We start from the raw sequence: 56725 nt of genomic DNA on the forward strand, positions 1-56725 counted from the left end.
GCAACTCGGCTGGAAGTTGTTCACCGACGCCGCCGCGCTTCAGCGTTACACGCTGGCGACACTGACGAGCGGCGACCTGTCGGCGGGCGAATGTCCGCCTCCCGCGAAGCCCGACCGGCGTTTCGCACATGAGGATTGGCAGCGCTTTCCCTTCAACGTGATGCAGCAGAGTTTTCTCGTGTGGGAGAATCTCTGGGACGCGGCGACGACAAACGTCCACGGCGTCAGCAAGGAACACGAGCAGGCCGTCAACTTCCTCGCGCGTCAGATGCTCGACATGGTCGCGCCGTCCAATTTCATCGCCACGAACCCGGTGCTTCTCGACAAGACGGTGCGTGAAGCCGGTTTCAACCTCGTGCGCGGCGCTCTGAATCTCGTCGAAGACAAGCAGCGCGATGCGGCCGGTCTGCCACCGGCGGGCGTCGAGGAGTTCAAGGTGGGCAAGACGCTCGCCGTAACGCCCGGCAAGGTTGTCGCCCGCACCCGGCTCATGGAACTCATCCAGTACAGTCCGACAACCGCGAAAGTGCATCCGAACCCGGTGTTGATCGTTCCGGCCTGGATCATGAAATATTACATCCTCGATCTGTCGGCGAAGAACTCGCTCATCAAATATATGGTCGATCAGGGCTTCACGGTCTTCGCGATCTCGTGGAAGAACCCGGACGAAAGCTACGCCGATACGGGCATGGACGATTACCGCCGCCTCGGCATCATGGAGGCGTTGAAGGCCATCTCGCAGATCGTGCCGGAGCGGAAGGTGCATGCGCTCGGCTATTGTCTCGGCGGCACGCTGCTGTCCATCGCGGCGGCAGCCATGGCGCGCGACGGCGACAATCGGCTGAAGTCGCTGACGCTCCTCGCCGCGCAGACCGATTTCAGCCAACCCGGCGAGCTTGAGCTTTTTGTCAATGAGAGCCAGCTCGCCTTCCTCGAAGACATGATGGAGGAGCGCGGCTATCTTTCGTCCGCCCAGATGGCAGGCGCGTTCCAGCTTCTGCGCTCGAACGACCTCATCTGGTCGCACATGATCCACGATTACATGCTCGGCGAGCGGACATCCATGATGGACCTCATGGCCTGGAACGCCGACCCGACGCGCATGCCCGCGCGCATGCACTCCGAATATCTGCGCGACATCTTCATGGGCAACCAGCTAGCCGAAGGGCGCTACCATGTGGACGGCCGCTCGATCGCGCTGCGCGACATAAACGCGCCGATCTTCGTTGTGGGTACGGAGACGGACCACGTCGCGCCATGGCGCTCGGTTTATCAAATCAACGTCCTTTCCGACACGGACGTCACCTTCGTGCTGACGAGCGGCGGCCATAATGCAGGCATCGTTTCCGAGCCGGGGCGCAAGCATCGCCATTATCGCATCGCGACATCGCGCCACGACATGCCCTATGTCGGTCCGGAGACGTGGCTTCGCACGAACACGCCGAAAGACGGCTCGTGGTGGCCGGAATGGTCGAAGTGGCTCCGCGCGGGATCGAACGAGGCCGTGCCGCCGCCGAAGCTTGGCGCGCCGAAGGCAGGGTATCCCGCGCTGTGCGACGCGCCGGGCGCTTATGTTTTGGAGTAGCGGGGCGGCGAGTTCTTTTTCGCTGACAACCCGGTTCGCGATCGTCAACGATCTGAGCTTGAAGGGGAGGCTTTGCGTCTTGCACGCAAGCTATTGTTTGGCAAGTTTAGGTAGTGCTTTATGATAGTTTCTCTGGATTCCGACAGCGGGAGAAGCGGGTCAAAGCTTGATTTAGCTGAGACGTTACACCCCCAATTTGTCGTCCTTCACTCAAGCGACAACCAAACTGGCGGCGTCGTTTCGGCAACGATATTCTATGCTCTAGCGCTCAAGTCAGCAGGGTATAGGGTAGAATTCTGGACGCCCTCCAAGACTGTCGGCGAGCAAGTCTCGGCTCTTGGGATCCCGGTTTTCTGTCACACCGGCCTGAAGCAGGCTGGGGTGGCACTTCTCCACCCTTCAATTGTAAGGCGGATGCTTCGCGCGAGGAAAAGTCTCAAGGCCGTCCTCCATCCTTGCGGGAAACATTGGCTTTTAGCTGTCACCTGGCTACGGGGTGTCCGTCATAGCGTTGTCTTTCACAACGAGAAAATGAGGAACAGATGGCGTATCCGGCATTGGCTGGCCATTTCCAGGGCGCATAGAAATACGCTCGAGGATTATGCACGCCGTAGCGGACTTGCGAGGACGGTATCGATCATCCGCAACGGCCCTATCGCGGATGTCTCGACATCGATTGCGCCGCGTACAGTCAAACCCGTTCAACGGATCGGCGCGGCAGGTGTTTTGGCCCATCACAAGGGCATCGATGTGCTGATTCAGGCATTCGCCCGGGTAGCTGAGGACAGGCCTGGTCTGCGACTGGTCCTTGCCGGGGATGGGCCCGAACTCGGGTCTTGCCGCGAGCTTGCCCTCAATCTTGGGATTGGCGACAGGGTAGAGTGGCTGGGGTGGGTGCGGGACACCCGTCGATTTTTTGAATCGATAGATCTCTTTTGTCTCGCCTCACGTCGCGAGGCATTCGGCATCGTCATCACCGAAGCGATGCAAAGCGGCCTCGCCGTGATCGCGACCGATACGCCTGGTCCGCGCGATATCGTCGTTCCCGGCGAAACGGGTTGGATCGTTCCCATCGACGACGTGGACGCCATGTCACGCGCGATCCGCGAGGCAGTCGATGACCCCGAACGGACCGCGCGTTTTGGTACCGCGGGTTTTGAACGTTTCAAGGCGAACTATTCGGTCGAAAAGGCAGGGCAGGCACTTGCTGAAGTTCTGGGGTTAAGTCGCAGCCCCTAAAGCAAAGGGTCGGCTCGCGGTTTTCGCAAGCCTGCCTCTGGCTTCAGAGACTTCCAAGGACCGGCGCTCAATGCGAAACGAACGTCGCGACGGGCACCTGTCGCAGCACGTCGCGGCTCACGCCGCCGAACAGCATCTCGCGGAAGCGCGATTTCGAGTAGCCGCCCATGACGAGCAGGTCGCAGTCTTGCCCCATCAGCCGCTTGATGGCCTCGGCTGCGCCGTGTTCGCCTGCATGGGCGACTTCGCTTGAGGCGGCGATGCCGTGACGCGCAAGGTTTGCGATCAAATCTGCGCCGAGCGCTTCCGCCGCTGCGCGCTCGCTTTCGCGCTGGATCACCGTCACGGCGCGGATAGTCGAGGCGTCCCTGATCAGATCGAGCGAGTCGAACACCGCGCGCGCCGCCTCGCGGGTGTCGTTCCATGCGATGATGACGTTTCGGGCGACGGATTTCTGCGGCTTCAGCGTCGGCAGGATCAGCACCGGCCGACCGCTACCCATCAGCGCGATCTCGGAAAAGTCGCTCCACGCGTCGGGCGGATCCTCGGACTGCGCGCCGCAAACCACGAGGTCCGCTCCGTGGGCATTCCTCACGATTGCGTCGGACCCGGCGGCATAGGATGCGTTGAAGCAGCGCCATTCGAAGGTGAGGCCGCTGTCCTGCAACGCCCCTTCGAAGGTCTGTTTCGCTTCCCTGGCTGCATCCTGTCCCGCCTTCTGAATGCGCGAAATGACTTCCTCTGAAACGTCGGCGGGGAATTCGCCGTACTCGGGCACCTGCGGGATGAGGTGCAGACCGATCACATGGGCAGACCGCGAAGCCGCGATCTCGACCACCGGCCCGAGAATGGCGGCGGCCGTCCGTCCATTGGGCAGATATACCAGGATTGTCTTGATGGGCATGGCGTGCCTCCAACCTGTCGCTTCCCGAAATATCCGCGTCGGCTGGTTGCCCGGCCGCGAATGCGCGTTCTTCAGATCGGGAACTCGTCGCCAATATACTCCCGTACGCTTCCATTAGGAACCTTGGTGATATCTTTTGGCACTTCGCCGAGGACAACGGCGCGCAGCTTTTCGCTCAACGCGGCTCGGATCACGCCCAGCGTTTCCGGCGCGGCCACGATGAGGAGGCGGTCGAATTCCTTGTTCTCCAGCTGCTTGTCGAGTTTCGCCGCGAGCGCGGCTGCGAATTTGCCCTTCGCCACCTGATGAAGATCGGGACGCTCGATAGCGTGCCGCGACACGTTCGCGGACTCGTGCACACGGCCCGGCCGGTCCCTTTCAAGCTCGTGGTCGGGCTTGAGCGTCTGGCGCTCGTCCGAGTTGGGTACCTCGGTGAGGGCTTTTGCGCGCCCCTCAGACAGGAGAAGGCGCGCCCGCGCGCCGTCCGCAATCAGGATATAGGTTCGAATGGGCTTCATGTGTGGGTACTCCGGGACAAGGGAGACATGGTCGCCCGCCCGTCTCAACAATCCCTTGACGCCGCGTCGGTGCCCGATCTGAGTGGTCGCTCTCAAGGGCAGAGATAGGCGCGCGTCTTCGGGACCGTTTCGATCCTTTTCGCAAGCTGGATCTGAAACACGCAAAGATCGTAATAACGGAAGCTCACTTCGCAGCCCGCGAGATAATACTCCCACATCCGGCAGAAGCGCTCGGACAGCATCGCAGATGCCTTGCTCCGGTTCCTTTCGAAGTTCTTCCGCCAGATCGCGAGCGTGTCGGCGTAATGCAGCCGCAACACCTCGACATCGGTGATCAGCAGACCCGACTTCTCGACGGCTGGCACAATCTCACTCAGCGCAGGGATGTAGCCGCCGGGGAAGATGTACTTCGCGATGAAAGCATTGGTATGTCCTGGGCCGGACAGCCGCCCGATGGTGTGCAGCAGCGCAATGCCATCGTCTTCGAGGCAGTCTTCCACCTTGCGGAAGAATGTCCTGTAGTTCGGCATGCCGACATGCTCGAACATGCCGACCGAAACGATGCGGTCGAATTTCTCATCGATGCTTCGATAGTCCACGAGGCGGAAATCCACGCTGCCCGCTCCCGCCTCGCCCGCCTCGATCCTTTTCTTCGCGTAGGCTTCCTGCTCCTCGCTCAACGTGATGCCGACCACGCGCGCCCCCCGCTCGCGGGCGAGATGCAGCGCGAGGCCGCCCCAGCCGCAGCCGATGTCGAGCACGCGCTGGCGGGGCGAAAGACAGAGCTTCTTCGCGATATGCCGCTTCTTTGCGATTTGCGCCTCGTCGAGGGGTTCGTCGCCCGTTTCGAAATAGGCGCAGGAATACTGGCGGTCCTTGTCGAGAAACAGCTCGTACAGCGCGCCCGGCAGATCGTAGTGTCTGCTGACATTACGCTTTGCGCTTGTAGCGCCGTTCCATTGCCGCCCGAAGCGCGTCATGCGGCGAAACTTGTCCCCGGTTCGCATCCAGAACGGGAAGTCCTTGCGGGTCAGGTTTTTCGCGAACAGCGCCAGAAGGTCGTAGAGCGTCCCAGATTCGATCTCGATGGCGTTGTCCATCCACCCTTCCGCGAAGCCAAGCTGCGGATCCATGAGGAACGCCCTCTGCGCCTTGCCGGTCGCAAAGCGCAAAGCAAGCGGCTTTCCTTCGCGGTCGCCGAAAACGCGGACCTCGCCACGGCAATCCCGCACGCGCAGGCTTCCCTCACGCACAACGGCCTCAAAAGCCTGCCAGAGCGGCCAGGATGGCGCCGCACGCCGATATTCGGCCGGATGAGTAATCTCGTGGACCATCGCTGCAAACTCGCATTTTCGGCCACGCATCCGATTTTTACTATCGCGGCGAAGTGCGTGAGCCGGTTTAACTCACGCCTTCAAAAAATCGGGCAAGGACAATGTTCCCGCCGATTGGTATATTGATTTGCGCCTTATCAAGGCGATTGTAATAAGTGCAGGTGACAATTAAGAATTCAATCAGGAAACAGGCCGCAACAATGCAGAACCTTACGCTGGAAAAACGCGACTGGCAGCCTCTTCTCGATCACATCTCCCGTTCAGAGGGCGCTTATAAAGTCACGATCGAGGTCGACCGCGCCGATATCGGCGCGCAGATCCAGGTGGATAACGTCGATTTCCGCGGGGTGAGTTACGACCCGAAAAACGACGACATCGCCATCGACGCGGGCTCTCTCGAGCATCGCATTCACAAGCCTACGGATCTTTCGGTCGCGGTTGAGGGCGCGGAACTGGTTTCGCTCGAAGTGCTCGGCGAAGACAAGGCCGTGACCTCGATCTCGTTCAAGCCGCGCCTGAATATGCCCGATCTGCTGCTGCCGGGCGACCAATAGCGCGGCCTTGCGAGGGGCCTGCGTTCGACTGCTTCAAGCTGCTGTGCAAAAGTCTTCGCATGGCAGCACTCATGCTGAAATGCGCGGGGGGCGGGCATCAAACTCCCCTTCGCACTTTCTCGTGGGCCGCCGTTTAAGCCCCACTAGTCGTCGAGCACGGTCTTGATGAGGAAGAAGCGGATGGCGTCCGCGAGGATGACCTTGCAGGACCGCTGATGGCCCCGCTCGTCCTCAAGCCTTGCCCTGGACAGAAGCGCCGAGATGTTCGTCTGCTCGGTTTCCGATAGCTGGAGGATCTGGGTCATCTGGTCGATCACCACCATGCCGTCCGAGCACGTCGCGGCGCGCGCCGGGCTGGCGAGCGCGGCAACAATTGCGAATGAGCACAAAAGCCTTTTCATCTTGAGTCAGCGACCTCGACCCGTTGCCCGGCGACAGAGCGATCCACCGGCGAAAACCTGATAGCTGTTTGAACCACGACGCACAAGCCAAGAAAATCCGGCTTGTTTCGGGCAGCCCCGCAAGAAGCGTTTACGACAGCGGGCTTTCTCGCACCTTGTCGCATAGACGCATCACCCGGCGGGACGAAAAGCGCATCGTCTCAGGCGCTGCCCCCTTGCACGAGGCCGCGCTTCTCCAGAAGCGGCGCGACTTCGGGGTCGCGTCCGCGAAAGGCCCGATAGGCTTCGTCCGGTTTCAACGTGCCGCCGCTCGAATAGACGAAACGGTGAAGCCGTTCCGCCACGTCAGGAGCGAATGCGTCGCCTGCCTCCCGGAACGCATCGAAAGCGTCGGCTTCCATCACCTCCGCCCACAGATAGGTATAATAGCCCGCCGCGTAGCCGCCGCCCGCGAAGATATGCTGAAAATGCGGCGGGCGATGGCGCAGCGCAATGGCGTCCGACACGCCGAGGTTGGCGCGAAGCTCGGTCTCGAACGCCGCCGGGTCGATATCGCCCGGGCAGTCGGCTTCGTGGATCGCGAGATCGTACAGCGCCGATGCGGTATATTCCGCCGTGGTGAAGCCCTGGTTGAACTTCCGCGCCGCGTGCAGCTTGTCGACGACGGCCTGCGGAAGCGGCTCGCCCGACTCGACATGGCGGGCGAAGCGGTTGAGAATTTCAGGCTGAAGCGCCCAGTTTTCGTAAAGCTGCGAGGGCAGTTCCACGAAATCGCGGTCGACGCTCGTGCCGGAGAGCCCTGGATAGGTGACGTTCGACAGCATGCCGTGCAGGCCGTGGCCAAACTCGTGAAAGAGCGTGCGCACGTCGTCGAGGCTCAGGAGCGAGGGCTTGCCATCGCCGCCCTTGGTGAAGTTCAGCACGTTGACGATGATGGGCAGCACCTCGCCGTCAAGGCGGGATTGCTCGCGGAAATCGCTCATCCACGCGCCGCTGCGCTTCGAGGGCCGCGCGAAATAGTCGCCGACGAACAGCGCGATGGGCTTGCCGTCGTGATCCTTCACCGTCCAGGCGCGCACGTCCGGGTGATAGACCGGCACATCGCGCCGCTCTTCGAAGCTGAGGCCGAACAGCCGGTGGGCCGTCTCGAAGGCCGCCGCGATCATCGCATCAAGCTCGAAATAGGGCTTCAGTGCAGCGCCGTCGATGTCGAACTCGGCCTTGCGTTGTTTCTCGGCGTAATGGTGCCAGTCCCACGCGGCGAGAGGCTCGTTATGCCCCTCGGCCTGGGCAAGCGCAGTGAGCGCGCCCGCTTCCGCATCGGCGCGACGTTTTGCCCCGGCCCACACCTTTTCCAGAAGGTCGCGGGCGATGGCGGGCGTTTTCGCCATGGCATCGTCTATCTGATAGGCGGCGTAGGTCGAAAAGCCGAGCAGCGTCGCAAGCTCGGCGCGCAGCGCAAGGATTTCGCGGATCAGCGGCATGTTGTCCGGCGCGCCATCGCCACCTTCGCCGCGCGCAACGTAGGCGCGGTAGGCCCTCTCGCGCAGGTCGCGGCGCGTGGAGAATTCGAGGAACGGTTCGATGCTCGCCCGTGACAGCGTGATGACGTGCTTGCCGGGGAGGCCGCGTTCCTCCGCCGCCATCGCCGCTCCTTCGCGCACGAAATCGGGCAGGCCCGAGAGATCCGCCTCGCCGTCGAGCACGAGCTGGAAAGCCTTCTCAGCCGCAAGCACATTTTGCGAGAACGCCGTGTGGAGCTGCGACAGCCGGGCGTTGATGTCCGTCAGGCGCGCCTTGCCCGCCGCGTCGAGCCTGGCGCCCGCGCGGATGAACCGCTTGTGATAGCGCTCCAGAAGGCGGCACTGCTCGCCGTCGAGCCCGAGCGCGTCCGCCCGCGCCGCCAGCGCGTCGATGCGCTCGAAGAGCTTCGGATCCGTGTAGATCGCCGTCGAGTGCTTGGCGAGCTTCGGGCCGATGTCGCGCTCGATTGCCTGCCGCGCGTCGTTCGTGTCGGCCGATGACAAGTTGAAGAAGACGTTCGCCACCTTGGTCAGCGCGCGCCCGGCGCGTTCCAGCGCCTCCACGGTGTTCGAGAAAGTGGGCTCGTTCTCGTCATTCGCGATGGTCTCGATCTCCGCGCGGTGGGTTCGCATCGCGTCCTCGAAGGCGGGCATGAAATCTTCGTCGCGGATTGCTTGAAAGGGCGGAAGGCCGAAAGGAGTGTCCCAGTCCTGAAGGAGAATGTTCGGTGAAGTCACTCGCTATCCTTTCGGCCAAAGTCGTCGTTCACGAGCGGATTTGGTCCTTGGCGACCGTTGGGACAAGTCGCGAGATAATCCGCGACCGCGCTCGCCCGGAAGCGATGCTGCCGCCTGAAGCCTGACCGCATCGAAGCTTTTTGGCCGCCCGGGCCGACATGTCTACGAGCGGCGCTTCACGGCATAACCGTATTGCAGCGGCCAACTCTTCTCCCCGCCGTTCAGTTCGCTCTCGGCACGCAGCGCGAAATACGGGTCGCGCAGGAATTCGCGGGCGATCAGCACAATATTGGCATCGCCGCCGGTGATGATGTCGTTCGCCTGTTGCGTTTCGGTGATGAGGCCCACCGCGCCCGTGCGGATGTCCGCTTCCTCGCGGACGCGCCGCGCGAACGGCACCTGATAGCCCTTCGCCACCGGGATCTGCGCGGTGGGCGTGAGGCCGCCGGTCGATACGTCGATCAGGTCCACGCCGATGCGCTTCAGATGCTTCGCCAGTTCGACCGATTGCGTGTCGTCCCATCCGCCCGGCACCCAGTCGGTCGCGGAGATGCGCACGAAGAGCGGCAGGTCGTCCGGCACGATCGCACGCAGCCGTTCCGCGACCGTGAGCGTCAGCCGCGCGCGGTTCTCGAAGCTGCCGCCCCATTGGTCCGTCCGCTGGTTCGACAACGGCGACAGGAATTCGTGCAGCAGATAGCCATGCGCGCCGTGGATTTCGATGACCTTGAAGCCCGCCTTGAGAGCGCGCCGCGCAGCGTCTTCAAACGCGCCTATCACATGCGCGATGCCTTCTTCGGAGAGGGCCGTCGGCACAGGGCTTTCAGGGCCGAACGGAACCGCGCTCGGCGCGACGGGCCGCCAGCCGCCTTGCTCGGGCGGAAGTGCCTTGCCGCCGTTCCAAGGCGCGTCCACGCTCGCCTTGCGGCCTGCATGCGCGATCTGGATGCCCGGCACCGCGCCCTGACTTTCGATGAAGCGCGCGATGCGTGCGAGCGGCTCGACGTGATCGTCCGACCAGAGGCCGAGATCGTAGGGCGAGATGCGCCCCTCCGGCGTGACCGCCGTCGCCTCCGCGATCACGAGGCCCGCGCCGCCGCTCGCGCGGCTTCCGAGATGGACGAGGTGCCAGTCGTTCGCGAAGCCGTCCCGCGCCGAATACTGGCACATGGGCGACACGGCGATGCGGTTGCGGAACGTCACGCCGCGAAGCGTGAGCGGCGTCAGGAGATCGACTTCGGGGATGCCGACGTCCTGCCGCGTGTCGGCCCGCCCCGAGCGCTGGCTGCTATGATCCGTCATGATGCGATCCTTTCTCGCATGACAATGCTCTTCGGGGCAGATGTGGGCATTGTTCGAGATTTGTGAACTAGTGGCGCGCCAGAAGGTGCAACACGGCCTCTCACACTTGCGTCACACGAGACGCGCTCAGTGGAGAGGCTGGACCGAAAGCCGGAGCCCCATGGCTCGCAGAGTCGCGGCGACTTCCACGACGGTAGCGCTTCCGGAAAGCGGCGTCGGACGTTGAACATTTTCTGTTTTGTCGCCCAACGAAGCGAATAATGTGTTTAGTGCAGAAAGAGCGGCCTCAACGTCGCCCGCCTCCAAAAGGTGAGCAACTATTTCCACCGCAAGATCCGGGTCTTTCCGGAAAGCCTCAATCATTGCTTCGCGGTTTGATACATCGCGCATGTTAATCACCTTCTCTTTCCCGCCAATCGGCAAGATACCGTCGCGCCCTCTCAATATCGGTGTTCTGGGTCGATTTGTCTCCGCCACAAAGCAGAAGGACGAAGGTCGAACCTTCCTTTGCATAATATACGCGATAGCCCGGGCCGACAAAGACACGAAGCTCTGACAAACCGCCCCCAAGCTTTTTGAAGTCACCTTCAATGCCTTGTTCAAGACGGAAAATCCGGGCCATGATTGCGGTTTTCGCCTTGCGATCGCGAAGCCCGTCCAGCCATTCCGTCACGGGGATTCCGCCGCTTCTCGTTAGATATCGCCGGATCGTTATCATAGGCCCTCGGCACCTGCGCGAGAAAGCTGGACCTTTCCAGTTTTTTGCACCCCTGTCACGAACCACATGGCTCTCGGATCGACAAATTCGCCTTGCCAATCGAGGCGCGGCGCGCGATTCAAAGCGAAAATGACTTTTAAAGTCACCTGATGACGTCACCTGAGGCTCGCAACATTTTGACCAAACCCAAACTCCTCATGACGCGCGTGCTGAGCCCGGTCACCATCGAGCGGGCGCGGCGCGATTACGACCTCGACCTGAACGAGGCCGACGTGCCGTTCACGCCGGGCGAACTCGTCGCGCGCGCGGCAGGCAAGGACGCGCTGCTCGTGGCGCTGGCGGACAGGTTCGGGGCGGACGTGATCGCCAGGCTCGACCCGTCCGTGAAGGTCATCGCCACCTATTCCGTCGGCCATGAGCACATCGACCTGCAAGCCGCGAAGGCGCGCGGCATCCGCGTTGTCTACACGCCCGACGCCGTGACGGTGGCGACGGCGGAGATCGGCTTCCTGCTGATCCTTGGCGCGGCCCGGCGCGCGAGCGAGGGCGAGCGGCTGCTGCGCGCGAAGGCGTGGCACGGCTGGCAGCCGATGCAGCTCATCGGGCGGCGGCTCGACGGCAAGCGCCTCGGCATTTACGGCATGGGCAAGATCGGGCAGGCCATCGCCAAACGCGCGCGCGGCTTCGACATGGACATCCATTATTTCAACCGGCGCCCGCTCGACGACGCGCTCGGCGCGACCTACCATGCGACGCTCGACAGCCTGCTTGCCGTGACCGACATCCTTTGCATCGCCGCGCCGTCCACACCCGAAACGCGCGCCTCGATCAATGCCGCCGCGCTCGCGAAGCTGAAGCCGGGCGCCATCGTCACCAACATCGCGCGCGGCGACCTCGTGGTTGACGACGACCTCATAGCGGCGGTGAAGTCCGGCCACATCGCGCATATCGGCCTCGACGTCTACGCAAACGAGCCGAACATTCATCCCGGCTATTACGACCTCGAAAACGCGTTCCTTCTGCCGCACATGGGCACCTCCGTCATCGAGGCGCGCGACGAGATGGGCCGCGACGCCCTCGACAACATCGACGCTGTTCTCGCGGGGCGCGAACCGCCTACCGCGCTCGTCTAGAGCTCTGGCGCACAAACCAGTTCAAGAGCACTTGTAACTAATTGATTTTAGTTCGGTTTCAAATTTTAGATTTCATGACGGTGCCACCAGCGGTGTGTGAATCAATGTGAAACTCACTGCACTGGGGGCACCAGAAGTTGCCTGTTAATTCTGGGTCAATTTCGATTAATGAACTCTCTCTTCTGGTAGGCTTGCGACTCAGATCACGATTTGGAGTGGCGGAAGAATGCTCTCGGTTAGCGCTAAAAGGCAGGATTTTGTGGATCTGAACGGTCGCATGGAATCCGGCGAAGCGTGGGATTTTCGACGCATTGCAGTGTCGGAAGATTTGTTCCAGCTACCTTTTCGTTCGGGAGGAAAAACCCCCGTCGTTTCAGACCTGTTCGCGGGTGCGGGAGGATTTAGCTTAGGCTTTGAAGCTGCTGGGTTTAAGATCAAGACTGCGATCGAGATCGATGCTTGGGCTTGCGACACTCTCCGCGAGAATCACCGTAACTCCCACGTTATACAGGCTGATCTGACGCGCCTGTCTGACAACGAACTTAAGCATGCATGCGAGGGCAGCAACGTAATCGTTGGAGGCCCCCCCTGCCAAGGCTTCTCGATCGCGAATATGAAGGCCGGCGACCCAAAAGATCCACGTAATTCACTCTTTCGAGAGTTTGTTCGCGCGGTAGATCTGGTCAAGCCTGAGGCGGTGCTCCTCGAAAATGTTCCGGGTTTGCTCGGGCGAAAGGCGCAGTGCAAGCGGCCTGTTATAGAAATTATAGCGTCCGAATTAGAATCGTTAGGATACGTTGTCGCATGGCGCGTAATTGAGGCGCAGTCCTATGGCGTACCCCAAATCCGTCCTAGGCTAGTTGTGGCGGGCACGAAGTCACGTGCGTGGACTTTTCCTGCGCCAACGCATGGTGTTCCCCTCGATCCTCACCCAAATCTATTTGGCAGCGCGGACGATTTGATTCCTTACGTGACCACGTGGGAGGCTATTAGCGATTTGCCAAATGTTAATGCCCGGGAAGGTGCTGAGTATCTATCGCACGAAGCTCCTGCTACCAACGAATACCAGCGCATGTTGCGTGCCGGAAGAAGCGAAACCTTCAACCATATGGCTATGAAGCATAGTGCGCGTTTGGTGGAGCGTTTTTCCCATGTTAAATGCGGCCAATCTGGAATGCATGCGCCGGACGAACATCAGGCTCGTAAAAGAGGCGATTATTCTGCAATATCGGGGAAAGTATACTCTCAAAATAATCGTCGAATGCATCCCGATAGGCCGTGTCACACGATCCCGGCGAGCTTTTATGCTAATTTTATCCACCCTTTCCAGCATCGTAACTTCACTCCACGCGAAGGCGCTCGCCTCCAATCATTTCCAGATTGGTACAAATTCATGGGTAAGCCCACGGTGGTAAGTACGAAGCTGCTGGCTCGCGAGAAGCGAGAGGAGGAACTGCATCTTTGTCAATACAATCAAATTGGTAATGCTGTTCCACCGTTACTTGCATATAATTTAGCAATGCAGCTTCGTAACTATCTGCGGTAAAGTGGAAATTCACAATGGCTGACGATTTTTTTGATGATCAGGAGCCGCGAGGCGACATCCAGATCGACACAGAAGAGCCCGCCCTTCGCGTCCGAGGGGTATTCGTGCATGGTCAGAATCTGGAGCAGAAAGAACGCCATAGAACAAAGTATCGCGACAGCGTGAGTAGGAAGCTGCTTCTTGAAGTCCGCAAGCAATACAACCTTTGGAAGGAGGAAAATGCGCGCTTGGAGGGGCCGCATCTAGAAGTAACGCGTGATGATTTTGAAATTATAACAAAGCGGGTCGATTTACTCACGTCGTATAAAGACTTCATTGATCGACAAGATATTGCTGAGTGTTTCGATAGTCGCTCAAACTTACACAGTTCGGTTTTGGAAGAATTTATTTATTTCCTGTTTCGCGATCTAGTTGCGAGTTTCCCTGGACGTCCTTTGTTGGGGAAGGCGCACACATTTAAGGATATGTTTTTCTTTTCCGCTGGATATGAGAATATGTTAGTTAGGCCGAACGTTCGTGTTGAGACAAAGGATCATGATTTTGTGATTGGAGCCAGTGTAGCGTCCCACTTCAAATGCGACGGAGCCGGCGACGTTGAGGAATTCGTTTTCGAGGTACCTGCTGTCGTAATAGAGTGTAAGACCTATCTTGACAAAACGATGCTGGAAGGAAGCTCTGTTGCTGCAGATCAGCTAAAACAGCGCAATCCAAACGCCTTGTATATTGTAGTTGCGGAATGGCTTAAATTAACAATAAATATAAACTTGAAGAAATTTAAGGTTGATCAAATATATGTCTTCCGGCGCCAAAAGAACACTGACAGGGAATTTAGATATGCCGGTAACTATGAAAAGCGAGCGTTTAGCCCAGAGGTAGTCTGTCATTTGTTTGAAATGGTGCGCGATCACCTTTCTAAGCCTTGGGGTGGTGGCGTTGATGAAGGCTTGGAGCGCGGATGGTTAATATAGCGGCGTAGACAGCCTCTTCTTCGATACTCTGCAAAATGTCGCCATCGAATTAGCTACTAGAGTTTTGTTTTAACGTTTTCCGGGCGGAAACCGCCTACACAAAGCGCTCTAAACGAAAGCCATCCCCATGCCGAACCTCCTGATCGAACTGTTCTCCGAGGAAATCCCGGCCCGCCTTCAGGGGCGCGCGGCGGACGATCTTGCGAAGCTCATGACCGAAGCGCTCACGAAGGGCGGCTTGACCGTCGGCGCCACGCGCACCTTGTCGGGGCCGCGCCGCATCGTTTTCATGGCGGACGATGTGCCCGCGCAGTCGGCGGCGACGGTGGAGGAGCGCAAGGGGCCGCGAACGAGCGCGCCCGCAAAGGCGCTGGAAGGCTTCGTGAAAGCGGCGGGCCTTACAAGCATCGACGAAGCGCAGGTGGTGAAAGACCCGAAGGGCGATTACTACCTCGCGCGGAGTGAAAAGCCGGGCCGCGCCGCCGCCGACATCATCGCGGAGGCGGTGCCGGAGATCATCCGCAAGTTTCCGTGGCCGAAGTCGATGCGCTGGGGCAACGGGCGGCTGCGCTGGATCAGGCCGCTGCATTCGATCCTGTGCCTGTTCGATGACAAGCCCGTCGTGTTCGAGGTGGACGGCATCAGAAGCGGCGACATCACACACGGACATCGTTTCCTGAGTGGCAAAAATGCAACTCAACCAAAGGTTGTGAAAGTCGACCGTATTTCAGGCTATGCAGACGCGTTACTACACGCTAAAGTTGTGGTTGCAGGAGAACACCGGGCGAAGGCGATCCTTGAGGGCGCGCACAACGCCGCCTCGGATGCCGGGCTCGCTCTTGTTGAAGACCACGGGCTGCTTGCTGAGAATGCGGGGCTCGTCGAGTGGCCCGTGGTCCTTTCCGGCCAATTCGAGGAAAGCTTCCTCGACGTTCCGGAAGAAATCCTGATGACGTCCATGAAGGCGCATCAGAAGTGCTTTTCGCTGCGCTCGGCAAAGACGGGCAAGCTGGCGAACCGCTTCATTCTCGTTTCCAATCTCGAAGCGGTGGACGGCGGCAAGGCCATTGTCGCGGGCAACGAGCGCGTGATCCGCGCGCGCCTGTCCGACGCGAAATTCTTCTGGGAGAACGACCGCAAGCGCCCGCTCGAAGGGCTGACGGCGCTGCTCGGCCAAGTGACGTTCCATGAAAAGCAAGGCACGCAACTAGCGCGCGTAGAGCGCATCAAGGCGCTCGCCCGCGAGCTAGCGCCCATCGTCGGCGCGGACCCGGACGACGCCGAGCGCGCGGCGCATCTCGCAAAGGCCGACCTCATGTCGGAGACGGTGGGCGAGTTCCCCGAGCTTCAGGGCATCATCGGGCGGTACATCGCGCTCGCGCAAGGCGAGAAGCCGGCGGTCGCTGACGCCATCGCGGAGCATTACAAGCCGCAAGGGCCGTCCGACGCCGTGCCGACGAACCCGGTTTCCGTCGCGGTCGCGCTCGCGGACAAGCTCGATATGCTCGTGGGCTTCTGGGCTATCGACGAGAAGCCGACCGGCTCGAAAGACCCGTTCGCGCTGCGCCGCGCGGCGCTGGGCGTGATCCGCATTGTGCTGGAGAACGGGCTGCGGTCGCAATTAGCGGCCCTATTAAGCTTTGCACTAGAAAGCATAAAGCCGCACGAAATCGCGAACCGCGCCAGACTTGCTGCTGCCGAGAAGTTCAGGGCTGAACACCCCAGCGCAACCACGATTACAGGCATGGACGCTGACTTTGTCATTCATCGCAACTTTGGCGACGGAAGACGGGTGGATCATCGCGCTCTTGATCTCTTGGAGTTTTTCGCAGACCGCCTGAAGGTCTACCTTCGCGATCAGGGTGCGCGGCACGACCTCATCGACGCGGTATTCGCGCTGCCGGGGCAGGACGATCTGCTCATGGTCGTCCGCCGCGTCGAGGCGCTGGGCCGCTTCCTCGAAACCGACGACGGCAAGAGCCTGCTCGCGCTGGTGCGTCGCGCGCTGAACATCCTGCGCATCGAGGAAAAGAAGGACGCGCGCGCGTTCGACGGCGAACCGGCGGCGAAGCTGCTGAAGGAAAAGGAAGAAAAGGCGCTCGCCTCGGCGGTGAAGGCCGTGGGCAAGGACGTCCGCGCCGCGCTCGCGACCGAGGATTTCGAGGCGGCGCTGGCGGCGCTGGCGAAGCTCCGAGCGCCGGTGGACGCCTTCTTCGACAAGGTGACGGTGAACGCCGACGCCGCCGACATCCGCGAGAACCGGCTGACGCTGCTGGCGCAGATCCGCGCGCTCACGCTCGACATCGCGGATTTCTCGAAGATCGAGGGATAAAAGAAAAGCGGCCGGGAATGCCTCGGCCGCTCAATCATTCCATCGCCCGGCGATGATCCTTATCGCGCCGCCGCGCCTACCCGTTCCCCCAGGGCGAATCCGTGCGCTTCGCGCTCGACTCGCCCTTGCCTTCGCTGCGCGGCACTTCGGTGAACTCCACGTCGATCACCGTTTCGCTGCGCACCGGGCCTTGCGGGCTTTCTTGCGGTTCGGGCCGCGCACCCTGCTGAGTCCGCGCCTGCTGCTGACCGCCGCGCGCCCTCACGCCGTATGACGCGCCGCGCCACAAAAAGCCGCGCACCACCGGGAGGAGCAGCAAAATCGCCACCGCGTCCGACACGAAGCCGGGAATCATGAACAGGATCCCCGCGAGCGATGTCGTCCCGCTGTCGAGCAGGGTCTTTTCGGGCGATCCGCCGGACCGCATGGCTTCCATTACGCGAACGCCGACCACGCGGCTTTGCGACTTCACGAGGAACGCGCCGACCGCCACGCCCGCCGCCAGCAGCAGGAAGGTGGGGATCCCGCCGATCCAGCGGCTGACCTGGATAATGGAGGCCACCTCCAGCACCGGCCACGAAATCATGAGAAAGAGAATGACGAAGGGCATCGAGCGGCTCGGTCCTCGGGTTGGAACTGAAATTCGCACCTCATAATATGGGAGCGAAGATCGATTTGCGGAGAAGGATGCAAAGATTTCGGCAACGCTTGCGTCAAAGGGCGCGCGGCTATAGCCAGCGCTGCCGGAAGCTCTTATATCACCGGTTGGAAGTCACACAACATCGGGCCCGACGGGGGTCAGGAGCGGCGGTTTGACGAGCGACATATTCGACCTCACCAATATTTTGCTTTTAGCGGTTGCGGTGGCGATTTTTCTGCGTCTGAGGAGCGTATTGGGCCGCAGGACGGGCGACGAAGAAACGCGGCTGGACAATTATGCCCGTGACGCGGCGCCCGCGCGGGACAATGTCGTTCCGCTTCCCAGGGCTGAAGCGCGACCGGATGGCGCCTCACAGGGCGGTCCCAGCGTGGACGAGCGGCTTGGCAATCTTTCGGAGGACAACGCGGCGCGCGCGCCGCTGCGCCAGATTGCCGCGTCCGACCCGTCTTTCGACACGGCATCGTTCGTCAACGGAGCGAAGGTGGCCTACGAATCCATCATCACCGCCTATGCGAAGGGGGATCGCGAAACGCTGCGCTTCCTTCTCGCGCCGGATGTGTTCGACAGCTTCAACGTGGTGATCAACGATCGCGAGTCGCGCGGCGAAACGGTCGAGTTCCACCTGATAGGGATCTCGGCAAGCGAAATCGTCGATGCAAATCTCTCTGGCCGCATCGCGCAGGTCAAGGTGCGGTTCGTGAGCGATCTCGTCACCGCCACGCGAGACAAGCATGGTGAGGTGGTGGACGGCGACGACAAGGCCGTGCGCCAGGTCACCGATATCTGGACCTTCTCCCGCGACGTATCTTCGCCGAACCCGAACTGGCAGCTCGTCGCAACCGACGCGGCGTGACCGAAGGCTCTGAGCCCGCGCTCTGGCGGTGGCAGCATGGCGGCTCTACCTCCGCCCCGCTCACGCTGGAGCCGATGGCCTTCGCCGCAATCCCCGGCTGGCGCGACGACGATCATGCGGAGGCGCTGGCTTGCTATCTGCGTTCCGCAGCGCTTGGCCCGAACCTGCCGCATCCTGCGGGAGACGCGGCTGGTTTGCTCGCCGAGCGTGAAGCCGCGCGCCGCTTCTTCGAGGCGCATTTTCAGCCTTGCCGCATAAACGCCGAACCGGGTCTGCTCACATCGTATTTCGAGCCGGTCCTCAAAGGGTCGCGCACGCGCTCGCCCGCTTTCCCTGTTCCGGTCTATCGCCGCCCGCCCGACCTCGCGTTGCTGCCGCCTGCGCATCCGCTCGCCGCTCAGGGCCTGAGTGCCGCACGCGCCACCGCCGCGGGGTTCGAGCCGTATTTCACGCGCGGAGAAATCAAGGCGGGCGCGCTCGAAGATCGCGAGTGCGCGCTTCTCTATCTGGCGGATGCAGTCGATGCCTTCATCATGCACGTGCAGGGTTCAGGCGTGGTCGAACTCGACGACGGAACATGCGCGCGCCTGACCTTTGACGGCAAGAACGGCCATCCCTACACGTCCATTTCGAAATGGCTGATCGCGCAAGGCAAGCTCGCCGTCGAGGATGCGCACCTCGACGGCCTGAAGGCGTGGCTGCGCGCAGAACCGGGCCGCGAGGCTGTTCTCGCGGAAAACCGCTCCTATATCTTTTTTCGCGAACTCGACGCGGGCGCCGCCGGGCCGCGCGGCTCGTCGGGAGTGGACCTTTACCCCGGAAGAAGCCTTGCGACAGACCCGGCTTTTCATCCGGCGGGGACGCCGCTATGGGTATCGGCTCCGGACCTCGTGTTTCAGGGAAAGCCGTTCCATCGGCTTGCCATAGCGCAGGACACGGGCTCGGCGATCAAAGGGCCACAGCGCGGCGATATCTTCGCGGGGACGGGCCACGCGGCGGGCGAAAGTGCTGGCGCGGTGCGCCATTCATGCGATTTTATCGTTCTTCAACCAAGCTGCTAGCTAGCGCGTGATTGACGTGGGAAAAGGGATGGAAGGCCGCCGAAAGAAGCGCCTCCTCTCGAAGGAGGAAATCGACCTGTGGGCGCATGTGACCCGCAACGATGAGCCTCTTGCGCTTTCGCGCCCGGACACGCCTGCGCCGAGGGGCGACGAAGGAGCCCCTCCGCCGTCGCAGTTCCTCACTCCCAAGGCCAAGCCAATTGGCAGCCCGCCGCTGCGCGCGGAACCGGCTGTCACGAGCCCCGGCGCAGCGGCCATGCGCCCGACTTCGACACCCCACCAGCCTTTCGATCACCGCATCGTTCGGAAGATCGCGCGCGGCCGCCGCGAGATCGACGCCCGCATCGACCTCCACGGCCTGCGCCAGCACGACGCCTATGCAACCCTCCGCGCCTTTCTCGCGCGCTGCCAGGTCGAAGGGCACCGCCATGTGCTGATCATCACAGGCAAGGGGGGACGCGCCGATACCGATAGCAGGGATTTCTGGAACAGCGAAAATCGCGGCGTCTTGAGGCGCCTCGTGCCGCACTGGCTGTCCGAGCCGGAGTTCCGGACACATGTGGTGAGCTTCACCGAGTCAGCGCACCATCATGGCGGGAGCGGCGCGCTGTATGTGACGATCCGCAAACGGGGCAAGCCGGGCTGACCGGCAAGCGCCAGCCAGCAACGCCGCCCTGCACTCACTCCGCCGCGCGGGCAGCCGATCCTAGCGGCTCGTCTTCCTTCAGATCGCCCGCCTTGACGAGCCGCTCGAAGATGCCGCCCGCCTCGGCCAGCGCGGCGAACGTTCCCATCTCGACGATGCGCCCCTTTTCGAGCACGAGGATCCTGTCCGCGCTTGCGACTGTCGAAAGCCGGTGCGCGATGAGAAACGTGGTGCGTCCACGCCGCACTTGGTCGAGTGCGCGCTTGATCTTGAGTTCGGTCTCGTTATCGAGCGCACTTGTCGCCTCGTCGAGGATCAGGATCGGCGCGTTCTTCAGGATCGCGCGGGCGATGGCAATGCGCTGGCGCTCGCCGCCCGACAGCGCCGAGCCGCGTTCGCCGATAACGAAGCTATAGCCGCCGGGTTTGGCGAGAATGAACTCGTGCGCTTCGGCCAGCGTGGCCGCTTCTTCCACGTCGGCGTCTGTGGCGTTGGGGCGTCCCACGCGAATGTTTTCCGCGATCGAACGATTGAACAGCCCCGCATCCTGAAACACCACGGCGACGGACTGCCGCAGCGAGTTCAGCGTCGCGTCGCGGATGTCGACGCCGTCGATGAGGATACGGCCTTCCTGCGGATCGCGCAGCCGCTGGAGCAGCGCGAGCGTCGTCGTCTTGCCCGAGCCGGTCGGGCCGACGAGCGCGAAGGTCTGCCCCGGCGCGGCGTCGAAGTCGAGCCCGAACACGCCCTGATCGCTGTTCGGGAAGCGGTAAGTGGCGTGATCGAAGGTGACGCGACCCTTCACGTTTTCCAGCGGCACCGCGCCCGGCTTCTCGATGGTCACGCCGCTCGTGTCGAGCAGGTCGAAGAAGTACTGAAGCGTCGGCGCCTGCATGAAGATGCGCGCGACGAAGCTCGAAAGCTGGTCGAGCTTCGAGATGAGCAGTCCCGCGAAACCAACGAAAGCCACGATCTCGCCCACCGTCACTTCGCCCCGCTGCGCGAGGATCGCGCCGATGGCGAAGACGGCAACCATGGTGATCGTCGCGGCGGCGCGCGTCAGCACGGTCAGCATGGCCCACCATGTCAGGACGGGATATTGCGCGCGCAACAGATCGGCCATGAGGTTGCGGAGCGCGCTCGCCTCGTCCACGAGGCGCGTATAGCTTTGCACCACGGTCACGTTACCGATCACGTCGCCCACGCGGCCGAAAACATCCTGATGATAGGCTTCGACGTTCTCCTGCCCGCCCTGCGTCCGCTTGATGATGACGATGTTGGCGAGGAAATACAGAACCGCGAGCGCGGCCAGCAGCGCTGCGAGCCGCGTGTCGATGGAGATGGCAACCGGGATCAGCAGGACGATGCTGATGATGGCGGTCAGGTGCTCGCGCAGGAACGAGAGCCAAAGCGCGAAAAGCTGGTCCGTGCCCGCGAGGATGATGCGGACGAGGCGCCCAGTGCCGTGCTGGGCGTGATAGCTCACCGGCAGGTTGATCGCGCGCTCGAAGGCCGCGCCCATCGCCGCGAGGCGCTGGCGGTGCGCGAGCCGGTCCGCCATGATCGACAGCGCGACGCTCGCGATGATGTTGAACAGCCCGAGCGCCGCCCATATGGCGATGATCGGAAAGGCTTCGTCGCCCTTCGACAGCGCGTCTACCACGCGGCCGAAGAGGATCGGTTCAGCGAGTTGCACGATGGCGATGGCCGCGCCCGCCGCGACCAGCGCAATCGCAAGCCAGCGCTCGGAAGCGAGCATGCCGAGAGCGCGAATGTATATCCTGGCCATCTTCATGACGCGCCGGCCCGATGGGATGTGGGGGTTGAAAAATGAGGCACTTGCGTCGCTGACGAAGAAAACTATGCCGCCCGAGGCGTCCGCATCGCATGCGGAGCGGCGATGCCGACTGTCTTCTGCATTCCGTCGGAGAAAATGGCCACGACGCGGTCATCGGCAAGGAGCGAGAGACGGACCACATCGCGTTTCGCCCAACCGTCCGGCGCAAGTGTCGTGACCTTGACGCGTCCGGCCTCGCAGGCGAAGCAGGTCAGCGCGCCGAAGGGATGCACAAGCCGCAGCCTGCGACCGTCCGCCGTCCGCACCGGCAGCGAGATTTCGGCGGGAGCGTTGAGCGCCGCGCCGCCCTTCGCCTCGAAAATGTAATCGTGACCGACGGCATGCCATGCGTTTTGCGCGCCTTGACCGCCGAGGCGGACGAAGCAGCGCCATACCGCGCCGATCCCGGCGTCCGCCGACACGCAGACCCAGCGCAGACGCAACCCGATCCGCTCGCCCTTCGCGCCGATGATGGCGGTGTTGCCGGCGGGGAATGAGGCGGCCAGAAACTCGGCTTCGCCGCCGCTGTCGATACGGTCGGGAAACTGGGCGCCGAGCACGGGCGTCGGTATGGCTCCACGCGTAAGCGGCAGATTGCAGCCGTAGGCGACGGCGCTTGTCGCGAGAGGTTCGAGGTAGCTTGATGGAAGCACGAGAGATTTCGGCTCGCCATCGAGATTTCCAGCGGGCCAGCCGACAATCGGCTCAGAGAGCGTCGTGACGATGCCGCCATCCGCGCCGAGGGCAAGCGGCACGGGAAACGCATGGGGCCTTGCGCTGCGCTCGAACATGAAAACCAGCCGCCGGATCGGATCCTCTACGCTGTCCTGACTGTCACATGAACCCGTCACCAAAGAATGAATCGCGAGAACGGCTTGTCCACAGCGGTTGTGTGGCCACGAAAAAGCCTGCTATGAGCGGTTAAGGAAATCGAATTGGGCTTTGCGGAAGCGAGCTTGCGAAGGTGGCGGTCATGACTGTTGCGGTGGTGATCCCAGCGCTGAACGAAGAAGGAAATATCGGCCGTCTCGTCGAGGAAACGCTGCGCGCCATCGCGCCCGAGGTTCTCGGCGAGGTGATCGTGATCGACGACGGCAGCACCGATGGCACCGGCGCGGAAATCAAGGCCCTCGCCGCGCGCGATCCGCGTGTGCGCTACATCCGCCATAGCGCTCGCTCCGGCCAAAGCGCCGCGATCCGCACGGGTGTTCTCGCGGCGCAATGCCCCCTGATCGCCACGATGGACGGCGACGGTCAGAACGATCCCGCCGACATTCCGAACCTGTTGAAAGGCCTCGGCACGCCCGGCAAATGCGGCCCGGCGCTTGTGGGCGGCGTCCGCGTGAAGCGCAAGGCGGTCGGCTCGCGGCGCATCGCGAGCCTTCTGGGCAACCGGGCGCGCGCCGCGATCCTCAAGGATCAATGCCCGGACTCGGGCTGCGGCATCAAGGTTTTCTGGCGCGAGGCGTATCTGCGGCTGCCGTTCTTCACGAGCATGCACCGCTTCATGCCCGCCCTCTTCCAGATGTACAGCCACAAGGTGGAGTACGTGCCGGTGAACGACCGGCCGCGCATCGCGGGGCAATCGAAATACACGAACTTCAACCGCGCGCTGCTGGGCGTCTACGACATGATCGGCATCGTGTGGCTGAGGCGGCGCACGCGGGTGCCGGAGATCGCGGAAGATACGCTTGGCGTGGCGCGGCTGAGGGAAGCCGCCCCGGTGCTCCGGGTTGCGTCGGTCGCTTCGCGGCAGACGCACTGACGCGTTTTTCGAGCGAACGCCTCGCGAGAGGAAGACGCGCCAAGGATGAGCCGGAGCTTTTCCGCATGAACGGGAAAAGCTTCGGAAGCAGCGCAGAGGCATTGGATTTGTCCCGCTTCGGTGCAAGCGGGCGATTCCGGGGCCGTTTCGGCCGGTCCGTGAAGCCGGGTTAGCGGGCGGCCTTCAGCCCAGAACGGGGATTCGCATGGACATCGCAAAGTTCAGTCAGTGGTGGGCGCAGGTTTCGGACGTGGAGATGGCGTGGGTCATCTTCGGTTTCGCGGCGCAGTCCATGTTCTTCATGCGCTTCGTTCTGCAATGGATCGCGAGCGAGCGCGTCAAGCGCAGCATCGTGCCGGAAACCTTCTGGTATTTCAGCTTTGCCGGCGGCCTCATGCTGTTCGTCTACGCCGTTCATCGAGCCGATCCGGTGATCATGCTGGGGCAGCTCGCGGGTCTCTTCATCTATGCGCGCAATATCTACCTCATCTGGGCGCACAAGCGCACCGAGCGCGCCGCCGCGAACGCGCCCGCCGGTCTTCGCGCGGCGGAGTAGCGATTACGAAGCCGATCCATAGCGCCGAGCAATGAGGCCCACCGCCAGAAGAATCGTGGAAGCACGCTTTTCGAGTCCCTTCATGCGGAGCCAAGATGAACAGAATCCAAGATCTCGACCGATTGCCCGATCGTGGAAACCCGACAGGTGAGCCAACCTCACTGCGGAAAGCTTATCTCGACCTCATTTGCGACAGCCTCGTCGGACGTCTCAACAGAGATCCGGCGATTCAACCGCACATCGGGGGCTACGACGATATGCACCGGCTCAACGGCTGGGACTGGCCGTCCGGCGCGCCGTCAATGATCGGCTGGCGTCGCATGAGCCACCTCAGGGCCGAGTGCGAGCGAGTCTTGACCGAGCGGGTTCCGGGCGACTTTCTGGAAGCGGGCGTCTGGCGCGGTGGCGCGGCCATGATGATGCGCGCGGTGCTCAAGGCGTACAACATCGGCGACCGCCGGGTTTTCGCCGCCGACACGTTTGCAGGTCTCCCGGACGACACAGACGCCAGTGACTCCGCTGCCGTCCTGCACGGCAACCCCACGTTCAGCGTCTCCCTCGACGAGGTGAAGGCCGCGTTCCGCCGCTACGGTCTTCTCGACAGTCAGGTCGTGTTTCTTGAGGGTCCGTTCGCGAAAACGCTCCCGAGCGCTCCCGTCGCCTCGCTCGCCTTGCTGCGCCTCGACGGCGATACTTTCGCAAGCGCGCGCGACACCCTTGCCGCCCTCTACGAGAAGCTCTCGCCCGGCGGCAGCCTGATCCTCGACGATTATTTCCTGTTCGAGGATAACCGCAGCGCCGTCGAAGCCTTTCGATCCGAGCGCGAGATCGCCACCCCGATCGTGCGGATCGACGACTACGGCGGCTACTGGATTAAGGACAGGCGGCGGGGTTAGACGCGCCCGGCGAGAAAAGGGTAAGGGGATAAAAATCAATCGCTGATTGGACAGATCCCTCGAATAGCCATATAAAAAGGTGGCAGCCACGTCAGAAGAGTTGCGATCTCAAATGACGTGACTAACCACTACTTACTTAAAATGCGGTCTTTCCGCATTTGGCAACACCTGCCTTTCTGGTTCGCCCGGTTCAAGGGGCAGGGCTTCAATGCGGGAGCGACCCGCTATTCACGGCCTCGGACGCCACATCCGGGGCCGAAACTTTTTTGGCTCCATCCTCAGTGAGGGAGCCAATATCCTCCATCAGAACCCACCTCTTTTTCTCCAGACTCCAGCGAACATGCTTTCCCTGTAGTCTCTGGATCGCGTTGGACACGGATGGCTGCTTAGTTTTGATACCTTGCCGTTCTAGATAGTCGACAATAGCCGATGGCGTTCCGATTCCATCTCTGATCGCGTCGAGGACTCCGCGCGCCACAATTCCGCGTTTGTTGGTCCCATGCCGTTCAACGCGAGCCTCGTCTCTCTCAATTGCGGCTATCGCAATTTCCAAATGCTCAACAGCTCTCTTGGTCTCAGCGAGCAGCGCTCGCTGGGCCTTAAGCTCCTCTCTTAGCCTCTTCAGAACGTCTGCCACTGTTACCCGCTTCCATTGCTGATCGTAATAGATCGATTCCGTTGTCTCATCAACGTCGCTCATAGCGTGTCTCATCAACGTCGCTCATAGCGGTATCCTGAAAAATGGAAGGTTTTCGGTTGCCGAATCGTAACGTTACGTGTAGTGCAAGCACTACACGTAACGAGTTTATTTGTGGATAAGTCCAAATCTTCTAAACCGCTCGGCAGGATTGGGGAACACATGCAGGCGCGCATTATCGAGACGTTCTGCGAAGGCAAGTTCTGCGATGCGCGTAACGAGGACAGAGTTTTCGCGGGCGAGCGCCATATTGCCGTCGTCGACGGGTCGAGCGCGGCGCAGCCCATCGCAGGGCGGCCCGGCGGCATCGCGGCCGCCGAGGTCATTGTCGATGTGCTCGCCAGCTTGCCATCCGGCGCCACCGTCGACACATTCGAGCGGTCGGCGCAAAGGGCTCTCGCCGATCTTGCGCGCGCCCACGCGGTTGCCTCTCCCTATGCGGCCACGGTGGTTCTTTCGCTTGAGCGGGGCGAAATCTGGCGAATCGGCGACTGCCCTTTCGCAGTCGACGGCGTGTGGAACATTCCCGAGCACAATCCACACGAGCGCGCCTTCTTCAATTTCCGGCGGATGATGGTCTCGGGCTACGCTCGCGCCCACGGCGACAGACCGGCGTCGCCCGGTGTTTCCGCAAACAATCTCGAAGCCATCACCCGCGATTGGCTCGCGATGACGAAGCACTGGGTCAACGCCGACAGCGACGCCTTCGGTTTTGCCGCTCTCGACGAACGTCCCGCCCCCGACCGTTTCAAGGAAGTGTTTCCGCTTCCGCGCGACGCCCGCACAATTATCCTCGCGAGCGACGGCGCCGTCGTCTCGCGCCAGGGCCAAAGCGGTCCGCGCGACGTTTCCGCGATGCTCGAAGAAATCGAGGCCGTAAGGATCGCCGACCCTCTCTGCCTCGATGTCTTTCCCTACTGGCGCCGCTTCCTAGACGGCGCCCGCTTCCTCGACGACACCAGCTTCATTGCCGTCGAGCTTGTGGTCTAGCCGCGCCGCCGCCTCGCTCGCGACCGATTGCTCGAACAGTTCGTGGTTCTGATCCACCCAATCGACGAGCTGCTGGACGCCATCCTCCACGCCGATCTGCGGGGTCCAGCCGAGTTCGGTTTCGAGCTTGCGGATATCGCTCACATAGGCGCGCTGGTCGCCCGGCCGCCAGTCGTCGAACCTGAGCGGGATCTTTCTGCCGAGCTTGCGCTCGAGGACGGCGATCAAATCGAGCAGCGAAAGAATGTTCCGAGGGCCGCCGCCCACATTGAAGGCCTTGCCCGCAATCTTGTCCGGCGCCTGGATCGCGGCCTCGTACGCGCGCAGCAAGTCGTCGACGTGCAGCACATCGCGCACCTGCCGCCCGTCGCCGTAGATCGTGATGTTTTTCTTTAGCCGCGCTGCAATGGAGAACCAGGCAACCCAGCCCTGATCCTCGACACCGAACTGCCGCGTCCCATAGATGCACGACTGCCGGAACGACGTCGCCGGTATCCCGTAGATGCGCGCAAAATCGAGCGTGTACTGGTCCGCCGCTCCCTTGGAGCAGCCGTAGGGCGACAGGAAATCGAGCGGCTCCGTTTCGGAGATGCCGAACGGGCGGTTTGTATAGCCGTAACGGCCGCCCGACAGATGCGTCCCGGCCGAAGCGATCTTCCCGTAGACCTTGTTCGTCGAGGCGAAGATGAAGACGGTCTCTGGCGAGAACCGGCGCACCGCATCGAGCACATTGAACGTCCCGAGGGCGTTCGCCATGAAGTCGGCGCGCGGGTCAGTGACCGAGGTCGTCACCGCCACCTGCGCGGCGAGATGGATCACGGCGTCGTAAGGCTTCGCCGAAACCACGCGGTCGACCGCCCTGCGATCGCAGACGTCAGCCCGCTCCAGATCGAAGGAGAAGCCGTCGCGCAGCCACTCCAGGTTCTTCTCGCTGCCTTCGCGGGAAAGATTGTCGAGAACCGTGACGTACCAGTTCCTGCTGCCGAAATAGCGGGCAGCATTGCAGCCGACGAAGCCTGCTCCCCCGGTGATCAAGACGTTTTTCGTGCGCATATGCCCCCCGTTGCCCGGCCCGCCAATATAAACCGCGACCGTTCGACCATAGCTGTGCCGCTTTAGTCCCGCCAATCAGAAAAACGGCACCTCGCCCGTGAGATCTTCTTGCGGGGCCGAGTTGGAGCGCCGATCATGACGCCGGGCGGCGGGATGGCTCCTGCGGCGCGGTATGACGCGTGTACTCAAATGCGGGGGCGAGCTTTGCATATCATTGTCACTGGTGGGGCCGGGTTCATCGGTACGCACCTCACCCGTCGGCTTCTCGACGAAGGTCACCGCGTTACCGTTATAGACAACGAGTTCAATTCCAGCCGGGTGAGCGTGCCCGAAGGCGCGCGGTTCCACTCCGGCGACGTCAGGCGGCCCGAAGACCTCGAACCGATTTTCGCGGAGGGCTGCGACGCGGTCTGCCATCTGGCCGGTCAGGTCTCCATCATCCGCGCCTTCGAGAACCCGGTGGGCGATCTTCGCACCAATGTCGAGGGCACAGTCAACGTCGTGGAGATGTGCCTGAAGCACCGCGTATCGCGTCTTATCTATGCGAGTTCCATGACGGCCTATGGCGACACGCCCATCGTGCCGACGCCTGAGACGGAGTGCTGTCGCCCCGACAGCTATTACGGGATAACGAAGTTTGCCGCCGAGCGGTTCGTCCACGCAACCGCCGCGCGCCCCGATCTCGACTTCGCTTTTGACGTCACGTCGTTCCGCATGTTCTCCGTCTTCGGTCCCGGTCAGGCTTGGGACAACCCCTATCAGGGCGTGCTCGGCATCTTTCTGGGCAGAATTCAGCGTGGCGAACCGATCACGATTTTCGGGGACGGCGAGCAGACACGCGACTTCGTGTTCGTCGACGACATCGTCGATGCATGGGTTGGCGCCCTCGATAACGCGCAGGCGACCGCTGGTAAGGTGTTCAACCTCGGCAGCGGCCGGTCGCACTCGATCAACGAATTGGCCGCGAAGGTTATCGCCGCGCACGGTTTGCCGGAAGGAGGATACGACCTCCGCCACGCGCCGGGACGCCCCGGCGAACAGCGCCGGGTTCAAGCCGATATCCGGTTCGCGCGCGACACGTTCGGCTGGGAACCGAGGCGTAGCTTCGAGGATGGGCTAGCCTTGACCATGCAGTGGGCCGGCGGCAATAGAGGAAGCGACGGCCCGGCGGCCAGGCCGTAAGGGGATAGAAATGAAGATCGTCCTTGTCGGCTCCGTCGACCCCTGGACCCGCAGTGTCGCCACCGTTCATCGTTACGTGGCATTGGGTCCGACGCTCGGTCACGACGTCGCCCTTTACGGCCATCCGAATCCCGAGCTTCCCGATCTCAAGACGACGCTCGACACGGACGACGCCGACCTCGTCGTCTTCCTCGTGCAGGTTCCCCGCGATATTCCCGACATGCCGGGCCTTGCCCGCATGATGGATCGCATCCCGCGTGAAAAGCGCGTGGTGCTCGATCTCTGGGGCCGCTTCAACGAAACGATCCGCATCGACCACGACTTCAATCACCTGGAAAAATTCGACGGCCATCCCTCCTGGGAGTGGATCGAGGCGATTTCGGCGCTCGGCGGCGTTGTCCTGCAACCGACGCTCAAACCGCGCCGCCCCGATGTCGGCTCGTTCCTGTTCCACGGCTTCGACCGAAACGCCGTCGCCCGTCCCTGCGAATCGGCCGAGGAAGCCGCCGCCCGCTGGAAGTCCGCCGACCGCGCGGCGCGTCCTTATGGCGCCGTCTACGTTGGCAGCAACTGGCAGCGCTGGTCGCAGGTGCGGCCGTTCCTCGAACATTATCGCGCCGTCGCGGACAAGGTCGGTCAGATCTGCCTCGCCGGATGGGACTGGACGGAGCGCCCCGGCTGGGCGGTCGAGCTGGGGCTTCTCGGCGTCGACACCGACCCGGACCTTCTTGCAGACCTCCGCGTCGAGGTTCGGATGGGGATCCGCTTCGACCGTGTTGTGCCGCTGCTCGCACAGGGCCGCTTCGCCCCGGTCTTCCACCGCCCGCTCTTCAGCGAGCTTGGACTGGTTACGAACCGCACGTTCGAGACCTTCCTCGCAGACACGGTTCCCGTGCTGATGCTGCCGAAAGCCTTCGTCGAGGAAATTTTTGGCGCTGCCGCGCTTAAACTTGTCCCGAAGGAGGGCGTCGCGCGCCATCTCGAAGAGCTTCTCGACGATCCCGTCGCGACCTGGGACGCCGTCCTGAAGACCCGCCAACATCTCGCAAGGCATCATTCATTCGAACGGCGCTTCGCGGAGCTGGAGGCGCTGACCGCCGCGCCTGAGGCACTGAAAGCGGCGTCATGAAAATCCTGTTCGTGATGAAGACCAGGGGTAATGCGGGCAGCACGCACGCGGTGGCGAATTACATCCGCCTCGCCCCTGGCTTTGGCCACACGGTGGCTATTTTCGGCTCGCCGATCTGGTACATCCCTGAACTCAAGTTCTCGATGGATATCGAGGATTTCGATCGCGTCGTCTACCTGTTCGAGACGGAACTCTACCGGATACCGCCGCTACAGCAGGCGATCATGCTGGGGCGCTTCCCGCGCGAGCGGCGGCTCATCGTGGATACCGACGGTCTCTACAACGACCTGATCCAACTCGACGGCTACGATCATAACCACCGAAGCGAAGCCGACCGCCAGTCATGGATCGCCCATATGGATGCGCTCGGCGACCGCGTCGTCCAGACGCTGCTGCACAAGCCGCAATTCGCTAAGGCGAGCGCGCTCCCCTTCTTCGGTTACGATCCATCGCTCGAAGTCGATGCCGCCGCGAGTCCGGCGAAGCAGTGGGACGTGCTCCATGTCGGCCACAACTGGTGGCGCTGGCGCGAGGTGGAGAGCGAGCTTCTTCCCGCGTTCGCAAACATTCGCGACCGCGTCGGCCGGATCGGCTTTCTCGGACTGTGGTGGGATGCGCCCCCGGAGGAAGGTCCCTCGGTGAACCCCTCCGACGCCTTCATCGCCGACCCTTATGCCTTCAGGCGGCTTCGCATCGAAACGCCGCCAGCGGTCAACTATAACGATGTCATCGCGACGATGAGCACGGCGCGCATCAACATTCTGACGCAGCGTCCGCTCCTGCGCCATCTCAGACACCTGACGCTGAAATATTTCGAGGTGTTTTGCGCCGACACGATCCCGCTTCTGATGCTCGACGACGACCACGCGGAGGAGGTCTACGGCCCCGCCGCGCGCGAACTGACGCTCCCCGGTCGCGCGGCAGAGAAGATCCTCGACGCCCTCGAAAACGAGGAGAAATATCGCGCGATCGTCGCCGACGTCCGCGCCCACTTGCGGGCTCGCCATCGCTACGAGGCGCGCGCACGCGAGTTGTTCGAAGCGCTCGACTGCGGGTCCGCGCCGCCTCCCAGCATGACGCCGGAGAGGCGCACATGAAAATCGTCTTCGTCTATTGGGGATACGAAAATGCAGGCTCGATGCTCGACCTGCGCGGCTATACGCGCGCGGCGAAAGCGATGGGCCACGAAGCGCATGTCTACGGCCCGCGCGATTGGGCATCCGGCCTCGATTACTCGAAGAGCCTCTCGGGCGCCGACGCTGTCGTCTTCGTCGTCGAATGGACGACAGCCCTTCAGTTCGGCGACAATCTCGACTGGCTCCGACTTCTTGATTCTGTCCCCCGCGAGCGGCGTCTCATCATCGATTGCGACGGCCATTACAATGAGCCGATCTGGTTCATGGGCGACTACAACCACCGTTCCCTGCAAAGCAGCGCCGAGTGGATCGATTTCTGCGACAGCCTCTCCGACAAGATCTTCCAGCCAACCTGCCGCCCGCGCCGGAAGAACGTCCGGCCGTTCCTCTTCCATATCTACGATCCGGGTTGGGAGTCGCCGATCGCGACCGGCCGCAAAAAGCCGTTCGACATGATCTATGTCGGCCATACCAAGCATCGCTGGCGCGGCATGTTCAAGGTGTTCAAGGCCATCGAAAAGGTCCGCGACAAGGTCGGCCGCGTCGGACTCGTCGGCGAGGGCTGGGGCGACGTCATCGACTGGATGGAGCAGGGCGAGGCCAAGGCAAAGCACTATGTCGACCGTGCCTACATGCAAGCCCATCGCTTCGAGGGCCTGCCTGCCGTCCCGTTCAATGAGGTCGCCGCCACGATTGAGAAGGGTGTGTTCAACCCTGTCGTCTACCGCCCGGTGTTCGAGCAACTCGGCTTTGTCACGTGCCGCACCTTCGAGACGCCGGCCTCGGGAACGATTCCGCTGCTCCTGCTCAATCGCGACTACGTCGTCGATGTTTTCGGCGAAAGGGCCACGGAGCTGATGATCAGTGGCGAAGAGGACAGCGACAAGATCCTCGACGTCCTCGACCGCCCGCACCACTACGCCGAAATTGTGATGGAGATCCGCAAGGACTTTCGCGAGCGCCACAGCCCGGAGGCGCGCCTGCGCGAACTCATCGGCTACATCCGGGAATAGGGGATCGATGGCCGCCGCGAAAACGATATCTCCGGGTTCGAACCCGCCTGCGGTCGCCTCGGCGATTTCGCCCGGTTGGCATCTGAACCGGCTGCGCTACGGCTTCAACGAGATCGACGGATGGCCGGGCTTCGCCTTCAGCGACAACCGCCACGAGATCTACCGCCGCCTGCGGCTGATGAACACCGAGGTCGTGCGTCTCTTTGTCTTCGACAAGCCGGTGCCGTGTCCGTTCAAGAACTGGCGCTGCTTTGCCGCCGTTGTCGATGGCGTGCTTGCCTCAGGCGCCAAGCCGATGATCACATTCGCGAAGTTCGAGCCGCCCTACGACTCGTCCCGCCAGATCGAGCGCTTCGTGAGCCGCGTCAGGGAAGTCGTCTGGTGCTGCCTCGATTCGTGGGGCGGCGATGAGGTCAAGGACTGGCAGTGGTGCGTCTGGAATGAGCCGAATAACCCGGACGTCGGAGGCAATCTCTCCTACCCGGACTACCTGCGGATCTACCGGGCCGTCGCCGAGGCAGTCTTCGAGCTTGTCGCTCCCCACGTCGGCGGGGCGCGCGTGAAGATCGGCGGGCCTTCCATCGACGGCACGCAGCGCGCTTACTGGCTCGACTGGATCGCGCGGCTTCTCGACGACGTCGGCGACGACAGGCTCGCCTTCGTCAACTGGCATATGTACGCCGACTGGCGACCCGCCGCCCCCGCGGAAACCGTCTCCGTGAAGCTCGTCGACGACCCGCCTTCGCCAAACGGACCGGTGTTCGAGGCGCTCACCATGGCCTGCACGCCGCAATATGAGGCCCGCGCTCGTTCCGTCGCCCGCCTCATCGGAAATCGCGACATCTCGAATGTGTGCGGGGAACTCAACACCATCGCGCACCATGAACGCGTCTTTACCGGCGACCTCAACCGCAACGTCTTCGGCGCCGCCTACTATGCCTCGGCGATCCTCAATCTGATGCGCGGCGGCGCGGATCTTGAGATGCGCTGGACGGCGACATCCAAGCACTGGAACGGACGCGAGGACGCCTACGGCCTGATGAGCAAGGACGGCGTCCCGACGCCTCCGGCGCTCGCGAAGCAGATTCTGGCCCAGCACGTTCGCCGTGGCGACATGATCCGTTTCCCCGATCCGGATCCCGCGCTTTCCGGGATCGACGCGGTGATCGCCAGGGACACGAGCGGGCGATTGAGCGCCGTCCTTGTCAACACCCTGCCGCAAGTGCATACGATCGAACCGGCATCCCTCGGCTCTGGTCTCGAAGGCTGCGGCGACCTTTTGCGGCTTGACAGCAGCACATGCGGCGCCGTCGTTCGCGAGGCGGTCGCGCCCGCGATCCGTATCGAAGGCTGCGGGCTCGTGGTTGTGAGCGAAGATGCCCGCGCGACTGTGATCGACTGAACGAAGCGAACGGTTGTTTTTATGATGAGGTTGCCGCCGGCGCATGATCAGATGCGGGCCGGCAGGCGTCTGAGGGAGTGGGCACTTGGATAAAGCACTTGGCTGGATCGGCGAGATCTTCCAGACCTTGATGAAGCTGTTGCCGTGGCTTGTCATCGTCCCGGCGACGCATGAGGGCGTTGCCTTCGTCCGCGGCCGCCATGTGAGAAAGTGGGGGCCGGGACTTCACTGGTACTGGCCGGTGGCGACGCAGTACAAGACCATCGCAGTCGTTCGGCAGACGCAGCTCATCCAGTCCAAGGTGGTGATGACGAAGGACAAGCAGACCGTAATCGCGGGGGCGCTGGTCACATATTTTGTCGACGATGTCGTCTCCGCGCTCGCCAAGATCGCCGACCTCGCGTCCGACGTGATGGAGCGATCCCAGGGCGCGATCTACGAGGCCATCGGCAAGCACACGCTGGAAGAGATCCAGTCAAATCGCGGCGCTTTCCGCGAAATCCTGACCGAACGCGTCGGCGAGTCTCTTAACGGCTACGGCGTGCAGATCATCCAGGTCCAGCTCACCGAGTTCGCGCCCGCCCGCGCGCTTGCGATCAACACGCGCGGCGCCATCGGGCACCACGCGATGTGGACCGGATTCTGACGGCGGTGGCGCGCCTGAGTTGAGTGTTGCGGTGCCCGTTCGGATCGTCTCCTGCCGTGCGACGCGCCGGTGCTCCTTGATCTTCGTCCGTTTCAGGTCGGGCGAAGCCTTGTTTGATCTGGCGGCGCGGCGCCCTTTTTACATAAGGCACGGTTCTTTGAGGTTTATACTATGCGATTGGAAAAGACTTCCCTTGTCACCGGCGGGGCCGGGTTCCTTGGATCTCATCTTTGCGACCGCCTGATCGCGGACGGTCACCACGTCGTCTGCGTCGACAATTTCTTCACAGGATCGAAGCGGAACATCGATCATCTGATCGGGCATTCACGTTTCGAACTCATCCGCCACGATGTGACCTTTCCGCTGCATATCGAAGTCGATGAAATTTACAATCTCGCTTGCCCGGCATCGCCGATCCACTACCAGCACGACCCCGTGCAGACGACAAAGACCAGCGTTCACGGCGCCATCAATATGCTGGGACTTGCGAAGCGCCTTCGATGCCGCATTTTCCAGGCCTCCACATCTGAAGTCTACGGCGATCCGATAGTGCATCCGCAACCGGAGGAGTACTGGGGCAATGTCAATCCGATCGGTCCACGCTCATGCTACGATGAGGGAAAGCGCTGCGCAGAGACGCTGTTCTTCGACTATCACCGCCAGCACAGGCTTGAGATCAAGGTCGCCCGCATCTTCAACACATACGGTCCCCGGATGCATCCGAACGACGGACGCGTGGTTTCGACGTTCGTCGTGCAGGCGCTCAAGGGCGAGCCCATCACAATCCATGGCGACGGCAGTCACACCCGCTCTTTCTGCTATGTGGACGACCTCATCGACGGGTTCGTGCGGCTTATGGCCAGTCCGGCCGATATCACCGGGCCGGTCAACCTCGGCAATCCCGGCGAGTTCACCATCAAGGCGCTGGCGGAACTCGCCATCGAGATGACGGGCTCAAAGTCCAGGCTTACGTTTCTGCCGCTCCCTCAGGACGACCCCAAGCAGCGCCAACCCGATATCTCCCGTGCTCACGAGACGCTCGGCTGGCAGCCTTCGGTGCCGTTACGGGAGGGGTTGCGCCGCACAATCGAATATTTCGAAGGGCTGCTGTCGAAGGAGGTGAGACCGGTCGCGGAATTGGTGTGACCCAATTCGGCTGCTTGTCCGGCCTTGAGCCTTACGCTCTTCCAGCCAAGAGGAAGGCCGAATTCAGCGGTTGGCCGCCCGGCGGCACACGCAGCCCGACCCTGGCCCGACGCGTGAAAGCGCGCGCCTCTTTCGGAGCATGCTCATCAAAATCCAGCATTATCAGAGGATTTAGTGGTCGGGGCGGAGAGATTCGAACTCCCGACCCTCTGGTCCCAAACCAGATGCGCTACCAGGCTGCGCTACGCCCCGACAGATCAAAATCCGTAGCGCACAAAGAATTTGAGAGCAAGCACCGTCTGAAGCCGCAACCGGAAATGGCGTGCGGAAAGGCCCGGCAACGGCGCGATACTTGTGCTTGACCGCACTTGCCCGCTCAACCTCGGTCGTGCGCAAGCGGCTCATATCGTGCGCCCGCCGTCTGCCTCCACCACGACGCCCGTCACGAATGCCGCTTCGTGCGATGCGAGATAAAACGATGCAAATGGGCGGGAGCGCTTGCCGTTCCCGCCGTTCTGCCGTTACAGGCTATCGCCGAAATCCGCGCGGAATTTCGCGACGAGCTTTTCCTGCCAGTCGGACACCGGCTTCAACCGCCCGTAGAAGAAGCGGAGGATCTCCGGTTCCTCGACGAAGACAAGGCCGTCGATCATCTTGCGGTTCTGATAGAGCCAGTCGATGCGGTCGACGGCGTAGTCGATCTGCGAACGCGTGAACACGCGGCGCGGCAGAGCGAGCCGCAGCAGCTCCATGTTCGAGAAGACTTCGCTGCCGTCCGGGTTGCGCTGCTCCGACAAGGTGCCGCGTTCCATGCCGCGCACGCCCGAGGCGATGTAGCAGGCCGAGGCGAGCGCCCCCGCGCGATATTGCGCCTGCGGAACGTGATCGAGGAAGCGCATCGCGTCGATGTGACAGCCGAGGCCGCCCGCTGGCGTGATCACCGGAACGCCGCGTTTCACGAGCTGATCCACCATGTAGGCGATGAACTGCGGCCCCTGGTTGATCATGTCCTCGTCCATCGTCTCTTCGAGGCCGACGGTCAGCGCCTCGATCTCGCGGACGGACATGCCGCCATAGGTGAGGAAGCCCTCATAGAGCGGTACGAGTCCGCGCATGCGCTTGTAGAGACCTTCGTCGCGGATGCAGATGCCGCCGCCGCGTACGCAGCCGAGCTTGCGCGCCGAGAAGTAGATGATGTCGCAAAGATCGGCGACGCGGCGGGTGATTTCGCGGATCGAGAGATCCTTGCAGGCGTCTTCGCGCTCTTTCATGAAATAGAGGTTGTCCGCGAGCAGGCTCGCGTCGAACACGAGGATGAGCCCGTATTTGTCGCAGACGCGCCGGACGTCGGCGAGGTTCGCGAGCGAAATCGGCTGGCCGCCGATGAGGTTGGTGCCCGCCTCCATGCGCACGAAGGCGATCTTGTCCGCGCCTTCTTTCCCGACGAGGGCTTCGAGCGCCTCGGTGTCGATGTCGCCCTTGAACGGCAGGTCGCTCGTGACTTCGAGCCCTTCTTTCTTGACGAGTTCCTCGATAACGCCGCCGTTCAGCACGATATGCGCCTTCGTGGTGGTGAAGTGGTAGTTCATGGGCACGATGTACCCCGGCTTGACCAGCACCTGCGCGAGGATGTTTTCGCAGGCGCGGCCCTGATGCGTCGGCAGGATCCAGTGCATGCCGAAAAGCTCGCGCAGCTTCGCTTCAAGGCGCGTGTAGGTGGCGCTGCCCGCGTAGCTGTCGTCCGCGACCATCATGGCGGCGAGTTGCTGATCGCTCATCGCGTTCACGCCGCTGTCGGTCAGCATGTCCATGAAGACATCGCAGTTCTGCAACAGGAACGTGTTGTTGCCCGCCTCGTCCATGGCCTTGAGCCGGTCCTCGACCGGCAGGAGCGTGAGCTTCTGGACGATGCGCACTTTGTGCATTTCCAGCGGGATGGTTTCACCGCTGTGGAATTTAATTCGGGGCACGGGGACTGACCTCTTGTTGAATGTTTCGCTGACCCGGTGCGGAGCGTAGCAACCTTTGCCTCGGCAATCCCATGCGGAAAGAAGACGCGGCGCTTCGACTTTAGCCTGATGCCGCGCGTGATCGTCTTCGAAGCGTTACGGACCCGGCTTCCTTCCCGCGCGTTCCCTCCCCGATGAAGCTCCGAGGGAGAGAAATGACTTCGCGCGAACGCATGATCCGCACCTATGACAAGGCGCTGGTGAGCCGGGGCTACCGGCAGTATTTCGACGACAGCGGCTTCTACAATTTCGGCCTGTGGGACCGGCAGCCTTCCTCGCAGCGCGAAGCAAGCGAAGCGTTGATCGACGAACTCGTGTCGCTGATCGGGCATGAGGGCGGTCGGATTCTCGACGTCGCCTGCGGGCCCGGCGCGTCGACCCAGAGGCTTTGCCGGACTTACGAGCCGCGAAATGTCACGGCCATCAACATCTCGGACGCGCAACTCTCCTCGGCGCGCGAACGCGCTCCGGGCTGCACGTTCATCAGGATGGACGCGGCGCATCTCGACTTCCCCGCCGAGAGCTTCGACGCCGTCATGTGCGTGGAAGCCGCGTTCCATTTCGACACGCGGCAGACCTTTTTGAGCGGGGCGGCGCGCGTGCTGAAGCCCGGCGGAACGCTCGTCATGACCGACATGCTGTTTCGTGGTTTCATGAAGCCCATCGGCAATTTCGGGCAGGTGCCGCCCGCGAATTTCATGCGCGACCTCGACGAGTATCGGCGGCGGATGGCGAACGCCGGTTTCGTAAATATCGATGTGAGGGATGCGACGCGCGCCTGTCTTGGCGGCTTCCGTCGCCACCTGTCTCACTGGCCGGCGGAGGAACGGCGCAAGCAACAGATGTCGCTCGGTCAATCGCTCGTGGCGGGCGTGGTGAGCCGTTCGATCGCGCGGTATTTCGCGGCGGTGTGCAAGACATATGTCATCGCCGCTGCCACAAAGCCGAGCCGCGCGGCGGCGCAAGCGATGCGCGCGGCCTGAGCGGCTCGCGCGTTGTCGCACGCGTAATTGGCGAATGGCGAAGAAATCGGCTAAAGCCCTTGGCGCACGCAACACATGAAAGGGCGGGCGAAATGAGCGGCTTCGCGGATTACGACGCTTACGACGCGGTGGGCCTCGCCGAGCTTGTGCGGCGGCGCGAGGTTTCGGCGGGCGAGCTTCTCGTCGAGGCGCAGGCGCGGGCGGACGCCGTGAACCCGGCCCTGAATGCCATCGTCTGCCGCCGCGACGCCGAGGCCGCGCGCGAGGCCGACGCTGTGCCGCCGCAAGCGCCGCTCGCGGGCGTGCCGTTCCTCGTGAAAGACCTAGGGGCGCCGCTTGCGGGCGCGCCGCTCACCTGCGGCTCCAAGCTGTTCGCCAATTACGTGCCGGACCATGACGGCGAGATCGTCACGCGCTTCAAAGCGGCTGGGCTCGTCGCCTTCGGCAAGACGAACGTGCCGGAATTCGGCCTCGTGCCGGTGACGGAACCGGCGCTGTTCGGCCCCTGTCGCAACCCTTGGGACACCGAGCGCACGCCCGGCGGTTCGTCGGGCGGAGCGGCGGCGGCGGTCGCGGCGGGCGTCGTGCCGATGGCGCATGCTTCCGACGGCGGCGGTTCGATCCGCATCCCGGCGAGTTGCTGCGGTCTCATCGGCCTCAAGACATCGCGCGGCTTGAACCCGGTCGAGCCGTTCACGCCGGATTACGTCGTCGACCATGTGGTGAGCCGCACCGTGCGCGACAGCGCCGCCGCGCTCGATGCAACATGCGGGCGCGCCGATGCGGGCTTTCTCGCGGGCCTCAATGCGCCGCCGCCGCGCCTTCGCGTCGCCGTGGTGCGCTCGGCGATGCTGGCGGGCGCGGTTTCGCCTGTCGTCAAGGATGCGCTCGACGAAGCCGCGCACCTCCTCGCCTCGCTCGGTCATGATGTCGAGGACGCTGAACCGGCGCTCGATTACGACGCGTTCGCCTCCGCCTTCCTGATCGAATGGGCGACGGGCGCGCGCTTCATGCTGGACAAGTTTCCGCCCGCCGCGCTCGGCCGCCCTGCCACGAGGGAGGATGTCGAGTTCGGCACGTGGACGCTGACCACCATCGGCGGCCACCTCATGTCGCAGCGCGCCGAGGCGCAGGCGACGCTCGCCACCGAAAGCGCGAAGCTCGTCGCTTTTTTCGCGAGCTACGATGTGCTCCTGAGCCCCGTGCTCGCCACGCCGCCGCTCCGCATCAGCGAGGCGGGCGCGCCGTTCCCTGAAAAGACCGCCGCAAAAATCGCCGACGCGGCAGGCTCGCCGCAGCGCATGCGCAGCATCGTTCGCGCGGTGGCCCGCAAGAGCTTTGCTTTCGCCGCCTTTTCCGCGCCGTTCAACATGTCGGGCCAGCCCGCGATTTCGGTGCCGCTGTGCGAGACGCCGGATGGGCTCCCCATCGGCATGCAGATCGCGGCACGCATGGGCGACGACGGCCTCCTTCTTCGCCTCGCGCGCGAACTGGAGCAGGCCGCGCCGTGGGCGCAGCGCCGCCCGCGCGTATGGTCCGGTGCATCCAACCGCCAACCCGCTTGATTTGCAGCGCGCCTCCCGCTTAAAGGGTAGGAAAAGGAATAAACGCCATGGAAAAATTCACCACGCTGACGAGCGTCGCCGCTCCGCTTCCGCTGATCAACATCGACACCGACATGATCATCCCGAAGCAGTTCCTGAAGACGATCAAGCGCACCGGCCTCGGCAAGTCGCTGTTCTACGAAATGCGCTTTGATGAGCAGGGCAATGAGAACCCGGATTTCGTGCTGAACAAGGCCGCCTATCGCGCGTCGAAAATCCTCGTCGCGGGCGACAATTTCGGCTGCGGTTCGAGCCGCGAGCATGCACCGTGGGCGTTGCTCGACTTCGGCGTTCGCTGCGTGATTTCGACCTCGTTCGCGGACATCTTCTACAACAACTGCTTCAAGAACGGCATCCTGCCGATCAAGGTCAGCCCGGAAGACCTCGCGAAGCTGATGGACGACGCCGAACGCGGCGCCAACGCCACGCTGACGGTCGACCTCGAAGCGCAGGAAATTCGCGGCCCGGATGGCGGCGTGGTGCGCTTCGACATCGATCCGTTCCGCAAGAAATGCCTGATCGAGGGGCTCGACGACATCGGCCTGACCATGAAGAAGGCCGACAGCATCGAGCTTTACGAAACCACGTCGCAGCTTTCGCGCCCCTGGGCTTGATCGAGCAAGCGCGGATTCCGTGCAAAGGCCGGGGCTTCCCGGCTTTTGTTTTTGGCTAACCGGGAAGAACAGCCGCGCGGATCGCGAAGAACTGGGTCGCCGCGCCGCCCAGCACGAAGATGTGCCAGATCACGTTGTGGAACCGCATCCACTCCATGAGGTGGAAGGGAACGCCCGCCGTGTAGATCACGCCGCCCGCGACGAGCAGCGTCAGCGCATCTTCGGGGAGCGCGCGCACCAGAGGGCGCAGCGCCGCGAGCACAATCCAGCCTTGGACGAGATAAAGCGCAACGGCAAGTCTGTCGAAGCGGCGCGGAAAGCGCAGCTTGACGAACACGCCGAGCGCCGCAATGGCCCATACCGCCACCAGCATTCCGATCCCGGCCCCGCCGCCGACCACCACTCCGAAGGGCGTGTAGCTGCCCGCGATCATGATGAAAATCGCGGCATGATCGGCGCGGCGCAGCAGCTCCTTCGCGCGGCGCTCAGGCGCGAGATTGTAGGCCGCCGACGCTGCAAACATGGCGATGAGGCCGAAGCAATAGACGATGACGGCGGCGAGATGCGCGCCCGGCACCGCGCCCGCCGCCTCGACGAGCAGCCAACCGCTCGCGACGAAAGCGAAGGTTACGCCCGCCGCATGCACGCCTGCATCCGCGATTTCTTCGGCCTTGGTGTAAAGATGAAAACGAGGGCGCGCGTCTTTCATGCCAGCAGCCTGCATCGAAGAGGGCGCGGGCAGACGCCTTTCCTGAAGCGCGTTGATAGCCCTACTTCGCGATGTGGGCCTTCACGCGCCGCGTGCCCCAGAAGACGAGCGCCGCCACGACCGGGATGCTCGCGGCCATGACGATCTCGGGATTGAGCGGGATCAATTCCGCCGTCTTCAGACCCTTCGCGCCATAGCCCACAAGACCCACGATATAATAGGTGATGGCCGCGACCGACAGCCCCTCGACCGTTTCCTGCAAGCGAAGCTGAAGCTGCGCGCGGCGGTCCATCGAGGCGAGCACGGCCTGATTCTGCTGTTCGAGCGTCACGTCCACCTTGGTGGAGAGAAGTTGCGTCGCCTGCGCCACGCGCGTCGAAAGCGATTCCTGGCGCTGGGTCACGGCCGCGCAGGTGCTCATCGCCGGTTCGAGGCGGCGCTCGGTGAACTCCTGAAACATCTGAAGGCCCTCGATGCGGCCCTCGCGCAGTTCGGCAATACGATGCTTCACGATGTCGTAATAAGCGGCAGCCGCAGCGAAACGGTAGGCGCTGGTGGAACGGCGGTTTTCGATCTCGGCCTGAAGCGTCGTCAGGCGTTCAAGAAGTTCGGGCTCGTTGATATCGCCCGGTTTGACAAGCGCGGCCGTGATCCGGGCAAGCTCGGCCTCGCAGGTCGACAGGAAGGGCGAGATATCGCGCGCGAGCGGAAAAGCCAGCAGCGCCATCATGCGGTAGCTGTCGATTTCGATAAGGCGCTGCGCGAGACGGCCCGCCTGGCGCGGCGTCAGTGAAACGTCCTGCATCAGGAAGCGGGTGAAGCCGTCTTCGTGAATGCGGAAATCGGTGAACACGCGGCCTGCGCGGCTCGCCACGGTCGCGCCGACGAGCACGTTTCCGCTGAAATAGCGCGCGGAGATTTCATCGGGGTCGGGAAGCGAGTCCGCGCCGCGCACAAGCTCCACATTCGCGGCGACGATCAGGGAGCCGGGCAACCCCGCCACCCAGTCTTCGGGAAGCGCCTTGATCGCCGGATGACCGAAAAGCTCGCCGTTCGGGCCATCGGTGAAGACCATGAACCGCGAGAATTCCGAATGCCGCTCGTAGGTGAAGCGGAACGTGCCGAAATTTGCGCTGTAGTGGGGCGCCTTGTCGTCGGGGACCGGCCTGCCGAAGCGCTCGGCAAGCTCCTGAACCTTGCGGCCGATGTCGCCGCGGGTGGTTCCATCGGTCTTGAAGGCGAGGTAGGAGATCCGGCACGGCGCAGTAAGCGCCTCGGGCGTGCGGGCGTGCACCTCGTCGTTGAGGACAATGCGCAGGGGATGATTCGTGGGCAGCGTCATAAGCGGTAACTGTGGTATTCGCGCGCGTGCGTCAAGTGGGTGTTTGCTGCATTGCACCATCACCGAAGCGTTTATGCATCGCCTGGGGCGATGAGGTCGCGATCCCAACCGGCATCCGGCGTCGAAAAGCAAAAAACCCCGCCGAATGCGACGGGGTTTTTCTATGAGCTGCCCTGCGATGGGGCGTGGGCGTCAGACCTGCGAGCGGCTTTCACGGGATTTTCCCCCGTGGCTCGCCTGACCGCCCTTGCGGCCCGCTTGGGCGGCGAGGTCGCGGTTGCGCGAGAAGCTGCGGTTTTCGTCCGACACATTTTGCCCACCCTTGCGACCGGCTTCGGCGGCAAGCGAGCGATTCTGGCTGAAGCTTCTCTTCTCGTTAGGGACGCTTTGCCCGCCTTTCGAGGCGATGGCGCGTTGCTTTTCGGCGTCCATGGAAGCGAAGCCTCGATTTGAGGTGGAACCATTCTTGGGAGTTTGGGAGGCCATTCAAGCTCCTATCTTACTGTTTTGCATGAATCTCAGACTGAGACTTTACGCTGCTAACAGCCCGCTCCCGTCGTGGTTCCGCTGATCCCACGAAGAATCTGCCTAAGCCCGACAGATTTTCTTCACGTTTTTGTCAAGACAAGCTTCAGGTAACGCAATTTGAAGGACGCCGGACAGGAAATGTCCGGGCGCCCTTCAAGGTCAAGGCTCCGTTTCACCTGAGTTGTGAGAGGAAGCTAAAGCGCTGCCGACATCGGAGTTGCGGCAGCCTCTTCGCCGTACATCGACAGCATTGGCTCGTCGGCGAGGACGACTTCGTCGTAATAGCCGCAGCCGTTGAAGTGGCTCGCCATCACGCGGCCGTACGCTCCGATGTTGCCGATTTCGATGAAGTCGCCCTCATCGATGTTTTCCGGCAGGATGAACGGCCCCTCCAGATAGTCGGCGCTGTCGCATGTCGGGCCGTAGAAGTCGAACTTCTGCTGGCGGCCGCGCATTTCCGCGCCGTTGGCGTCAAATGCGCGGGTCGGAAACACCCACTTGCAATGCGCCGCGTCGTAGAGAGTGCCGAACGCGCCGTCATTGATGAAGAGCGTGTCGCCCCGCCGGCCATCCACGCGCACGATCACCGACTCGGACTCGGCGACGAGCGCGCGGCCCGGCTCGCACCAGAGCTCGCAATTGTAGGTGACGAGCATCTGGTCGAACGCTTCGCGGATCGCGTCCATGTACGCGTCGAGAGCGGGCGGCTCGCGACCCGGATAGACGGACGGAAAACCGCCGCCGACATCCACGATATCGACGAGCGTCGCCGCCCGTGCGATCTGCTTCGACACGCTGCGGAGCACCTGGCCGTAGCCTTCCGGGCACATCATCTGCGACCCGGCGTGGAACGAAACGCCAAGCGAATCCGCGCTTTGGCGTGTGCGCCGGATGAGATCCGGTGCTTCGCTCCACTGCGCGCCGAATTTGCCCTCGAGCGAAATCTCGCTGTAGGTCGAGGGACAGGCGACGCGAACGACGAGCGTCAGATCCTTCGCGTTGCCGGTGACGGCAAGGATCTTTTCGAGTTCGGCTTCAGAATCGAGCGAGAAGGTTTTCACGCCGAAGTCGAAATACGCTTCGGAAATGAACTTCCGTGACTTGACCGGATGCATGATGTGCATGACCGCGCCCGGAAGGTTCGCGATTGTGCGAAGCTCCGTTGCGGATGCAACGTCGAAATGTCGGATTCCCGCGCTGAAAAGCGTCTTAAGGGCTTTGGGCGAATCATTCGCCTTGACCGCATAAAGCGTTTCTCCCGGAAAATTGTCCAAGAACCAGCGCGCAGCACGAGCTGCCGCATGCGGACGGAATCCGAGTACGGGGCGATCTACATGAAGCTTGCGGAGAACCTCCGCCGGCGTCGGGTAAATGTCCATCGCATAGGACCTCCCATTTAAGAGTTAATCCGATGCTGCTGACGAACGCTTCACCGCGCTATGCGGAGTTTGCCAGACAGGTATTTCTGCACGTTCGGCACACGGGAGGCGTCTCGCCTCAAAGCGCAGCCTTTATGAGCAGAAGTCACCTCCCCGGCGCCCTGATGTGGCGCAATCGTTTTCGCAATCGAGATGCTTTAAGTGGCCATATCGCCCCCCAGGTCAAGACCTTTTTTTGCCCTGCAATAAGAAACCGGGGTTGCGATGTGTCCGGGACGCGGATCATCGGGAAAAGCTATTGATAATGATGGGTGTTTTCGGCCGTTAGCCGGCGCGGCGAACAAGGGGGAAAGCGAGCGGATTTCACGCGGGCCGCCAGGGCGAAGCCGTCGCCCGCGAGGCTCCGAAAGGGAGCTTCCCGCAGTCGCGAACGCATGGACAGGCGGGGCAATTCCGGCGCGTATACTTTTGCTTGAGGGCATGCGTTCATAACAGACGGACGATGCGTCGGAGTACTAGGAAACGGTTCATCACAATCGAGGGTTTCACTGCGGAAGGTTGCGCGCCATGGTACAACCCGAAACCGGTTTCGCTTGTCGATTCCAATAATTAGCTGAAGGAACGGCGGGCAAATGCGGCCTGCTGCACTCTCGGCGTAAGGTCGCAATTGGAATTTTCGCAAGTGGTCCCAGATTTGTCTCGATAATTTCTCTTTGGATATGCGGGCAGGATGAGTTCCGATTCTGAAAAGCCCCTGCACGGGGCAAAAATACTCGTGGCCGAGGACGATGCGATCCTTGCATTCGATATCAGCATCCTGCTTCAGAAAGCCGGAGCGTTGATTCTCGGACCGGCGGTCACCCTCAAGCATACGATGACCATCGCAGCGGATACGCCGATGTCCGCCGCCCTGCTGGACGTCAGCCTGCGCGGCGAGGAGGTCTTTCCCGCTGCGCGCGTGCTGACCGAACGCGGCGTGGGCGTGGTTTTCTACACAGGTTATGCCGAGGTGGACAAGCTCAAGCGCGAATGGCCACACGCTGAAGTGTTGACGAAGCCCGCGCCTCCGCGCCGCCTTGTCGATGCGGTGGCGCGCGCGTGGGGCGAGAGCGCCGTCGTCTGAGCGGATCTGTTCCGCAGCACCGAGAACGAGGCGTGAATCCAATCTGCTTTCGGTCAATAAAGCGATAGGCGCGCCGCTTTTGCGGGGCTCCACGGCGGCGCAAGTTTCAAGCATGGCAGACGCGGTAAATTGCTGGCGCGTATAATAAATTGCCGAGTGGAGGAACTCGCCGTGCCGATGCCATCCAATGTGAAAGCCTCTCAGGCCATGCCCTTTCCGGCGCGCGCTGTCGGGCTGGCGTGCCTTCTTCCCTTCGCCATGGGCGCACTCGCCGTGTGTCTCGCGCCCGAGATCAGGGCCGAGGCCGCTTCGGCGCTGATCGTCTATGGCGCCATCGTGCTGTCTTTTCTGGGAGGCGTCCGCTGGGGGTTCGCGGTGCTCGAAGGGGGGCAGGCGAGCTGGAGCGCTTACGGACTGGCCGCGATTCCGTCCCTGATGGCCTGGATCGGCGCGCTGTGGGGCGGGCCGGATGGCCTCGCTATTCTCGCGCTTGCGCTGGCGATGTGGTTTTTTGTGGAGAAGGCCGCCCCACCCGCATTGCCGCTTCCGGCCTGGTACGGACGGGTGCGCGGGGTTCTGACTGCCATAGCAACGCTTTCGCTCGGGCTGGCAGCTTTCTCATGGTAAAGAAACAGTAATATGCTCACCCTTGGCTGAACCGCGGAACTATCCTATCTTGCGCTGTGTTGGGCGGTTCTGCATTCAGAGAGGGTTAACATGTCCAAAATTCTAAAGGCATCCTGCATTGCGGCTGCGCTCGGTGCCACGATGACGATGTCATCGTATTCGGCGAGCGCGGCTCCGCTTCTATCCGGATTTGAAGGCGTTACTGTTTCGTCCAGCGTCATGGAGGTTCAGTACCGCCCCGGCGGCAAGAAGCCCGGTAACAGGTCCGGATTCAACCGCGGTCCGAAGCGCGGACCTGGCTTCAACCGCGGGCCACGCGGCGGTGGTTGGGGGAATCGCCGTCGAGGACCAAGCGGCGCTGCGATAGGGCTTGGCATCGCCGGTGCCATCATTGGCGGCGCGATCATTGCGAACGAAGCAGCCAACGCTGCGCCCCCGCCGCGCGCCTATGATGACGGTTACGGTCGTTGCGCTGCCACGTTCCGGTCGTTCAACCCGAACACGGGCACCTATGTCGGCTTCGACGGCATCGAGAGGCCGTGCCCTTATCTCTAGCGCTCTGGCGCATACGTTTGGACGCTGCGGTCAGCCTTTCGGGGCTGATCGCGGGAGAGCGGGCTCGCTCGAGTCCGGCGGCACCAGCCGCCGGGCACTTCCGTTCCATCGCCATGGCGCGGGCGACGCGATGCGAACGCCGCCGATAGCGCGGTCCATGCGGCGATGCTGCAAGGCGTCGGCATGGCCCGAAAGCACCGACACGCCAAGATGAGTCAGCGAAAGCCGCGAGGACAGATAGGCGTCTCGCGCGTTCTCCGGCAGCCCCGGTGAAAAGGCGCGGCCGTTAAACCCGGCGATGAATGGTGCCGAGGTATCGCCCAGCGCGTCCAGCACGCAATAAAAGCTCCAGTCCCCCATGAACATCGCCACCTCGCTCTCGCGATAGGCCTCGTAAACGTCTGCGGGATGCCGCACGCCATCGTGAATGAGCGTGAGGATCGTCGCTTCCGTGCGTGAAAGGCCGGTACGATGATCGGGCAGCTCTTCGAGCAGCCGCAGCATCGCAAGCCGCAGGAACGGCAGAACATGCGTGCTGAACCGGAGAAGGTTCGCCCAGGGCTCCGGCGAAGGGGAACAGAATGCGCTCCACGCCAGCCGGGCGAGCGCGAAATGCGCGTCGTTTGCGCGCTCCTGAAGATGGAGATGCTGCTTCAGGCCGCGCGGCGTCTCGGTTCCGATGTAGCGTCCCGACTGGATGAGGGACACGCCCTCGCGCCGCCCTTCGCCCGCCAGGAAATCGAGCACCTGAACGAGCTGCAACTGATCGTAAAGATCGTGTTCGAACCACAGCACGACTTCGCGATAATCCGCGTGCCCGCGGAGCACGTCGTCGCGAGCGCGAAACGCCGCGCGAAGCTCCTCTTCCGATGTCCAGCCGCGTTGCGCGAGAAAACGGGCGCGCACGTCGGAAAGCTCGTCGAGCGGAAGCGCGGGAACCGGCCCTTCATACAGAATATCGCGCCACGGCAGGATTTCCGCGTCGATGCGCGCCTCTCGCATGCGCGCGACCGCCTCGTCGCCGTTCGTGATGATCAGCCGGTCTCCCATACCGGCAGTTTTAGCCGCGCCCACGGTATGGCGCAACGCCCTGATCGGGCACCCACAGGCCGTGCGGCAGGTCGCCAACAGCAAAGAACACGTCGATGGGCATGCCGCCTCTGGGATACCAGTAGCCGCCGATCCTGAGCCAGTGCGGGTTCAGTGTTTCGTCGAGCCGCTTGCCGATGGCGACGGTGCAATCCTCGTGGAACGCGCCGTGATTGCGGAAGGCTCCGAGATAAAGCTTCAGCGATTTCGACTCGACGAGCACGTCGCGCGGGACGTAATCGATCACGAGATGCGCAAAATCCGGCTGACCGGTGACAGGACAAAGCGAGGTGAATTCCGGCGCCGTGAAGCGCACGACATAGAGCGAACCGGCGTGCGGGTTCGGCACGGTTTCGAGCGCGGCCCCGTCCGGCGATGCGGGCAGGTCGGCGCGCTGTCCGAGTTGCGTCAGGTGAACCGTGGGATCGTTCATGGGGGCACTCCGTCTTTTTGGTCGGCGGTCCAGGCGCCTCGTAAACGCGCGATAGGCCAGACAGGTGCCACATTGAAACCGGGCGCGCAAACGGCGTTCACGGCGGACCGCATCTCCGTCGCCTGTAGAGCTTGTGGCCGCCGTGCCATAGTCGCTTCACAAAACGGCCATGCCGCTGCGCTTCAGTCTCCCCCGATCGAGAGTCTGCGCCTGCGAGCGCCAGCGTCTGCCGATCGCGTTCGCCTTCGAGTACAGAGTTCATGCGCCGCATTCTCATTCCGTTCCTCGTCCTCGCGTTTCTCATGCCCGCGAGCGCCGCTCCGCCGCCCGCAAACGCGAATTGGCCGGAGGCCGGTCAGCGCTGGATGAAGAAATATCGCGCGAAGCCCGAGCCGTTGGCGGTTCCCGCCGTGATCCGCCTTCTGAGCCAGTCCGGCGCGCTGAAGGAGCCGGATGCGTCCGGGCTTTACGTCGGTTTCCTCGCCGGGGTGCTCAACGCGAACCCGAAAAAGGCGCAGGCCATCATCGAGAAAACGCTGCCGCTGCCCTTCGAGGACCAGTGGCTCGTGATCCGCGCCGTTGCGTATTCCCAGATCCCCGACTGGCGCAATCACATGAGCGTGCTCGCGGCTCGCTTGCCGGACCGTCGCGTCATGGCCGAACGCTATCTGTCGGGCGATTTGCCGACGCTGAACCAGATCGCGCTCGAACCTTACAAGCCCGGTACGGCGGAGAAGGTGCAAAGCTTCTTCAACGGCGACATGTTCTTCAAGGACAAGGAAAAGGAAGACAAGAAGCGCTCGATCACCTTCGCATCCAACGCCGAATTGATCGATACGCTGTGGGGCATCTATTTCGCCACGGGTCGCGAAGGACCGATTGCGCAGATCGTCACGCTGCTGCCGTGGTCGAAGGAACGCGACAGCGTGGACAAGCTCACCATCGGCAGCATGGCGCGCTTCACGCTGGCGTCGAACGCGGCGCGCGACGCGGACCTTCTGCGCGTGCTGAAGAACTTGCAGGAGCGGCAACCGAAAAAGGTGAGGCCCATCCTCGCGGAAGTGATCGAAGCGGCCGAACTCGCGGACACGGCGCGGCTCGGCAAGGACGCGCTGGCAGCGCTCGACGAATTGAAGCGCAAGGGCCCCGGCTCGACGCGCGATCTTCTCACATGGGGCTCGGTCGGGCAGGCAGCGGTGTCGGCGGGGTGCCTCGGCCTCGCGGTGGCGAGCGTCGGAACAGCGGGCATTCCCTGCGTCGTCGGCGGGGCGCTTTCAACCGGCGCGCTGCGTTATATCGGCAGCTCGGGCGGCGCGGAATAGATCTCAATCGCCATCATGCCGCGTGCCCTCCTGATCGAGGATCGCCACGCTGCGCATGTAGGACTGATACGCCTTTTCCTGCGTGTCGCCGATGGCCAGCACGCCAAGCTTGCCGAACTCCGACAGCGCGCCGATGAGATGGAACACGACGCCCTCCTGCTTCGCGGCATCGAAATGCAGCCCCTGCGTCGCGGCGATGTCGATGAGGTCCGTCGGCGTCAGCCCGCAGTAATGGTCCGCGTGAAGATTGTCCGACGCGTAATAAAAGCAAGGCTTGCCCGCCGCGCTGTAGAACAGGCCGGTTTCGTGCTCGTAGCGGCCCGCCGTGAGATACTGCAACATGAGGAACGGGTGCGTGGTGCCGCCCTTCCGCAGGTTGATCTCGATGGCATAATGGCGCCACGGCGCGGCCTCGTCGTCCTTCACAGACATGAAATCGATGGCGAAACGGCCAAGCGCGCCTTTCGACGCAAGCACCTCGCCCGCGCGACGTCCCAAGTCCTGAATGTCGAGACGATAGCTTTCGTCGGCGGGGAATTTGCAGCCGAGAAACACCTGCTCATTCGCGCCGCCGAGCACCTGATCGTGCGTCGAGATAGTCTCAAGCATGCCCACGGGATCGACGCGGAATTGCGATGAAGGCGAGCGCTTGATCTTGCCCTCAAGGAACTCCTCTACGATACCGCCCATCAGCTCGAATTTTTCCATAAAAGCATCGAAAGCCATTTCCGCCGATTGAAAGCCGAGGTGCGGAAGCTGCTGACGCACCCACTCGCGAAGGCCCGTTTCGGGGGCGTCCTTGAAGCAGAACACCGCGTTGCCTTCGCCGGAAAAGCCGTCGTTCAGTTTCACCACCGCGCGGCGCAGCTCCGGGTTCTGCTCCTTCAGCGTGACGAGCGCATTCACGATGTCGTCCGCGTTCTTCAGGTCTTCGAACCCGGCGGGCATGGCGATGCCCGCTTCCCTGAAAATCTTGCGCGAACCGCTCTTCGAGCCCCAGCAGGAAACCTCGGGGTCGGAGCCGTAAATCGGCAGGTCGAGCTTCAGCGCGAGCTTCTTTTCAAGCGGGGTCACGGTGAAGAAGGTCACATGTGCCGCGTGCGGATCGGGGATCGCGGCCTTGATCCGCTCAATCAGGCGTGGGCGCGCGAGGATTTTCGCCGACAGCGGCGCGTCGGAGCTGTCGTAGCACGAGAGAAGCACGAGCCGCTTTCGCGCATGCTGGGCCGGGATGCCCGGCAGAAGATGCAGGTAATAATCGATGATGGGCGTTGCGATGGGCTCGCTTGTGACGTAGATCACGCGGGTGCGGGGAAAGCGCAGCAGCAGAAGCAGGCATAGAAGCCGCTCTTCGTAATGATGAACGCCAGCGATGCGCGCCATCACTTCCCGGTCGAAGGTGATACTCGGCACAATAACCACGGTGCGCGGCGTATTCGGATCGGCGAAAATCTTCGCGTAGGTCTCGCGGAAATGATCCTGCAAGACTTTCGATCTCGCCAGCTCGACCGGCTCGAAATTCACTGGACCAGCCCCGTTCAAGCGCGTTTTCCCGTGCTTCTTCCGCTCTTTACCGAGCGTTCCAATATTATATTGAAAAGGTACCGGCATTCCTGCCAGGCGACAAGCGAAGCGGATGCGGCACATTCCTAGCTCGTTAAGGAAAAATCGATGACTTCAGTTCCCGAGACCGGCTCTCTCCCCCGCGATGCGCGCGCGATGCTCCAGGATCTGGGCGTTGCGAGCGAGACCTTGTCGGACGGCGCATTCGAAGCGAAGACGCCGATCACGGGCGAGGCGATCGGGCGCGTGCGGCTCGCCGGTGCTGCCGAAACGAATGCGGCGGTCGAGGCGGCGCATGAGGCGTTCCTCGCGTGGCGCAGCGTTCCGGCGCCCGTGCGCGGCGAACTCGTGCGGCTGTTCGGCGAGGAACTGCGCGCCAACAAGGCGGCGCTCGGCCGCCTCGTCACCATCGAGACGGGGAAGATCGCGTCCGAGGGGCTCGGCGAAGTGCAGGAGATGATCGACATCTGCGACTTCGCGGTGGGCCTGTCGCGGCAGCTTTACGGCCTCACCATCGCGAGCGAACGCGCCGATCACCGCATGATGGAGACGTGGCATCCGCTGGGCGTCGTCGGCGTCATCTCGGCTTTCAACTTTCCCGTGGCGGTGTGGGCGTGGAACGCGGCGCTCGCGCTCGTCTGCGGCAATGCCTGCGTTTGGAAGCCGTCCGAGAAGACGCCGCTGACCGCGCTCGCCACGCAGGCGCTGTTCGAGCGGGCGGCGGCGCGATACCGGCAGGCGGGCCACCTCGCGCCGGACGGGCTTTCGGCGGTCGTGATCGGCGCGCGCGAGGCCGGCGAAGCGCTGGTCGATAACCGCCTCGTGCCGCTCGTCTCCGCCACCGGCTCCACCGCGATGGGCCGCGCGGTCGGGCCGCGGCTTGCCTCGCGTTTCGCCCGCGCCATCCTCGAACTCGGCGGCAACAACGCGGCCATCGTCTGCCCGACCGCCGACATCGACCTCAGCCTTCGCGCGGTCGCCTTCGCCGCGATGGGCACGGCGGGGCAACGCTGCACATCGCTCAGGCGGCTGTTCGTGCATAATTCGGTCTATCACAAGCTCGTCCCGCGCCTGAAGCAGGCTTACACGAGCGTGAAAGTTGGCAACCCGCTCGAAGAGGGCACCCTCGTCGGTCCGCTGATCGACGAGGCGGCCTATGCCGCGATGTACAAGGCGTTCGAGGAGGCGAAGGCGTCGGGCGGCAGCCTGTTCACCGGCGGTGAGCGCATCCGCGCGGGCGTGCCGGAAGGCGGCGTCTATGTGCAGCCGACGCTGATCGAGATGCCCGAGCAGGTGGGGCCGGTGCTGAAGGAGACCTTCGCGCCGATCCTCTATGTGATCCGCTATAACGAGCTTGAGGAAGCCATTCGCCTCAACAACGAGGTGCCACAGGGGCTTTCGTCGTCCATCTTCACCAACGATCTGCGCGAGGCGGAACTGTTTCTCTCGGCGCGCGGCTCGGACTGCGGTATCGCGAACGTCAATATCGGGCCGTCCGGCGCGGAGATCGGCGGCGCGTTCGGCGGCGAGAAGGAAACGGGCGGCGGCCGCGAGGCTGGCTCCGACTCGTGGAAGGCGTATATGCGCCGCGCGACCAACACCATCAACTATGGCTCGACGCTGCCGCTCGCGCAGGGCGTGAAGTTCGATGTGGGTCGCAAGTAACGAAATTCAGGTGTCTTGCGGGTGTCCAACCCAACTCGGCCTCTATCCTGCGTCGGTAAGGGGTATCGATCTGACGCGGTGCAAACCGAACATACTGTTCTGCGTTGTCCCGCTTGGCGCCTTCCAGTTTTCGCAGGTGGCCGAGAACCTCTTCAACGGTCGGCGTCTTGTCCTCACCTCCAAATTTCGGAGAAAGCGCAGTCCAAATCACTGCATCCACGCCACGCGCAGCCGCCCATTGAGGCAAATTGAATATGGATGAAGTATCACTTGTCCAAAGTCCAACGTCTTTATCGACATTCTCCTTCTTAATTCCCTCTCGCTCCCGCAAAGCTCCCTTTGCAACGTTAATTTCCGGTGTATCCATTACTGACCAAAGCACACGAACAGGCGTACCTTGTTTGTGGATCACCAAGGTGATCCTATCATCTTGTGATTGGCGAACGAATTCAACCGGGACGAATGGTCCGTCTTGGAACCACTGGCGCCGGATGGGCAATCCGCGCGGACCCCATATCAACGACCCCCAGCCCAGACAGGCGATAATCATCCCTATTCTCGCCAATCGATGTAGACGTTGCCGCGCGCGTCCGCACCGATAACCACGTCATCGAACCTGGTGAGGCGCAGCTTGCGGACCTCCCCCATGGCGGTGCGTTCGGTCGTCACTTCCTCGATGAAGGAGTAGTCCTTCAGGTTGCGCCAATCGACCTGCTCCTCAACCGGGCCGCGCGGCGTCGAGATCGTCAGCGCGCCCGCTTCATCTTCGCTAGCGACAATGGAAACGCTGGTCTCGTTGCGCGAGATGGTGATGTTCGCGCCCTGCGTCTCCGGGGCAGGGCTGACATTGATGGTCGAGGGCCAGACGCTGCGATGAAACGGAATGATTTCTGCGGCGCGCATCGATTCGATCCTCCAGATTGATGGAGGACACTCTTTTCCGCGAAGCCTGTGCGGGGCTTTTCCATTATCGCAATGCGATTAAAATTGAATCATTGCGTTCGGGAGCGTTGCTCCTTTGCCCGCGCGATCAGCCTGACGCCGGACTCCGGATCGACCAGCTTAATGTGGCTGCGCCGTTTGATTTTGCCTTTCACTGTGACGCTTTCGGATGTTGCTTATCGAGGCGCGCTAGAGCAAGATAGGCGCGGGCATTTGTGGGGCATTTGGGATGATTATTTGTTCGTGGTATACGCTAGACTATTCCGGCTGGGCCGAACGATTCAGGAAAAGCCTTGAGGCACAAGGCGCGGCTTACGATTTCATTCAGGTCGACGCCAGCAACAGACGTGGGTGGGAATCCATCACGCTGATGAAGGCTTCTATCGCCGGTCAGTTCATGGACCGCCACGAAGGGCGCACTGTCGTCTTGAACGACGTCGATGCGCTGGCTGTGTCATCGCTAGATCACCTTGGCGACATCGATTGTGATATTGCGCTCAAGATGACGGCAAAGAGGCTGCGCGGGCGCTTTATGCTCGTGCCGCGATCCGGGACCGTCGTCATAAACCCAACGAAAGCTTCCCGCGCCCTTGTCGAGAATTGGGTGTCAGCGGCGAAAGACGCGCGCTACGGCGACACCGATGAAAGCGCCCTCACGAAAGCCATGGCCGAAACAAGCGGGCTGCGCGTGACTGTCCTCGCGTCGCCGGTATCGGATTGCATTCGCCACGATTGCGCAAGTCTGGTCGCAACGAAGGCGTCGCACCTGAAAAGGGCGGCTGCATTTGCTTTGGACCCGATCCGAGCTTTCGCCGGTATTGCGCGCGGTTCCTCCCCGGCCTGAAGGCTGCCAGTCAATCGTCGCGATTTGCAGGTGCTGCGCCTGCGCTAACTGCGCGCTCTTTGCGCAATCGTACCATTTCGTTACGGAGGCTTTCCGTCACCGCAGCGCCTTGCCGGGTTGCTCCTTTGCCCGCGCGATCAGCTTTTCGACTTCCGGCAGAATGTTGCGCACGATCACCGCCACGCCCTCGGCGGTCGGATGCAGGCCGTCCGGTTGGTTCAGCGCGGCGACGGTCGCCACATCCTTCAGGAAGAACGGATAGAGGATCGCATCGTGTTTTTCGGCGAGGCGCGGCCACATCGTGCGGAAGCGCGCGGCGTAATCTTCGCCCCAATTGCGCAGCGGCTCCATGCCCGCGACGAGAAACTCGATGCGCTTTTCGGAGAGCGCCTTGAGGATCGCGTCGAGCGAGGCTTCCGTCTGCTTCGGATCGAGGCCGCGCAGCATGTCGTTCGCGCCGAATTCGACAATAGCCACGTCGACCGGCTCGGATATGCTCCAGTCGAGCCGCGCCGCGCCGTCGGCCGCCGTGTCGCCAGAGACGCCCGCATTCAGCACGCGCACGGCGTGACCCTTCGCGCGAAGTGCGGCCTGCAATTGCGCCGGAAACGACTTGTCGGGCGGAAGCTGAAAGCCTGCCGTCAGGCTGTCGCCCAGCGCAAGGATCACGATTTCCTTTTCGGGAGAGGCGGCGCGCACCGGCGCGACGGTGCAAACAGTTACAAAAATCGCGGCGCACGCGGTCGAAATTGCGAACAATCCTATCCATATGAAGCGCGGCAACGAAGTCTCGAAACGGTGTCTCATTTGCAATTCCCCTCGGTTTCCGAAGCGCCGCATGCGGGCGCGCCTCGCCGCGCCGCACCCGTCATAGATCTGAAAGGCGTGACGCTCACGCTGAAAAGCCGCGCGGGCGCCGTCGATATCCTGCGCGGCATCGATCTCGCCGTGCCGGAAGGCCAGTCCGTGGCGCTCGTCGGGCCGAGCGGATCCGGCAAATCGTCGCTGCTCATGGTGATGACCGGCCTCGAAGCGGCCACCTCGGGCCGCGTCGTCATCGCGGGCGAGGATTTCACCACGCTTGGCGAGGACGCGCTCGCCGCGATCCGGGGCCGCTCCATCGGCATCGTATTCCAGTCCTTCCACCTGATCCCGACCATGACGGCCATCGAGAATGTGGCTCTGCCGCTCGAATTTCTCAATCGCGCCGACGCGTTCGAGCGCGCGGAGGCGGTGCTTTCCGAAGTCGGGCTGTCGGGGCGCTTTCATCACGTGCCGGGGCAGCTTTCCGGCGGCGAACAGCAGCGCGTGGCGCTGGCCCGTGCGCTCGTCGCGGAGCCGAAAATCCTGTTCGCGGACGAGCCGACCGGCAATCTCGACGGCGAGACCGGGCGCCAGATCATGGACCTGATCTTTTCGCTGCATCGCCGCCTCGGCACGACGCTGGTGCTCGTGACGCATGACACGGCGCTTGCTAAACGCTGCGAATGCGTTGTGGCCATGCATGACGGGCGGATCGCGGCGTCGATCCACGAAACGGCGTCGGCATGACGGTCGCGACTGACACGGACGCACTGCGTTCGCATCGACCGACGCTGCCGCTCGCGCTTCGTCTTGCGCTGCGCGACCTTCGCGGCGGCGTGGCGGGCTTCTGGATCTTCCTGATTTGCATCGCGCTCGGCACGGGCGCCATCGGCGCGATCAACGGGCTTTCGGGCGCGATCCGCGATGCGCTGGCGCGCGACGCGACGCTGCTGCTCGGCGGCGATGTCGAGGCGACGCTCATCCATAGGCAGGCGAACACGGACGAGCGCGCTTTCCTCGAAAGCGTCGGGCGCGTGAGCGAGGTGGCGACCATGCGCGCGATGGCGCGGCGCCCCGACGCGGACGCGCAGGCGCTCGTCGACCTCAAGGCCGTGGACAGCGTCTA

Annotated in this window: 55 protein-coding genes and 1 tRNA gene (2 of these 56 cut by a window edge); 32 read left to right on the top strand and 24 right to left on the bottom strand. The window is 62.5% G+C overall.

The features are described from left to right. Both KKP04_RS01005 and KKP04_RS01010 read left to right on the top strand, forming a co-directional pair. A protein-coding gene (locus KKP04_RS01005; protein ID WP_215025251.1) for an alpha/beta hydrolase crosses the window boundary here: on the top strand, window positions 1-1585 show its 3' portion. Its footprint begins 140 nt before the window's first position; 1585 of the gene's 1725 nt are visible here — the last part of the coding sequence; its start codon lies off the left edge, out of view; its stop codon occupies window positions 1583-1585. Between the two features lie 531 nt (window positions 1586-2116). Next, entirely contained in the window at window positions 2117-2824 is a 708-nt protein-coding gene (locus tag KKP04_RS01010; protein WP_215025254.1) for a glycosyltransferase, read from the top strand. 67 nt (window positions 2825-2891) lie between these two features. Here KKP04_RS01010 and KKP04_RS01015 read toward each other — a convergent pair whose 3' ends face one another. The 3 genes from KKP04_RS01015 to KKP04_RS01025 all read right to left on the bottom strand — a co-directional run bounded on the left by KKP04_RS01015 (window position 2892) and on the right by KKP04_RS01025 (window position 5580). After that, entirely contained in the window at window positions 2892-3728 is an 837-nt protein-coding gene (locus tag KKP04_RS01015) for a universal stress protein (RefSeq protein ID WP_215025256.1), read from the bottom strand. Between the two features lie 71 nt (window positions 3729-3799). Further along, window positions 3800-4246, bottom strand: a complete 447-nt coding sequence (locus KKP04_RS01020) for a host attachment protein (protein ID WP_215025259.1) — start codon at window positions 4244-4246, stop codon at window positions 3800-3802. Window positions 4247-4338: 92 nt separating this feature from the next. Continuing rightward, window positions 4339-5580, bottom strand: coding sequence for a cyclopropane-fatty-acyl-phospholipid synthase family protein (locus KKP04_RS01025; RefSeq protein ID WP_215025262.1), 1242 nt, complete (start codon window positions 5578-5580; stop codon window positions 4339-4341). Between the two features lie 200 nt (window positions 5581-5780). Between KKP04_RS01025 and KKP04_RS01030 the strand changes: the two genes are divergently transcribed. Further along, the gene (locus KKP04_RS01030; protein WP_215025264.1) at window positions 5781-6134 is read left to right on the top strand and encodes a DUF5335 domain-containing protein; all 354 of its coding nucleotides are present in this window, start codon (window positions 5781-5783) and stop codon (window positions 6132-6134) included. A gap of 143 nt (window positions 6135-6277) precedes the next feature. Here KKP04_RS01030 and KKP04_RS01035 read toward each other — a convergent pair whose 3' ends face one another. From KKP04_RS01035 to KKP04_RS01055, 5 genes are all read right to left on the bottom strand, one after another. Further along, entirely contained in the window at window positions 6278-6535 is a 258-nt protein-coding gene (locus tag KKP04_RS01035; RefSeq protein WP_215025267.1) for a hypothetical protein, read from the bottom strand. A gap of 200 nt (window positions 6536-6735) precedes the next feature. After that, window positions 6736-8796 carry a M3 family metallopeptidase gene (locus KKP04_RS01040; protein ID WP_215025270.1) on the bottom strand — a complete coding sequence of 687 codons (2061 nt, stop codon included), beginning with the start codon at window positions 8794-8796 and terminating at the stop codon, window positions 6736-6738. 162 nt (window positions 8797-8958) lie between these two features. Continuing rightward, window positions 8959-10098 carry an NADH:flavin oxidoreductase/NADH oxidase gene (locus KKP04_RS01045; protein WP_215025273.1) on the bottom strand — a complete coding sequence of 380 codons (1140 nt, stop codon included), beginning with the start codon at window positions 10096-10098 and terminating at the stop codon, window positions 8959-8961. 126 nt (window positions 10099-10224) lie between these two features. After that, window positions 10225-10488, bottom strand: coding sequence for a hypothetical protein (locus tag KKP04_RS01050; protein WP_215025276.1), 264 nt, complete (start codon window positions 10486-10488; stop codon window positions 10225-10227). 1 nt (window position 10489) lies between these two features. Then, window positions 10490-10816 (bottom strand): type II toxin-antitoxin system RelE/ParE family toxin, encoded by a 327-nt coding sequence (locus KKP04_RS01055; protein WP_215025278.1) that lies wholly within the window; start codon window positions 10814-10816, stop codon window positions 10490-10492. Between the two features lie 176 nt (window positions 10817-10992). Here KKP04_RS01055 and KKP04_RS01060 point away from each other — a divergent pair, with 176 nt between their 5' ends. The 4 genes from KKP04_RS01060 (at window position 10993) to glyS (ending at window position 16795) form a co-directional block, all read left to right on the top strand. Next, a complete protein-coding gene (locus KKP04_RS01060; protein WP_251133810.1) occupies window positions 10993-11949 on the top strand; it encodes a D-glycerate dehydrogenase in 957 nt (318 codons plus the stop codon). Window positions 11950-12175: 226 nt separating this feature from the next. Then, window positions 12176-13495 carry a DNA cytosine methyltransferase gene (locus KKP04_RS01065; RefSeq protein ID WP_215025283.1) on the top strand — a complete coding sequence of 440 codons (1320 nt, stop codon included), beginning with the start codon at window positions 12176-12178 and terminating at the stop codon, window positions 13493-13495. 14 nt (window positions 13496-13509) lie between these two features. Then, window positions 13510-14463 (top strand): Bpu10I family restriction endonuclease, encoded by a 954-nt coding sequence (locus tag KKP04_RS01070; RefSeq protein ID WP_215025286.1) that lies wholly within the window; start codon window positions 13510-13512, stop codon window positions 14461-14463. A 127-nt stretch (window positions 14464-14590) separates the two neighbouring features. Further along, on the top strand, window positions 14591-16795 hold the full coding sequence (gene glyS / locus KKP04_RS01075; protein WP_215025290.1) for a glycine--tRNA ligase subunit beta: 2205 nt from the start codon (window positions 14591-14593) through the stop codon (window positions 16793-16795). Between the two features lie 76 nt (window positions 16796-16871). Here the strand turns inward: glyS and KKP04_RS01080 are convergent, their stop codons facing one another. Next, window positions 16872-17405 carry an FxsA family protein gene (locus tag KKP04_RS01080; protein WP_215025293.1) on the bottom strand — a complete coding sequence of 178 codons (534 nt, stop codon included), beginning with the start codon at window positions 17403-17405 and terminating at the stop codon, window positions 16872-16874. Between the two features lie 202 nt (window positions 17406-17607). On the opposite strand from KKP04_RS01080, the gene KKP04_RS01085 reads away from it, so the two are divergent. The 3 genes from KKP04_RS01085 to KKP04_RS01095 are packed head-to-tail and all read left to right on the top strand — an operon-like array spanning window position 17608 to window position 20016. Next, a complete protein-coding gene (locus KKP04_RS01085; protein WP_215025297.1) occupies window positions 17608-18309 on the top strand; it encodes a Tim44/TimA family putative adaptor protein in 702 nt (233 codons plus the stop codon). Beyond that, complete coding sequence (locus KKP04_RS01090; protein ID WP_371818675.1) at window positions 18306-19370, top strand: murein transglycosylase A; 1065 nt, start codon at window positions 18306-18308, stop codon at window positions 19368-19370. The genes KKP04_RS01085 and KKP04_RS01090 overlap by 4 nt, the downstream gene beginning before the upstream one ends. Before the next feature lie 28 nt (window positions 19371-19398). After that, window positions 19399-20016, top strand: a complete 618-nt coding sequence (locus tag KKP04_RS01095; RefSeq protein WP_215025300.1) for a Smr/MutS family protein — start codon at window positions 19399-19401, stop codon at window positions 20014-20016. 34 nt (window positions 20017-20050) lie between these two features. On the opposite strand, the gene KKP04_RS01100 is transcribed toward KKP04_RS01095, so the two are convergent. After that, complete coding sequence (locus tag KKP04_RS01100; protein ID WP_371818676.1) at window positions 20051-21805, bottom strand: glucan ABC transporter ATP-binding protein/ permease; 1755 nt, start codon at window positions 21803-21805, stop codon at window positions 20051-20053. A 71-nt stretch (window positions 21806-21876) separates the two neighbouring features. After that, complete coding sequence (locus KKP04_RS01105) at window positions 21877-22704, bottom strand: hypothetical protein (RefSeq protein ID WP_215025307.1); 828 nt, start codon at window positions 22702-22704, stop codon at window positions 21877-21879. Between the two features lie 122 nt (window positions 22705-22826). Here KKP04_RS01105 and KKP04_RS01110 point away from each other — a divergent pair, with 122 nt between their 5' ends. The 3 genes from KKP04_RS01110 to KKP04_RS01120 all read left to right on the top strand — a co-directional run bounded on the left by KKP04_RS01110 (window position 22827) and on the right by KKP04_RS01120 (window position 25070). Then, window positions 22827-23618, top strand: coding sequence for a glycosyltransferase family 2 protein (locus KKP04_RS01110; protein WP_215025310.1), 792 nt, complete (start codon window positions 22827-22829; stop codon window positions 23616-23618). A gap of 205 nt (window positions 23619-23823) precedes the next feature. Further along, complete coding sequence (locus KKP04_RS01115; protein ID WP_215025312.1) at window positions 23824-24174, top strand: lipid-A-disaccharide synthase N-terminal domain-containing protein; 351 nt, start codon at window positions 23824-23826, stop codon at window positions 24172-24174. Between the two features lie 95 nt (window positions 24175-24269). Beyond that, window positions 24270-25070, top strand: coding sequence for a TylF/MycF/NovP-related O-methyltransferase (locus KKP04_RS01120; RefSeq protein ID WP_215025315.1), 801 nt, complete (start codon window positions 24270-24272; stop codon window positions 25068-25070). Between the two features lie 205 nt (window positions 25071-25275). Here KKP04_RS01120 and KKP04_RS01125 read toward each other — a convergent pair whose 3' ends face one another. After that, the gene (locus tag KKP04_RS01125) at window positions 25276-25770 is read right to left on the bottom strand and encodes a hypothetical protein (protein ID WP_215025319.1); all 495 of its coding nucleotides are present in this window, start codon (window positions 25768-25770) and stop codon (window positions 25276-25278) included. A gap of 159 nt (window positions 25771-25929) precedes the next feature. Between KKP04_RS01125 and KKP04_RS01130 the strand changes: the two genes are divergently transcribed. After that, entirely contained in the window at window positions 25930-26757 is an 828-nt protein-coding gene (locus KKP04_RS01130) for a hypothetical protein (protein WP_215025321.1), read from the top strand. Here KKP04_RS01130 and KKP04_RS01135 read toward each other — a convergent pair. Then, window positions 26698-27810 (bottom strand): GDP-mannose 4,6-dehydratase, encoded by a 1113-nt coding sequence (locus KKP04_RS01135; RefSeq protein ID WP_215025323.1) that lies wholly within the window; start codon window positions 27808-27810, stop codon window positions 26698-26700. The genes KKP04_RS01130 and KKP04_RS01135 overlap by 60 nt on opposite strands. Window positions 27811-28014: 204 nt before the next feature. On the opposite strand from KKP04_RS01135, the gene KKP04_RS01140 reads away from it, so the two are divergent. The 7 genes from KKP04_RS01140 to KKP04_RS01170 all read left to right on the top strand — a co-directional run bounded on the left by KKP04_RS01140 (window position 28015) and on the right by KKP04_RS01170 (window position 35464). Beyond that, on the top strand, window positions 28015-28992 hold the full coding sequence (locus KKP04_RS01140; RefSeq protein WP_215025326.1) for an NAD-dependent epimerase/dehydratase family protein: 978 nt from the start codon (window positions 28015-28017) through the stop codon (window positions 28990-28992). 10 nt (window positions 28993-29002) lie between these two features. Continuing rightward, a complete protein-coding gene (locus tag KKP04_RS01145) occupies window positions 29003-30121 on the top strand; it encodes a hypothetical protein (RefSeq protein ID WP_215025330.1) in 1119 nt (372 codons plus the stop codon). Beyond that, window positions 30118-31218: a glycosyltransferase gene (locus KKP04_RS01150; RefSeq protein ID WP_215025332.1), complete on the top strand. Its 1101-nt coding sequence runs from the start codon at window positions 30118-30120 to the stop codon at window positions 31216-31218. The genes KKP04_RS01145 and KKP04_RS01150 overlap by 4 nt, the downstream gene beginning before the upstream one ends. Next, entirely contained in the window at window positions 31215-32270 is a 1056-nt protein-coding gene (locus tag KKP04_RS01155) for a glycosyltransferase (protein WP_215025334.1), read from the top strand. Before KKP04_RS01150 ends, KKP04_RS01155 begins: the two co-directional genes overlap by 4 nt. Before the next feature lie 7 nt (window positions 32271-32277). Continuing rightward, window positions 32278-33672 carry a hypothetical protein gene (locus tag KKP04_RS01160; protein WP_215025337.1) on the top strand — a complete coding sequence of 465 codons (1395 nt, stop codon included), beginning with the start codon at window positions 32278-32280 and terminating at the stop codon, window positions 33670-33672. A gap of 85 nt (window positions 33673-33757) precedes the next feature. After that, window positions 33758-34318 carry an SPFH domain-containing protein gene (locus KKP04_RS01165; protein ID WP_215025352.1) on the top strand — a complete coding sequence of 187 codons (561 nt, stop codon included), beginning with the start codon at window positions 33758-33760 and terminating at the stop codon, window positions 34316-34318. A 171-nt stretch (window positions 34319-34489) separates the two neighbouring features. Further along, on the top strand, window positions 34490-35464 hold the full coding sequence (locus KKP04_RS01170; RefSeq protein WP_215025354.1) for a UDP-glucuronic acid decarboxylase family protein: 975 nt from the start codon (window positions 34490-34492) through the stop codon (window positions 35462-35464). A 175-nt stretch (window positions 35465-35639) separates the two neighbouring features. On the opposite strand, the gene KKP04_RS01175 is transcribed toward KKP04_RS01170, so the two are convergent. Together KKP04_RS01175 and KKP04_RS01180 are read right to left on the bottom strand one after the other, a co-directional pair. After that, window positions 35640-35716, bottom strand: a tRNA-Pro gene (locus KKP04_RS01175). Window positions 35717-35985: 269 nt separating this feature from the next. After that, window positions 35986-37434 carry a tryptophanase gene (locus tag KKP04_RS01180; RefSeq protein WP_215025357.1) on the bottom strand — a complete coding sequence of 483 codons (1449 nt, stop codon included), beginning with the start codon at window positions 37432-37434 and terminating at the stop codon, window positions 35986-35988. Between the two features lie 194 nt (window positions 37435-37628). On the opposite strand from KKP04_RS01180, the gene KKP04_RS01185 reads away from it, so the two are divergent. The 3 genes from KKP04_RS01185 to leuD all read left to right on the top strand — a co-directional run bounded on the left by KKP04_RS01185 (window position 37629) and on the right by leuD (window position 40674). Beyond that, the gene (locus tag KKP04_RS01185) at window positions 37629-38456 is read left to right on the top strand and encodes a class I SAM-dependent methyltransferase (RefSeq protein WP_215025359.1); all 828 of its coding nucleotides are present in this window, start codon (window positions 37629-37631) and stop codon (window positions 38454-38456) included. Window positions 38457-38548: 92 nt separating this feature from the next. Beyond that, window positions 38549-40021, top strand: a complete 1473-nt coding sequence (locus tag KKP04_RS01190) for an amidase (RefSeq protein WP_215025363.1) — start codon at window positions 38549-38551, stop codon at window positions 40019-40021. A gap of 47 nt (window positions 40022-40068) precedes the next feature. Beyond that, window positions 40069-40674 carry a 3-isopropylmalate dehydratase small subunit gene (gene leuD / locus KKP04_RS01195; protein ID WP_215025367.1) on the top strand — a complete coding sequence of 202 codons (606 nt, stop codon included), beginning with the start codon at window positions 40069-40071 and terminating at the stop codon, window positions 40672-40674. Window positions 40675-40729: 55 nt separating this feature from the next. On the opposite strand, the gene KKP04_RS01200 is transcribed toward leuD, so the two are convergent. The 4 genes from KKP04_RS01200 to KKP04_RS01215 all read right to left on the bottom strand — a co-directional run bounded on the left by KKP04_RS01200 (window position 40730) and on the right by KKP04_RS01215 (window position 44527). Then, the gene (locus KKP04_RS01200; RefSeq protein ID WP_215025369.1) at window positions 40730-41383 is read right to left on the bottom strand and encodes a hemolysin III family protein; all 654 of its coding nucleotides are present in this window, start codon (window positions 41381-41383) and stop codon (window positions 40730-40732) included. 61 nt (window positions 41384-41444) lie between these two features. Then, window positions 41445-42725, bottom strand: coding sequence for a DUF3422 family protein (locus KKP04_RS01205; RefSeq protein ID WP_251133811.1), 1281 nt, complete (start codon window positions 42723-42725; stop codon window positions 41445-41447). 192 nt (window positions 42726-42917) lie between these two features. After that, on the bottom strand, window positions 42918-43211 hold the full coding sequence (locus KKP04_RS01210; RefSeq protein WP_215025372.1) for a KGG domain-containing protein: 294 nt from the start codon (window positions 43209-43211) through the stop codon (window positions 42918-42920). A 236-nt stretch (window positions 43212-43447) separates the two neighbouring features. Further along, complete coding sequence (locus KKP04_RS01215) at window positions 43448-44527, bottom strand: type III PLP-dependent enzyme (RefSeq protein WP_251133812.1); 1080 nt, start codon at window positions 44525-44527, stop codon at window positions 43448-43450. A gap of 835 nt (window positions 44528-45362) precedes the next feature. Between KKP04_RS01215 and KKP04_RS01220 the strand changes: the two genes are divergently transcribed. From KKP04_RS01220 to KKP04_RS01230, 3 genes are all read left to right on the top strand, one after another. Next, the gene (locus KKP04_RS01220; RefSeq protein ID WP_215025380.1) at window positions 45363-45755 is read left to right on the top strand and encodes a response regulator; all 393 of its coding nucleotides are present in this window, start codon (window positions 45363-45365) and stop codon (window positions 45753-45755) included. 177 nt (window positions 45756-45932) lie between these two features. After that, window positions 45933-46382, top strand: a complete 450-nt coding sequence (locus KKP04_RS01225) for a DUF3429 domain-containing protein (RefSeq protein ID WP_251133829.1) — start codon at window positions 45933-45935, stop codon at window positions 46380-46382. 90 nt (window positions 46383-46472) lie between these two features. After that, a complete protein-coding gene (locus KKP04_RS01230) occupies window positions 46473-46937 on the top strand; it encodes a BA14K family protein (protein WP_251133813.1) in 465 nt (154 codons plus the stop codon). Window positions 46938-46967: 30 nt separating this feature from the next. Here the strand turns inward: KKP04_RS01230 and KKP04_RS01235 are convergent, their stop codons facing one another. Both KKP04_RS01235 and queF read right to left on the bottom strand, forming a co-directional pair. Further along, window positions 46968-48023, bottom strand: coding sequence for a DUF1835 domain-containing protein (locus KKP04_RS01235; RefSeq protein ID WP_215025386.1), 1056 nt, complete (start codon window positions 48021-48023; stop codon window positions 46968-46970). Next, the gene (gene queF, locus KKP04_RS01240; protein WP_215025389.1) at window positions 47998-48459 is read right to left on the bottom strand and encodes a preQ(1) synthase; all 462 of its coding nucleotides are present in this window, start codon (window positions 48457-48459) and stop codon (window positions 47998-48000) included. The genes KKP04_RS01235 and queF overlap by 26 nt, the downstream gene beginning before the upstream one ends. 260 nt (window positions 48460-48719) lie before the next feature. Between queF and KKP04_RS01245 the strand changes: the two genes are divergently transcribed. Beyond that, a complete protein-coding gene (locus tag KKP04_RS01245) occupies window positions 48720-49781 on the top strand; it encodes a hypothetical protein (protein WP_215025392.1) in 1062 nt (353 codons plus the stop codon). 3 nt (window positions 49782-49784) lie between these two features. Here the strand turns inward: KKP04_RS01245 and KKP04_RS01250 are convergent, their stop codons facing one another. Then, complete coding sequence (locus KKP04_RS01250) at window positions 49785-51323, bottom strand: peptide ligase PGM1-related protein (RefSeq protein ID WP_251133814.1); 1539 nt, start codon at window positions 51321-51323, stop codon at window positions 49785-49787. 129 nt (window positions 51324-51452) lie between these two features. Here KKP04_RS01250 and KKP04_RS01255 point away from each other — a divergent pair, with 129 nt between their 5' ends. Further along, entirely contained in the window at window positions 51453-53009 is a 1557-nt protein-coding gene (locus KKP04_RS01255; RefSeq protein ID WP_215025408.1) for an aldehyde dehydrogenase family protein, read from the top strand. Between the two features lie 552 nt (window positions 53010-53561). Here KKP04_RS01255 and KKP04_RS01260 read toward each other — a convergent pair. Then, window positions 53562-53912 (bottom strand): hypothetical protein, encoded by a 351-nt coding sequence (locus tag KKP04_RS01260; protein WP_215025412.1) that lies wholly within the window; start codon window positions 53910-53912, stop codon window positions 53562-53564. 409 nt (window positions 53913-54321) lie between these two features. Between KKP04_RS01260 and KKP04_RS01265 the strand changes: the two genes are divergently transcribed. After that, window positions 54322-54795, top strand: coding sequence for a hypothetical protein (locus tag KKP04_RS01265; protein WP_215025415.1), 474 nt, complete (start codon window positions 54322-54324; stop codon window positions 54793-54795). A gap of 96 nt (window positions 54796-54891) precedes the next feature. On the opposite strand, the gene KKP04_RS01270 is transcribed toward KKP04_RS01265, so the two are convergent. Continuing rightward, a complete protein-coding gene (locus KKP04_RS01270; protein ID WP_215025418.1) occupies window positions 54892-55602 on the bottom strand; it encodes an arylesterase in 711 nt (236 codons plus the stop codon). Here KKP04_RS01270 and KKP04_RS01275 point away from each other — a divergent pair, their 5' ends adjacent. After that, window positions 55603-56346: an ABC transporter ATP-binding protein gene (locus KKP04_RS01275; protein ID WP_215025642.1), complete on the top strand. Its 744-nt coding sequence runs from the start codon at window positions 55603-55605 to the stop codon at window positions 56344-56346. Then, window positions 56343-56725, top strand: the beginning of a protein-coding gene (locus KKP04_RS01280; RefSeq protein WP_215025423.1) for an ABC transporter permease. Its footprint extends 2179 nt past the window's final position; the window shows 383 of its 2562 coding nt (coding positions 1-383); its start codon is at window positions 56343-56345; its stop codon lies off the right edge, out of view. The genes KKP04_RS01275 and KKP04_RS01280 overlap by 4 nt, the downstream gene beginning before the upstream one ends.

The sequence above is a fragment of the Rhodomicrobium sp. Az07 genome (assembly GCF_018619475.1).
Classification (GTDB): domain Bacteria; phylum Pseudomonadota; class Alphaproteobacteria; order Rhizobiales; family Rhodomicrobiaceae; genus Rhodomicrobium.

Bases quoted from the DNA above. Each gene is read 5' to 3' on its own strand.
- KKP04_RS01255 (WP_215025408.1), top strand. From the start codon at position 51,453: ATGACTTCAGTTCCCGAGACCGGCTCTCTCCCCCGCGATGCGCGCGCG.
- KKP04_RS01160 (WP_215025337.1), top strand. From the start codon at position 32,278: ATGGCCGCCGCGAAAACGATATCTCCGGGTTCGAACCCGCCTGCGGTC.
- KKP04_RS01265 (WP_215025415.1), top strand. From the start codon at position 54,322: ATGAAGGCTTCTATCGCCGGTCAGTTCATGGACCGCCACGAAGGGCGC.
- queF (WP_215025389.1), bottom strand. From the start codon at position 48,459: ATGAACGATCCCACGGTTCACCTGACGCAACTCGGACAGCGCGCCGAC.
- KKP04_RS01095 (WP_215025300.1), top strand. From the start codon at position 19,399: ATGGAAGGCCGCCGAAAGAAGCGCCTCCTCTCGAAGGAGGAAATCGAC.
- KKP04_RS01185 (WP_215025359.1), top strand. From the start codon at position 37,629: ATGACTTCGCGCGAACGCATGATCCGCACCTATGACAAGGCGCTGGTG.
- KKP04_RS01035 (WP_215025267.1), bottom strand. From the start codon at position 6,535: ATGAAAAGGCTTTTGTGCTCATTCGCAATTGTTGCCGCGCTCGCCAGC.
- leuD (WP_215025367.1), top strand. From the start codon at position 40,069: ATGGAAAAATTCACCACGCTGACGAGCGTCGCCGCTCCGCTTCCGCTG.
- KKP04_RS01145 (WP_215025330.1), top strand. From the start codon at position 29,003: ATGAAGATCGTCCTTGTCGGCTCCGTCGACCCCTGGACCCGCAGTGTC.
- KKP04_RS01115 (WP_215025312.1), top strand. From the start codon at position 23,824: ATGGACATCGCAAAGTTCAGTCAGTGGTGGGCGCAGGTTTCGGACGTG.
- KKP04_RS01230 (WP_251133813.1), top strand. From the start codon at position 46,473: ATGTCCAAAATTCTAAAGGCATCCTGCATTGCGGCTGCGCTCGGTGCC.
- KKP04_RS01200 (WP_215025369.1), bottom strand. From the start codon at position 41,383: ATGAAAGACGCGCGCCCTCGTTTTCATCTTTACACCAAGGCCGAAGAA.
- KKP04_RS01020 (WP_215025259.1), bottom strand. From the start codon at position 4,246: ATGAAGCCCATTCGAACCTATATCCTGATTGCGGACGGCGCGCGGGCG.
- KKP04_RS01010 (WP_215025254.1), top strand. From the start codon at position 2,117: ATGAGGAACAGATGGCGTATCCGGCATTGGCTGGCCATTTCCAGGGCG.
- KKP04_RS01125 (WP_215025319.1), bottom strand. From the start codon at position 25,770: ATGAGCGACGTTGATGAGACAACGGAATCGATCTATTACGATCAGCAA.
- KKP04_RS01130 (WP_215025321.1), top strand. From the start codon at position 25,930: ATGCAGGCGCGCATTATCGAGACGTTCTGCGAAGGCAAGTTCTGCGAT.
- KKP04_RS01045 (WP_215025273.1), bottom strand. From the start codon at position 10,098: ATGACGGATCATAGCAGCCAGCGCTCGGGGCGGGCCGACACGCGGCAG.
- KKP04_RS01055 (WP_215025278.1), bottom strand. From the start codon at position 10,816: ATGATAACGATCCGGCGATATCTAACGAGAAGCGGCGGAATCCCCGTG.
- KKP04_RS01245 (WP_215025392.1), top strand. From the start codon at position 48,720: ATGCGCCGCATTCTCATTCCGTTCCTCGTCCTCGCGTTTCTCATGCCC.
- KKP04_RS01025 (WP_215025262.1), bottom strand. From the start codon at position 5,580: ATGGTCCACGAGATTACTCATCCGGCCGAATATCGGCGTGCGGCGCCA.
- KKP04_RS01220 (WP_215025380.1), top strand. From the start codon at position 45,363: ATGAGTTCCGATTCTGAAAAGCCCCTGCACGGGGCAAAAATACTCGTG.
- KKP04_RS01100 (WP_371818676.1), bottom strand. From the start codon at position 21,805: ATGGCCAGGATATACATTCGCGCTCTCGGCATGCTCGCTTCCGAGCGC.
- KKP04_RS01155 (WP_215025334.1), top strand. From the start codon at position 31,215: ATGAAAATCGTCTTCGTCTATTGGGGATACGAAAATGCAGGCTCGATG.
- KKP04_RS01260 (WP_215025412.1), bottom strand. From the start codon at position 53,912: ATGCGCGCCGCAGAAATCATTCCGTTTCATCGCAGCGTCTGGCCCTCG.
- KKP04_RS01065 (WP_215025283.1), top strand. From the start codon at position 12,176: ATGCTCTCGGTTAGCGCTAAAAGGCAGGATTTTGTGGATCTGAACGGT.
- KKP04_RS01205 (WP_251133811.1), bottom strand. From the start codon at position 42,725: ATGACGCTGCCCACGAATCATCCCCTGCGCATTGTCCTCAACGACGAG.
- KKP04_RS01080 (WP_215025293.1), bottom strand. From the start codon at position 17,405: ATGCCCTTCGTCATTCTCTTTCTCATGATTTCGTGGCCGGTGCTGGAG.
- KKP04_RS01210 (WP_215025372.1), bottom strand. From the start codon at position 43,211: ATGGCCTCCCAAACTCCCAAGAATGGTTCCACCTCAAATCGAGGCTTC.
- KKP04_RS01120 (WP_215025315.1), top strand. From the start codon at position 24,270: ATGAACAGAATCCAAGATCTCGACCGATTGCCCGATCGTGGAAACCCG.
- KKP04_RS01270 (WP_215025418.1), bottom strand. From the start codon at position 55,602: ATGAGACACCGTTTCGAGACTTCGTTGCCGCGCTTCATATGGATAGGA.
- KKP04_RS01170 (WP_215025354.1), top strand. From the start codon at position 34,490: ATGCGATTGGAAAAGACTTCCCTTGTCACCGGCGGGGCCGGGTTCCTT.
- KKP04_RS01030 (WP_215025264.1), top strand. From the start codon at position 5,781: ATGCAGAACCTTACGCTGGAAAAACGCGACTGGCAGCCTCTTCTCGAT.
- KKP04_RS01070 (WP_215025286.1), top strand. From the start codon at position 13,510: ATGGCTGACGATTTTTTTGATGATCAGGAGCCGCGAGGCGACATCCAG.
- KKP04_RS01135 (WP_215025323.1), bottom strand. From the start codon at position 27,810: ATGCGCACGAAAAACGTCTTGATCACCGGGGGAGCAGGCTTCGTCGGC.
- KKP04_RS01190 (WP_215025363.1), top strand. From the start codon at position 38,549: ATGAGCGGCTTCGCGGATTACGACGCTTACGACGCGGTGGGCCTCGCC.
- KKP04_RS01225 (WP_251133829.1), top strand. From the start codon at position 45,933: ATGCCATCCAATGTGAAAGCCTCTCAGGCCATGCCCTTTCCGGCGCGC.
- KKP04_RS01015 (WP_215025256.1), bottom strand. From the start codon at position 3,728: ATGCCCATCAAGACAATCCTGGTATATCTGCCCAATGGACGGACGGCC.
- glyS (WP_215025290.1), top strand. From the start codon at position 14,591: ATGCCGAACCTCCTGATCGAACTGTTCTCCGAGGAAATCCCGGCCCGC.
- KKP04_RS01110 (WP_215025310.1), top strand. From the start codon at position 22,827: ATGACTGTTGCGGTGGTGATCCCAGCGCTGAACGAAGAAGGAAATATC.
- KKP04_RS01150 (WP_215025332.1), top strand. From the start codon at position 30,118: ATGAAAATCCTGTTCGTGATGAAGACCAGGGGTAATGCGGGCAGCACG.
- KKP04_RS01050 (WP_215025276.1), bottom strand. From the start codon at position 10,488: ATGCGCGATGTATCAAACCGCGAAGCAATGATTGAGGCTTTCCGGAAA.